52 protein-coding genes, 1 tRNA gene and 2 pseudogenes (1 of these 55 cut by a window edge) are annotated in these 49,197 nt (G+C 59.5%); 14 read left to right on the top strand and 41 right to left on the bottom strand.

Translation table 11 applies throughout. From position 1 onward, the window contains the following. A partial coding sequence (locus VMV64_RS14300; RefSeq protein WP_325331484.1) for a CZB domain-containing protein occupies window positions 1-581 on the top strand: 581 nt, incomplete at its 5' end. 169 nt (window positions 582-750) lie between these two features. On the opposite strand, the gene VMV64_RS14295 is transcribed toward VMV64_RS14300, so the two are convergent. After that, window positions 751-1,746: a hypothetical protein gene (locus VMV64_RS14295; protein WP_325331482.1), complete on the bottom strand. Its 996-nt coding sequence runs from the start codon at window positions 1,744-1,746 to the stop codon at window positions 751-753. Between the two features lie 95 nt (window positions 1,747-1,841). Then, window positions 1,842-2,327 carry a hypothetical protein gene (locus VMV64_RS14290; protein ID WP_325331480.1) on the bottom strand — a complete coding sequence of 162 codons (486 nt, stop codon included), beginning with the start codon at window positions 2,325-2,327 and terminating at the stop codon, window positions 1,842-1,844. A gap of 12 nt (window positions 2,328-2,339) precedes the next feature. On the opposite strand from VMV64_RS14290, the gene VMV64_RS14285 reads away from it, so the two are divergent. After that, on the top strand, window positions 2,340-2,477 hold the full coding sequence (locus tag VMV64_RS14285) for an IS66 family transposase (RefSeq protein ID WP_414718898.1): 138 nt from the start codon (window positions 2,340-2,342) through the stop codon (window positions 2,475-2,477). A gap of 282 nt (window positions 2,478-2,759) precedes the next feature. Here the strand turns inward: VMV64_RS14285 and VMV64_RS14280 are convergent, their stop codons facing one another. From VMV64_RS14280 to nifH, 6 genes and pseudogenes are all read right to left on the bottom strand, one after another. Then, complete coding sequence (locus VMV64_RS14280) at window positions 2,760-3,524, bottom strand: DUF3050 domain-containing protein (RefSeq protein WP_325331478.1); 765 nt, start codon at window positions 3,522-3,524, stop codon at window positions 2,760-2,762. Between the two features lie 132 nt (window positions 3,525-3,656). Then, a complete protein-coding gene (locus tag VMV64_RS14275) occupies window positions 3,657-3,779 on the bottom strand; it encodes a hypothetical protein (protein ID WP_325331476.1) in 123 nt (40 codons plus the stop codon). A gap of 67 nt (window positions 3,780-3,846) precedes the next feature. Then, window positions 3,847-4,005, bottom strand: a pseudogene (locus VMV64_RS17445) (2Fe-2S iron-sulfur cluster-binding protein); the annotation flags it as partial. An 87-nt stretch (window positions 4,006-4,092) separates the two neighbouring features. After that, window positions 4,093-5,631, bottom strand: coding sequence for a nitrogenase molybdenum-iron protein subunit beta (nifK, locus tag VMV64_RS14270; RefSeq protein ID WP_325331474.1), 1,539 nt, complete (start codon window positions 5,629-5,631; stop codon window positions 4,093-4,095). 91 nt (window positions 5,632-5,722) lie between these two features. After that, entirely contained in the window at window positions 5,723-7,165 is a 1,443-nt protein-coding gene (gene nifD, locus VMV64_RS14265) for a nitrogenase molybdenum-iron protein alpha chain (RefSeq protein ID WP_325331472.1), read from the bottom strand. 108 nt (window positions 7,166-7,273) lie between these two features. Further along, on the bottom strand, window positions 7,274-8,146 hold the full coding sequence (gene nifH, locus VMV64_RS14260) for a nitrogenase iron protein (protein WP_325331470.1): 873 nt from the start codon (window positions 8,144-8,146) through the stop codon (window positions 7,274-7,276). 493 nt (window positions 8,147-8,639) lie between these two features. Between nifH and VMV64_RS14255 the strand changes: the two genes are divergently transcribed. From VMV64_RS14255 to VMV64_RS14215, 9 genes are all read left to right on the top strand, one after another. Further along, on the top strand, window positions 8,640-9,458 hold the full coding sequence (locus VMV64_RS14255) for an NAD(+)--dinitrogen-reductase ADP-D-ribosyltransferase (protein WP_325331468.1): 819 nt from the start codon (window positions 8,640-8,642) through the stop codon (window positions 9,456-9,458). Then, the gene (gene draG / locus VMV64_RS14250) at window positions 9,458-10,438 is read left to right on the top strand and encodes an ADP-ribosyl-[dinitrogen reductase] hydrolase (RefSeq protein ID WP_325331466.1); all 981 of its coding nucleotides are present in this window, start codon (window positions 9,458-9,460) and stop codon (window positions 10,436-10,438) included. Before VMV64_RS14255 ends, draG begins: the two co-directional genes overlap by 1 nt. A 47-nt stretch (window positions 10,439-10,485) precedes the next feature. Further along, complete coding sequence (locus VMV64_RS14245; RefSeq protein ID WP_325331464.1) at window positions 10,486-10,842, top strand: winged helix-turn-helix domain-containing protein; 357 nt, start codon at window positions 10,486-10,488, stop codon at window positions 10,840-10,842. A 216-nt stretch (window positions 10,843-11,058) separates the two neighbouring features. Further along, window positions 11,059-11,205 (top strand): hypothetical protein, encoded by a 147-nt coding sequence (locus VMV64_RS14240; RefSeq protein WP_325331462.1) that lies wholly within the window; start codon window positions 11,059-11,061, stop codon window positions 11,203-11,205. 27 nt (window positions 11,206-11,232) lie between these two features. Continuing rightward, on the top strand, window positions 11,233-11,994 hold the full coding sequence (gene modA, locus VMV64_RS14235; RefSeq protein WP_325331460.1) for a molybdate ABC transporter substrate-binding protein: 762 nt from the start codon (window positions 11,233-11,235) through the stop codon (window positions 11,992-11,994). 25 nt (window positions 11,995-12,019) lie between these two features. Beyond that, on the top strand, window positions 12,020-12,787 hold the full coding sequence (gene modA, locus VMV64_RS14230; RefSeq protein ID WP_325331458.1) for a molybdate ABC transporter substrate-binding protein: 768 nt from the start codon (window positions 12,020-12,022) through the stop codon (window positions 12,785-12,787). Between the two features lie 12 nt (window positions 12,788-12,799). Further along, window positions 12,800-13,477, top strand: a complete 678-nt coding sequence (gene modB / locus VMV64_RS14225; protein WP_325331456.1) for a molybdate ABC transporter permease subunit — start codon at window positions 12,800-12,802, stop codon at window positions 13,475-13,477. Continuing rightward, window positions 13,474-14,547 carry a molybdenum ABC transporter ATP-binding protein gene (gene modC, locus VMV64_RS14220; RefSeq protein WP_325331454.1) on the top strand — a complete coding sequence of 358 codons (1,074 nt, stop codon included), beginning with the start codon at window positions 13,474-13,476 and terminating at the stop codon, window positions 14,545-14,547. Before modB ends, modC begins: the two co-directional genes overlap by 4 nt. 20 nt (window positions 14,548-14,567) lie before the next feature. Beyond that, the gene (locus VMV64_RS14215) at window positions 14,568-14,918 is read left to right on the top strand and encodes a hypothetical protein (RefSeq protein ID WP_325331452.1); all 351 of its coding nucleotides are present in this window, start codon (window positions 14,568-14,570) and stop codon (window positions 14,916-14,918) included. Window positions 14,919-14,928: 10 nt separating this feature from the next. On the opposite strand, the gene VMV64_RS14210 is transcribed toward VMV64_RS14215, so the two are convergent. The 9 genes from VMV64_RS14210 to VMV64_RS14170 form a co-directional block, all read right to left on the bottom strand. Next, window positions 14,929-15,390: a GNAT family N-acetyltransferase gene (locus tag VMV64_RS14210; RefSeq protein WP_325331450.1), complete on the bottom strand. Its 462-nt coding sequence runs from the start codon at window positions 15,388-15,390 to the stop codon at window positions 14,929-14,931. Further along, the gene (locus VMV64_RS14205) at window positions 15,391-16,227 is read right to left on the bottom strand and encodes an SIR2 family protein (protein WP_325331448.1); all 837 of its coding nucleotides are present in this window, start codon (window positions 16,225-16,227) and stop codon (window positions 15,391-15,393) included. Window positions 16,228-16,229: 2 nt separating this feature from the next. Next, window positions 16,230-16,439 carry a putative nitrogen fixation protein NifT gene (nifT, locus tag VMV64_RS14200; RefSeq protein ID WP_325331446.1) on the bottom strand — a complete coding sequence of 70 codons (210 nt, stop codon included), beginning with the start codon at window positions 16,437-16,439 and terminating at the stop codon, window positions 16,230-16,232. A 225-nt stretch (window positions 16,440-16,664) separates the two neighbouring features. After that, window positions 16,665-16,979, bottom strand: coding sequence for a nitrogen fixation protein NifZ (locus VMV64_RS14195; RefSeq protein ID WP_325331444.1), 315 nt, complete (start codon window positions 16,977-16,979; stop codon window positions 16,665-16,667). A 2-nt stretch (window positions 16,980-16,981) separates the two neighbouring features. Next, complete coding sequence (locus tag VMV64_RS14190) at window positions 16,982-17,347, bottom strand: iron-sulfur cluster assembly accessory protein (protein WP_325331442.1); 366 nt, start codon at window positions 17,345-17,347, stop codon at window positions 16,982-16,984. A 10-nt stretch (window positions 17,348-17,357) separates the two neighbouring features. Beyond that, window positions 17,358-17,570 (bottom strand): 4Fe-4S binding protein, encoded by a 213-nt coding sequence (locus tag VMV64_RS14185; RefSeq protein WP_325331440.1) that lies wholly within the window; start codon window positions 17,568-17,570, stop codon window positions 17,358-17,360. A gap of 202 nt (window positions 17,571-17,772) precedes the next feature. Beyond that, window positions 17,773-19,347, bottom strand: a complete 1,575-nt coding sequence (nifB, locus tag VMV64_RS14180) for a nitrogenase cofactor biosynthesis protein NifB (RefSeq protein WP_325331438.1) — start codon at window positions 19,345-19,347, stop codon at window positions 17,773-17,775. Between the two features lie 244 nt (window positions 19,348-19,591). After that, window positions 19,592-21,223 (bottom strand): nif-specific transcriptional activator NifA, encoded by a 1,632-nt coding sequence (gene nifA, locus VMV64_RS14175; RefSeq protein WP_325331436.1) that lies wholly within the window; start codon window positions 21,221-21,223, stop codon window positions 19,592-19,594. Window positions 21,224-21,434: 211 nt separating this feature from the next. Further along, window positions 21,435-21,522: transfer RNA gene (locus VMV64_RS14170), tRNA-Ser, on the bottom strand. 107 nt (window positions 21,523-21,629) lie between these two features. On the opposite strand from VMV64_RS14170, the gene VMV64_RS14165 reads away from it, so the two are divergent. After that, the gene (locus VMV64_RS14165; protein ID WP_325331434.1) at window positions 21,630-22,319 is read left to right on the top strand and encodes a Bax inhibitor-1/YccA family protein; all 690 of its coding nucleotides are present in this window, start codon (window positions 21,630-21,632) and stop codon (window positions 22,317-22,319) included. 45 nt (window positions 22,320-22,364) lie between these two features. Here the strand turns inward: VMV64_RS14165 and rlmD are convergent, their stop codons facing one another. The 24 genes and pseudogenes from rlmD to gyrA all read right to left on the bottom strand — a co-directional run bounded on the left by rlmD (window position 22,365) and on the right by gyrA (window position 47,078). Continuing rightward, a complete protein-coding gene (rlmD, locus tag VMV64_RS14160) occupies window positions 22,365-23,654 on the bottom strand; it encodes a 23S rRNA (uracil(1939)-C(5))-methyltransferase RlmD (protein ID WP_325331432.1) in 1,290 nt (429 codons plus the stop codon). A gap of 113 nt (window positions 23,655-23,767) precedes the next feature. Then, on the bottom strand, window positions 23,768-24,541 hold the full coding sequence (locus VMV64_RS14155) for a 3'-5' exonuclease (protein WP_325331430.1): 774 nt from the start codon (window positions 24,539-24,541) through the stop codon (window positions 23,768-23,770). Then, entirely contained in the window at window positions 24,541-24,963 is a 423-nt protein-coding gene (locus tag VMV64_RS14150; RefSeq protein ID WP_325331428.1) for a YdbL family protein, read from the bottom strand. The genes VMV64_RS14155 and VMV64_RS14150 overlap by 1 nt, the downstream gene beginning before the upstream one ends. A 9-nt stretch (window positions 24,964-24,972) precedes the next feature. Continuing rightward, complete coding sequence (locus tag VMV64_RS14145) at window positions 24,973-25,158, bottom strand: hypothetical protein (RefSeq protein WP_325331426.1); 186 nt, start codon at window positions 25,156-25,158, stop codon at window positions 24,973-24,975. 20 nt (window positions 25,159-25,178) lie between these two features. Continuing rightward, the gene (locus tag VMV64_RS14140; protein WP_325331424.1) at window positions 25,179-27,200 is read right to left on the bottom strand and encodes a hypothetical protein; all 2,022 of its coding nucleotides are present in this window, start codon (window positions 27,198-27,200) and stop codon (window positions 25,179-25,181) included. A gap of 143 nt (window positions 27,201-27,343) precedes the next feature. Next, a pseudogene (locus VMV64_RS14135) lies at window positions 27,344-27,445 on the bottom strand (cysteine synthase B); the annotation flags it as partial. Then, complete coding sequence (locus VMV64_RS14130) at window positions 27,438-28,436, bottom strand: GGDEF domain-containing protein (protein ID WP_325331422.1); 999 nt, start codon at window positions 28,434-28,436, stop codon at window positions 27,438-27,440. The pseudogene VMV64_RS14135 and the gene VMV64_RS14130, both read right to left, overlap by 8 nt. A gap of 125 nt (window positions 28,437-28,561) precedes the next feature. Beyond that, on the bottom strand, window positions 28,562-28,942 hold the full coding sequence (locus VMV64_RS14125) for a ComEA family DNA-binding protein (RefSeq protein ID WP_325331420.1): 381 nt from the start codon (window positions 28,940-28,942) through the stop codon (window positions 28,562-28,564). A 58-nt stretch (window positions 28,943-29,000) separates the two neighbouring features. After that, on the bottom strand, window positions 29,001-29,996 hold the full coding sequence (gene rfaD, locus VMV64_RS14120) for an ADP-glyceromanno-heptose 6-epimerase (protein WP_325331419.1): 996 nt from the start codon (window positions 29,994-29,996) through the stop codon (window positions 29,001-29,003). Between the two features lie 124 nt (window positions 29,997-30,120). After that, window positions 30,121-31,050 (bottom strand): D-glycero-beta-D-manno-heptose-7-phosphate kinase, encoded by a 930-nt coding sequence (gene rfaE1, locus VMV64_RS14115; RefSeq protein WP_325331417.1) that lies wholly within the window; start codon window positions 31,048-31,050, stop codon window positions 30,121-30,123. Window positions 31,051-31,127: 77 nt separating this feature from the next. Beyond that, on the bottom strand, window positions 31,128-32,450 hold the full coding sequence (locus VMV64_RS14110; RefSeq protein WP_325331415.1) for a UDP-glucose/GDP-mannose dehydrogenase family protein: 1,323 nt from the start codon (window positions 32,448-32,450) through the stop codon (window positions 31,128-31,130). Next, window positions 32,447-33,151 (bottom strand): orotidine-5'-phosphate decarboxylase, encoded by a 705-nt coding sequence (pyrF, locus tag VMV64_RS14105; protein ID WP_325331413.1) that lies wholly within the window; start codon window positions 33,149-33,151, stop codon window positions 32,447-32,449. Before pyrF ends, VMV64_RS14110 begins: the two co-directional genes overlap by 4 nt. Window positions 33,152-33,158: 7 nt before the next feature. Then, the gene (lapB, locus tag VMV64_RS14100) at window positions 33,159-34,358 is read right to left on the bottom strand and encodes a lipopolysaccharide assembly protein LapB (protein ID WP_325331411.1); all 1,200 of its coding nucleotides are present in this window, start codon (window positions 34,356-34,358) and stop codon (window positions 33,159-33,161) included. A 68-nt stretch (window positions 34,359-34,426) separates the two neighbouring features. Next, entirely contained in the window at window positions 34,427-34,699 is a 273-nt protein-coding gene (locus VMV64_RS14095; RefSeq protein WP_325331409.1) for a LapA family protein, read from the bottom strand. Between the two features lie 93 nt (window positions 34,700-34,792). Continuing rightward, a complete protein-coding gene (locus tag VMV64_RS14090; RefSeq protein ID WP_325331407.1) occupies window positions 34,793-35,074 on the bottom strand; it encodes an integration host factor subunit beta in 282 nt (93 codons plus the stop codon). 27 nt (window positions 35,075-35,101) lie between these two features. Beyond that, a complete protein-coding gene (gene rpsA, locus VMV64_RS14085) occupies window positions 35,102-36,820 on the bottom strand; it encodes a 30S ribosomal protein S1 (RefSeq protein WP_325331405.1) in 1,719 nt (572 codons plus the stop codon). 158 nt (window positions 36,821-36,978) lie between these two features. Beyond that, window positions 36,979-37,677 carry a (d)CMP kinase gene (cmk, locus tag VMV64_RS14080; RefSeq protein ID WP_325331403.1) on the bottom strand — a complete coding sequence of 233 codons (699 nt, stop codon included), beginning with the start codon at window positions 37,675-37,677 and terminating at the stop codon, window positions 36,979-36,981. Window positions 37,678-37,691: 14 nt separating this feature from the next. Further along, on the bottom strand, window positions 37,692-38,996 hold the full coding sequence (gene aroA, locus VMV64_RS14075; protein WP_325331401.1) for a 3-phosphoshikimate 1-carboxyvinyltransferase: 1,305 nt from the start codon (window positions 38,994-38,996) through the stop codon (window positions 37,692-37,694). Between the two features lie 89 nt (window positions 38,997-39,085). Next, window positions 39,086-39,961, bottom strand: coding sequence for a prephenate dehydrogenase (locus VMV64_RS14070; RefSeq protein WP_325331399.1), 876 nt, complete (start codon window positions 39,959-39,961; stop codon window positions 39,086-39,088). A gap of 82 nt (window positions 39,962-40,043) precedes the next feature. Beyond that, entirely contained in the window at window positions 40,044-41,060 is a 1,017-nt protein-coding gene (gene aroF / locus VMV64_RS14065) for a 3-deoxy-7-phosphoheptulonate synthase (RefSeq protein WP_325331397.1), read from the bottom strand. After that, window positions 41,057-42,166, bottom strand: a complete 1,110-nt coding sequence (gene hisC, locus VMV64_RS14060; RefSeq protein ID WP_325331395.1) for a histidinol-phosphate transaminase — start codon at window positions 42,164-42,166, stop codon at window positions 41,057-41,059. Before hisC ends, aroF begins: the two co-directional genes overlap by 4 nt. Window positions 42,167-42,253: 87 nt before the next feature. Next, window positions 42,254-43,318, bottom strand: coding sequence for a prephenate dehydratase (gene pheA / locus VMV64_RS14055; RefSeq protein ID WP_325331393.1), 1,065 nt, complete (start codon window positions 43,316-43,318; stop codon window positions 42,254-42,256). Further along, window positions 43,311-44,393 carry a 3-phosphoserine/phosphohydroxythreonine transaminase gene (gene serC, locus VMV64_RS14050; protein WP_325331391.1) on the bottom strand — a complete coding sequence of 361 codons (1,083 nt, stop codon included), beginning with the start codon at window positions 44,391-44,393 and terminating at the stop codon, window positions 43,311-43,313. Before serC ends, pheA begins: the two co-directional genes overlap by 8 nt. Window positions 44,394-44,513: 120 nt before the next feature. After that, window positions 44,514-47,078: a DNA gyrase subunit A gene (gyrA, locus tag VMV64_RS14045; protein ID WP_325331389.1), complete on the bottom strand. Its 2,565-nt coding sequence runs from the start codon at window positions 47,076-47,078 to the stop codon at window positions 44,514-44,516. A gap of 221 nt (window positions 47,079-47,299) precedes the next feature. On the opposite strand from gyrA, the gene VMV64_RS14040 reads away from it, so the two are divergent. Together VMV64_RS14040 and VMV64_RS14035 are read left to right on the top strand one after the other, a co-directional pair. Next, complete coding sequence (locus tag VMV64_RS14040; protein ID WP_325331387.1) at window positions 47,300-47,998, top strand: OmpA family protein; 699 nt, start codon at window positions 47,300-47,302, stop codon at window positions 47,996-47,998. A gap of 215 nt (window positions 47,999-48,213) precedes the next feature. Beyond that, on the top strand, window positions 48,214-49,197 hold the 5' portion of the coding sequence (locus VMV64_RS14035) for a TRZ/ATZ family hydrolase (RefSeq protein ID WP_325331385.1). The gene runs 363 nt beyond the window's last position; the window shows 984 of its 1,347 coding nt (coding positions 1-984); the start codon lies at window positions 48,214-48,216; the stop codon falls past the right edge of the window.

Here is a 49,197-nt window from a genome sequence, read left to right as displayed (position 1 = left end):
ATCACTCCGATGCCAAGCTTCAAGATGCGCTCGCCAGAATGCCTGCCCATGCCTCTTCGCCATCTGGAGTCCCTCCGAAAAAGCACCCAGAATGCACGGGATTAGCGGGAAACTACAGGTGGAGCGGCTGGCCGCTTACATCTGAAATGCAGCAGTCACCTTTTCAGACACGCCAAAATTGCATTAACATCGCGATGGGAGAGGACATGGACTTCGATGACGCGATCGTCAGCCACCTGAAGTGGAAAATGTATTTGCACAACTTTCTGATTGGCAGGGGGAAGACCCTCCACATTGCCCAAGTTGGAAATGCGGATGCCTGCGTACTCGGGCAATGGATTAACGGCGAGGGTAAACAATACGAAGGGACAGCCCAATATCGTGAACTTGTTACGAAACATAACATGTTCCATGACATCGCAGCAGAGGTGGTGAATAAAGCGAAAAGCGGCGACAAAAAAGGCGCGGAGACATTGCTCGCTACTGGGGAGTTTTTCAGCGTTTCCCGTGAAATCGTGAGTGCCATCATGCAACTTGAGAAAGTAGTTGCCAACCAGAAAACCACCCCATCTGCTAAGTAATTGCGTATTCCGACGAAACCCGCCATTAGTTCCTATTTCAAACCGTCCGGACGCAGGCTCTGTCTAATAACTGTTAGGTAGCTAACCGTGGTTGAGGACAGTCTCTGCAGTGACGACGGGCAGCTACGTGCCAGAAGCGGACCTATGCAGGCCGGTTACGGACTGCCGTCTAGGAGGAGTGGAGCAACAACTTCCAGTGATATGGCCATACCCGATAGCCCATGGCCTGCTGTGGGAGGCCTGTGGGGACGAACGTATTCTGCTTCGGAATGAACCGGAAATCGGGTGAGAAGCCGTACATGATGACTTCCTCTTTCTCGAAGAGTAACTTCAGAAGGTAGCCCAAAAATCCCGTCTCGCGCCTAATTTCAAACGCAAGCTGCTTTGCGTACCAATCCCTCATGACCATCTCGATTCCGGCATCGTCCGGCACTCGTAGTCCTCGATAGCGGATGTTCCAGTCGCGAGGGATATCTCCCTTGCTATAGGTACTCACCGTTACATCGAGACCTTCACCGGAGTTAAACAGGAGTGGAGCCTTGGGATCGTACGGCATGCGCATCGCGAAAGCCGCATCGGTAAACGTTCGGGAGTCATGCGGCGACAAGAAAGCCGTCGAGTATTTGACGTAGTCGTATGCGCTGTCGCTGCTGAATTCGTAATGCTGTTCACCTGCCGGCCTGCTTGCGTCGTGCCTTATGGCTTCATCAGGGAGCACGCTCCTGAAGTACTTCCGGTCATACTCGATAGTCATGCGGACTTCATCGTCGTGGGCATTTGATGTGTTCGTCAGCTTGAGATGAACCGGTACAAGGTAGCGCGCATCGCCGACGTCTTTCGGCATGCTGAAGAAGAAATACGTCGGCACATTCTTGTTAAGCGGAGCGTTATCTCCAACAGATATGACTAACTGTCCCCCCAGCTTTCCCTCTCGCTCGTCTACCAGGTTCGCATGCTGGTACTGAGCAATACCGGCGACCGCGCCAACGATTCCTGCGACAGCAGCGACCGCTCCGAGCTGTTTCCAAATGCGACGCAGGAGCGAAGCAAGTCGTTCGAAAAAGCGGCGCAACAAAGAACTACTGGGTGCCGGTATCACGCGGGGTTTGGCAGTGGACCTGGGCTTCTGCTGCCTCTGTCTCGTTTGCCGCTTCGGTTTCTTCAAGATCGCCCTTTGCTGAGTTTGTACCGCTGCACGCTACCGAAACCGGCGAAGTCACTCCTGTAGTTCAGAACTGGTGGTTACGCCAGTTGTAGCTACTAGGGCGCTTTTTTCACCACGGCGTAGTTCCTATTCTTCACTTCAACCACGATGTAGCTGATAGTGTCCCTGCCACCGAACAGATAGAGTTGACCTGTGTCGCCGTGGGTTGCATCCTGCGCCTTTGGGTCTTCGGCGCAAGCGATCGCAGTTACATTGACGCTGTATGACCCGACATTAGGAAACACCATCGAGTTCCGGAGGGCATGCCAACTACAGTTGGTGTAGTCAGTACGATGGTCGTTGCCGTAATGCGCCATGGTGCCGTCAACAGTCCCATAGTTACTAACCGTGATCTTTACCGGGTTTCCCGAGTCGTCGCAGCCGACCCACGTTCCTTTCATTGCGCCAATCATGTTTGGCAAATCTTTGAAGTTCGCCTTTTGACCCGACATGGCGTCTTTGACATTAGACGGCTCACACGCCAGAACAGCGGCGCAGGATAGCGCAAGCAACATCGCCACACACCAACGCAGACCACGCATTGTCCGACCCCCTTGATAAATAAACAATTATCGCATAGCCCTGGGCGCTTGGCGATCGACAACGACATCGCAGAGCGTGAAGTGAAGGCTGTGGTGATCGGCCAGAAGAAATGGCTCTTCGCCGACAGCGTCGAGGGCGCTTACACCTAGATGGCTTTGATGCTAATGGCCTCTAGATTGGCGCAGCGCCACATGAAGGGCAGAAAGCGCCCAAGCGCAACCATTAAACGTCCGGTTTTAAGCGAACCATCTGTCCGCTCAGGGTCGGAACCGGTCTATCACTGGTCGCAACCGTGATCAGCAGTTTAGCCGTTTCCCGACTGCTTCTTGTGAGAATCATGTGGGCTGCCCCCATCAAGCCTGGCCAATCTTAATTAAATGGGCCAGGCACGAGTTTATTATTCTGCAATAAATTTTCTGATCGGCAGACGCTTATTTGCTCAAGCGTTCGGTCAGGCCGTCCCACAGTCCAAGGCGCGCATTGATGGCTTCCTCGGCTGCCGACTTGATCTGCGCGATGGCTGCCTGGTCGTTGCCGGCCAGTTCCTTGATGATTTTCCAGGCCGCCGGGCCATGGCTGTCGCTATCCAGTTCGATATGACGGTTGAGATAATACACAAACATCGGCGCATCTTTTTCATCCATCTGCCAATGGGCCAGCAGGCTCCGGAACATGGCTGGAATGACATTTTCCCGGCCGAAGAAGAAGCTGCCCAGCACCTGATGAACGCTTCCCGTGCTGGCGGTGTTTAGCGTGCTGCCGACAAAGCGTCTGATGGAAGGCTCCGCGCCAACGCCATCCAGCGCTTCCTCGACCGATGCTCCCGAGCGGATACGTTGCACGAATGACTCGATCTGCGCCGTAGACGCGCCAATTTCTTTCATCGCCAGCAGATACATTTCATAGTGGCTTAGGTAGCCGCCTCCCGGCATGTCGTCACATTCCTCGCCGAGCACGATTTCATTGATCAGCCGGGCTGCCAGCGGATTACTGGGCGGCACCCAGGGCAAGTCGACGGTCGTCAGCTTGCGCTGGAGCTGCTTCAACAGGGACATGAAATCCCATACGGCAAAGACATGCCACGACATGAACAAACGCAGGTCTTCGATATCCTTGATCGAAGAAAAAACGGGATGGGATTCGAGTACGTGCTGTTTGGCAACGATTTCGGAGAACTGGTGGTCAAGTGTAGTCATGCGCATTGCCTGAATGGAACGGGAGTAGTTCCTAATATGGGCTGGCCGGCAAAAAACAAGGACTGCTTGCCATTAACATCAAAAAACCCACTGAATACGCAGTGGGTTGAGTGGTCGAACAGCCTGACCTGATCAGAACTCGACCAGGATGTCCTCGTCCAGCAGCATGTACTGGCAAGCCATGCGCCATTTCGGTGCCACATCGCTGATATTGATCTGTTCGAGATCGGCCTTGCTGAGCTTGCCGTTGAGCACCAGTACGGTTTTTTTCCTTTTCCGTCAGGTGCACAGCCTTGGGGGCGCGTGCGCCTAGATGCGTAACCTGTACGGAGCAGGAACCGCATTCGCCGTCCTCGCACTCGTAGTGGATGGGGATTTTGTGCTCCTGCGCTACTGAAAGCAGGGTTTTTCGGTCGCCGGCGACGGCATAGACGGTGATGTCTTTTTTCAGCGCCGGGGATGAGAACGTAATGTTGGCCATTATTTACTCCGTGAGGGATTAGGCGTGAAAGGTGAGGCGTAGAAACAAGGCTACGCCTCACCTCTACCCTCTCACCCCTCACCGCCGTTAACGAATGATGTCGTAGCTGTAGTCGGTCTTGCCCGGCACGTTGGTGGACTTGTCCATCTCGTCGAAAATCTTGTCGAGAATTTTCACCAGCACGTTGAGCGAGCCCTGGTAGCCCCACACCGGATAACGGTGATGGTGGTGACGGTCGAACACCGGGAAGCCGATGCGGATCAGCGGGGTGCCGATGTCGCGTTCGAGGAACTTACCGTAGGTATTGCCGATCAGGAAGTCCACCGGTTCCGTCGCCAGCAGCGAGCGCATGTGCCACAGGTCCTTGCCGGCGTAGGCTTTGCAGCCTTGGCCGAAGGGCGAGGCGTCGAGCAGCGCCTGCATTGCGGCGGCCCAGTCCTTGTTGCCGTTGGTGGCGAGCACGTGCACCGGCTCGGCGCCCATTTCCAGCAGGAAGGCGGTCAGACCCATGCACAGGCTGGGATCGCCGTAGATGGCGAATTTCTTGCCGTGCAGATAGGCTTGCGAATCGGCCATGGCGTCGAGCAGGCGACCGCGTTCCATTTCCAGCGCGGCGGGAATCTCCTTGCCGGTGAGCTTGGAAATCGCCATCAGGAACTCGTCGGTGGCGGTGACGCCGACCGGGTGGTTGAACACCAGCGCTTCCTGACCCTTGCTCTTGACGTACTCGGCGGTTTTTTCCGTGCCGTAGTGCTGCATGAACACGGTGCCCTTGGCGTTGAGCGCGTCTTTGGCCGCTTCCAGCTTGGTGCCGCCGTCGTACATACGGAATTCGCCATCTGTCGGGGTGTCGAACACATCGCTGTTATCGCCCAGAATAGTGTAGTCCAGACCCATCAGGTCGAACATGCGCTTGACTTCGCGCAGGTTGCCCACGGTGTAGCCGTCGAAACCGCCGACGAAGTTGATCTTGCCGTCCTCCTTGCGCTCCGCTTTTTCCCAGAAATGGGTGAGAACACCCTTCATCATGTTGTCGTAGCCGGTGATGTGGCTGCCGACGAAAGACGGGGTATGCGCGAAAGGCACGTCGAATTCTTCCGGGATGGAACCCTTCTGTTTCGCGGTCTTGATGAAGCTGTCGAGGTCGTCGCCGATCACTTCCGCCATGCAGGTGGTGGAAACCGCAATCATCTTCGGCTTGTACAGGCTATAGCTGTTGGCCAGGCCGTCGACCATGTTGTTGAGTCCGCCGAACACCGCTGCATCTTCGGTCATGGAACTGGACACGGCCGAGGAGGGTTCCTTGAAGTGACGGCTGAAGTGACTGCGGAAGTAGGCAACACAGCCTTGCGAGCCGTGCACGAAAGGCAGCGTGCCCTCGAAGCCGACGGCGGCGAAAATCGCCCCCAGTGGCTGGCAGGCCTTGGCCGGGTTGATGGTGAGCGCTTCGCGGGCAAAATTCTTCTCGCGGTAATCCCAGCTCTTGGTCCAGTCGGCGATTTCCTGCACCTTGATATCCGGGTAGCCGCCCTCGAAACAGGTTTTCTTCGACTCGAACATGTCCGTGTATTCCGGCGCGCGGAACAGGTTCATGTGATCGAGGACTTTCTCTGCGCTTTGACTCATTTTGAATCTCCTTCTATTTGGGTGATGGGTGATGGGTGACGGGTGATGAGCGATGGTGTTGACCCATTACCCATTCCCCATCACACATTACTTACTTTTTCCACGGCGCCTTGGTCTTGCTCCACACCGGGCTGTTGATGGCCATGTCCATGTCGCGGGCGAAGATGGCGAAGCCGTCGTAGCCGTGGTACGGGCCGGAGTAGTCCCACGAGTGCATCTGGCGGAACGGCACGCCCATTTTCTGGAACACGTACTTTTCCTTGATGCCGGAACCGACCAGGTCGGGCTTGATCTTCTCGACGAATTTTTCCAGCTCGTAGGCAGTCGCGTCATCGTAGATCAGGGTGCCGTCCTTGACATAGTGGGTGGTGCGCTGGTAATCGTCGTTGTGGCCGAATTCGTAGCCGGTACCGGCGATTTCCATGCCCAGGTCCTCGTAGGCGCCAATCACGTGGCGCGGACGCAGGCCACCGACATAGAGCATCACGGTCTTGCCTTCGAGGCGCGACTTGTATTTGGCGATCACCGCATCGGTCATCTGCTGGTACTTGGCGATGACCTTCTCGGCGCCTTCCTTGATCTTGTCGTCGAAGTGGGCGGCAATGGCACGCAGGCTCTCGGCGATCTTGGTCGGGCCGAAGAAGTTGTACTCGTGCCAGGGAATGCCGTACTTCTCTTCCATGTAGCGCGAGATGTAGTTCATCGAGCGGTAGCAGTGGATCAGGTTGAGCTTGGCCTTGGGGGTGGCTTCCATCTCTTTCAGGGTGCCGTCGCCGGACCACTGGGCGATCACGCGCAGGCCCATTTCTTCCAGCAGGATGCGGGAGGACCAGGCGTCGCCGCCGATGTTGTAGTCGCCGATGATGGCCACGTCATAGGGCGTGGATTCGAAATCCTTGTTCTTTTCCTCCGAGCCTTCCAGCACCCAGTCGCGTACCGCGTCGTTGGCGATGTGGTGACCGAGGGACTGGGACACCCCGCGGAAGCCCTCGCAGCGCACCGGCACGATGGTCTTGTTGATCTGCTTGGCCTTCTTCTTCGACACCGCTTCGATGTCGTCGCCGATCAGGCCGATCGGGCACTCGGACTGCACCGACAAGCCGTTGTTCAGCGGGAACAGGGCCTCGACTTCGTCCATCAGCTTGTCCAGCTTCTTGTCGCCGCCGAACACGATGTCCTTTTCCTGGAAATCGGAGGTGAACTGCATGGTGCCGAAGGCGTTCACGCCGGTCACGCCGATGAAGTAGTTGCGGCGCGACGCCCAGGAATACTGGCCGCAGCCCACCGGGCCGTGGCTGATGTGAACCATGTCCTTGATCGGGCCCCACACCACACCCTTGGAACCGGCGTAAGCGCAACCGCGGACGGTCATCACGCCGGGCAACGACTTGATGTTGGATTTCACGCCGCAATCGGGCTTGCCTTCTTCATGCACGCCGAGGTGCTTGACGCGCTTCTTGGCGGATTTTTCCGGATAGGCCGAGAGCACTTCCTCGATCACTTCCTTGTTTCTGGCTTTGACGTCTATAGTCATTTCGAACTCCTTATTTCGATATCTTTCACCGCAGAGACGCGGAGGCGCGGAGGATTGCACCGGCTCTTTGTTTTTCTCTGCGTCTCTGCGCCTCTGCGGTTGAACCTGTTACGCCGCAGCCGCCTTGCCGACGATGGACTCGTCCACTGCCTCCATCACGCCGAACTCAAGCAGCAGATCTTCCAGCTCGTCCATGGTGATCGGAGTCGGGATGGTGCCCTTGCCGGCGTTGGCATGGATTTTCTGGGCAAGCTGACGGTACTCTTCAGCCTGCTTCGAATCCGGCGCATATTCCAGCACCGTCATGCGGCGCAGTTCGGCGTGCTGGACCACGTTGTCGCGCGGCACGAAGTGGATCAGCGTGGTGTTCAGCTTCTTCGCCAGGGCTTCGGCCAGCTCCAGTTCCTTGTCGGTCTGGCGCTCGTTGCAGATCAGCCCGCCCAGACGCACTCCGCCGGCGTTGGCGTACTTGAGAATGCCCTTGGAGATGTTGTTGGCGGCATACATCGCCATCATCTCGCCGGACATCACGATGTAGATTTCCTGCGCCTTGTTCTCGCGGATGGGCATGGCGAAACCGCCGCACACCACGTCGCCGAGCACGTCGTAAGAAACGTAGTCCATGCCTTCGTAAGCGCCATTCTCTTCGAGGAAGTTGATGGCAGTGATCACACCGCGACCGGCGCAACCTACTCCAGGTTCAGGCCCACCGGACTCTGCGCACTTGATGTCGCGATAGCCGAACTTCATTACGTCCTCGATTTCCAGATCTTCCACGCTGCCTGCTTCGGCGGCCAGGGAGAGCACCGTGTCCTGCGCCTTGGCGTGCAGGATCAAACGGGTGGAGTCGGCCTTGGGGTCGCAGCCGACGATGAGGATTTTCTGGCCCATTTCGGCCAGAGCCGCCAGGGTGTTTTGGGAAGTGGTGGACTTGCCGATCCCCCCCTTGCCGTAAAAAGCGATTTGTCTAAGTGCGCCCATCTGTTTCTCCTTCGTCAAAAATTAAGAATCCGGTTCGGTTCGCTTGTTATGCAACCTGCCTTGTTCAACGCTTATGCAACCACTGTGCCAAGTCCCGCAAAAACTCCGCAACGCATTGATATGTCTTCTTATTCGCCACCACGGCCGGGCTGAATCAGCTGCCTGCACCAGACACTACGCAAAGCCTGTGCCATACCCCGAATAAATCTGCTAACACAATGTTTATAAAATACAATTGTCGATTATCAGGGTATGGCAGACTTGTGTCGCAAAGCCGACAAACAGGATGGCGATGTCGGGAAGTCTTCGAATTCCCACACCAGACAACATGAACCGCAGAGGCGCGGAGGCGCGGAGGCGCAGAGAAGAGCTTTCCTGATAGCCTTATTTGACGGCATTCCAATGCTTTGCCTTTCTCTGCGCCTCCGCGCCTCTGCGGTAAAAAATCAAACCTTGGCCAGTGTTAGGAACAAAAATTGCTGTACCCCTCGCCATGGATGGCAAAACCGACAATTTCAAAGGCCACAGCACCAACCTGGTGGGCATCCCCACCGGCCTCCTAGCCAGTGCCGCCTTCAACGACTACCCGCTGGCGCTGTCGATCGGCGGCGTGCAGGAGTTGAACCGGCCGTTTTTCGAGATGCTGGCCAAGGCGACTAACTCCGCCGAGGCCGGCGGGATGTTCGAGCATTACATGGGCATGCTGTTCGGGCTGGGCGGGACCGCGCTGGCGGGCGACGAAGGCGGCGGCAAGCGGCGCTTCCGTTCCAGCTACCGGCGTCTGCTGGAAGGCTGGGGGTTCGACTCCAACGGCCCTGAGGGGGCAGTGCTGAAAGGCTGGGTGGAAAGCCGCTTCGGCCTGCTGCCCATCTTCCACAAGGAGAAGCTGGGCCGATTTCCCTCGCCTGCCTGGATCGCCTACGTCGAGCAAAAAATGTCGAGCCGATTCCACAACAACAGCATCAGCCTGCAACTCGACATCCTCTACGAGTTCTGCCAGTGGATGCTGGCGCGGTGGCTGGCGCCGGGGCGCAGGCACATCACCCTGTACCGCGGCATCAACAATTTCGACGAACACCGGGTGATCGAACGCATCGACAAGCGCACTGCCGTGATCCGCCAGAACAACCTGGTTTCGTTCACCGCCAATCGCTACATCGCCGACGAATTCGGCGACATCATCCTTGAATCCAGGGTGCCGTTAGTGAAAGTACTGTTCTTCAATGGCCTGCTGGCCGGACATCCGCTCAAAGGCGAGGGGGAGTATCTGGTGATCGGCGGCGATTACCGGGTAACGATGAGTTATTTTTGATGACGCATTCATCACCCATTACCCATTCCCCATCACCGGCGCTCCTGCACAGCAGGGCGCTGGGCGCCTACCTAGGCCTGGCCTGTGGCGACGCCCTGGGCGCCACGGTGGAATTCCTGATGCCGCGGGAAATCAAGGCGCAGTACGGCACCCACCGCGAAATCACCGGAGGCGGCTGGTTGCGCCTCAAGCCAGGCCAGGTGACGGACGACACCGAGATGTCCCTGTATCTCGGCCAGGCGATCCTGGACAGCGGCGGCTGGAACCAGGTGGCGGCAGCCGACGCCTTTGCCGCCTGGCTCAAATCCAAACCGGCGGATGTCGGCGCCACCTGCCGCCGCGGCATCCGCCGCTACATGCTGCAGGGCATCGTCGAAGGCCCGCCCTCCGACACCGACGGGGGCAACGGCGCGGCCATGCGCAACCTGCCGGTGGCATTGTTCACCCTGGGAAACGACGCCCTGTTCGAGCGCTACAGCCTGGAGCAGGCCCACATCACCCACCACCACCCGTTTTCCGACGCGGGCACCCTGGCGCTGGGGCGGATGGTACAAACCCTGATCCTCGGCGGCGGCATCAGGGAATGCCGCGCCATCGCCAACCGGCTGATCGAACAGCACCGGCAGTTCCGCCTCCACCCCTATCCGGGCCGTGCCTCGGGCTACATCGTGGACACGGTGCAGACGGTGCTGCATCACTTTTTCTACACCGACAATTTCGAGAGCTGCGTGGTGGAAACAGTCAACTGCGGCGAGGACGCCGATACCACGGGGGCGCTGGCGGGAATGCTGGCGGGCGCGCTGTACGGCGCGGAAGCGATCCCCAAGCGCTGGCTTGCCGCGCTCGATCCTGCCGTGACGCGCAGAATCGGCGAACAGGCGGAAGGACTGCTGAGGATGGCCCCGGCAGCGCAGGATTCAGCATGGAAATTCGACGGCAACCCACTTCGCCATTTCGGCATGCCGCCTCTTGCGCCCTGACGTCAAACGGGTATCGTATTGACTTTTCGGAACACGATATCCCCGCAATGAACGATTCGCTTCAACCCCGCCTGCGCATTCTGTTCGGCCATGCCATTCCCATCGGCCCCGGCAAGGCGGAGCTGCTGGAACATATCGCGGAAACCGGCTCCATATCCGCCGCCGCCCGGCACATGAACATGAGTTATCGCCGTGCCTGGCTGCTGGTGGATACCATGAACCAGTGCTTCAAGTCTCCCCTGGTGGAAACCGCCACCGGCGGCAAGGGCGGCGGCGGCGCCCGCATCTCCGATTTAGGGCGCGAGGTGCTGCGCCGCTACCGGGAGATGGAGGACAAGGCCGCCGGGGCGGTGGCGGACGACATGGCGTATTTTTCCTCCCTGCTCGCCGCTACGCCGGATTGACATTTTCGGTGCATGGGCACTAGGATGGTGCAGCGTTATGTACGAATGAATACATCCGTTTGCTTTCATTGTGCGGGGCAACTCTAAGCAGTTAGTTGAATATTAAGTAATATTCGTTATTGTTTGGGTAATGGCACGGAGCTTGCTGTGTGATACGGGACGGCCTTATACCGCCATTCGTTATATCTGACAATATATAGCCAAGGAGATCGCACCATGAATACCAGCGCGCGCAACCAGTTTGACGGACAAGTTTCAGCCGTCAAAACCAACGAGAGCGTCGCCAAACTCGGCCTCAAGAAGGGCGTGGAAGCGTGCGCGCTATTCATGGCCAGCAGCATGATCATCGGCGTAAAAGCCTGAAGTATTTCTATCTACAAGAGGTATTCCATGAAAAGCACATCCGCGAAACTGCTATTCGGCCTGCTGCTGGCCTTGGCCGGACCTGCTCTGGCCGACGAGGTGCAGGTGGCCGTGGCGGCCAACTTCATGGCGCCGATGAAGACCATCGCCGCCGACTTCGAAAAGGACACCGGCCATAAGGCCGTGCTGGCGTTCGGTACGGTTGGCAAGTTTTATGCGCAAATTCATAATGGCGCGCCTTTCGAGGTAATGGTCGCATCCGACGAGGAAACACCTGCAAAACTGGCAAGGGACGGTTTAGCCCTGGGCGACACCCGTTATGTCTATGCCATCGGCAAGCTCGTGCTATGGTCCTCCATGCCCGGTTTCGTGGATGGCGGGGGCGAGGTGCTCAAAAAAGGCGACTTCCGGCATCTGGCCCTGGCCAATCCAAAGCTGGCGGTTTACGGCGCGGCCGGGATGGAGGTCATGAAGCGCCTCGGAGTGTTGCCTGCGCTGGAGTCCAAGTTCGTGCTGGCGGAGAACATCACACAAGCCCACATGTTCGTATCTTCCGGCACCGCCGAGTTGGGCTTCGTTGCTTATTCCCAAGTGGCGGGCAAGGACGGCTCGGGCATCGCCTCGGGTTCGGCCTGGATGGTGCCTCAAGAGTTTTATTCACCTATCCGCCAGGATGTAATCGTGCTCGCCAAGGGCAAGGACAACCCGGCTGCCATTTCCCTGGCGAGTTACCTGAAAACACCGAAGGCCAAGGCCGTCATCCGCTCCTTCGGCTACGATCTTCCCTGAACCCACCCAAGAAAGGAAACATCCCATGAAACTGCTGCTTCGCGTCCTCGCTCTGCTAACCTTGTTCGCGGGTATTACTTACCGCGCCGAAGCGGGTGAACTCACCATCGCCGCTGCCGCCGACCTCAAGTACGCGCTGGAGGAAATGACCGGCGCTTTCCGTGCCGAGCATCCCAACGACAAGGTAGACGTCATCTTCGGCTCCTCCGGCAAGTTCCACACCCAGATACAGAACGGCGCGCCCTTCGACCTGTTCTTCTCCGCCGATATCGCCTATCCCCGTGAACTGCGGGACAAGGGACTGGCAGCCACGCCGCCCAAGCTGTATGCCATCGGTCGCATCGTGCTGTGGAGCCTGAAGCCGGAACTGGCGAAGCTGCCGTTGAAGTCCTTGCCCGCCAGCCCGGCTATCCGCAAATTCGCCATCGCCAACCCGGACCACGCCCCTTATGGCCGTCGCGCCCAAGAAGCCTTGCAGCACGAAGGCGTCTGGGAAACCATGAAACCCAAGCTGGTCATGGGTGAAAACATCGCGCACACGTCCCAATACGTGGACAGCGGCGCGGCGGAAGCCGGCATCATTGCCCTGTCCCTGGTGAAGGGGCCGGCCTTGGCCAACAAGGGGGCCTGGACCTTGATCCCGGCCGAGTGGCACGCGCCGCTGGAGCAGGCCTACGTCATCACCACCCGTGCCAAGGATAATCCTCTGGCGGCGGCCTTCGCCAATTACATGGAAACCCCGGCGGCACGGGCGGTGATGCGCCGCTACGGCTTCGTCCTGCCGGGCGAGTGAGAGGGAAACATCATGTCCGAATCCGATTGGCTGGCGCTTAAAGTGACTTTGGAATTGTCCGGTGTCACTACCCTGGTGTTGCTTGTTCTGGGCACGCCGCTGGCTTGGTGGCTGGCCCGCAGTCGCTCACGCTTTGCCGTGGTGGCGGAGTCAATCGTGGCCCTGCCCCTAGTGCTCCCACCCACGGTGCTGGGCTTTTACATGCTAGTGTTGCTCGGCCCCAAGGGACTGGTCGGTGGCACTCTCGAAACCATGGGCCTGCATCACTTGGCCTTCACCTTCCCTGGCCTGGTGGTGGCCTCGACCATCTATTCCCTGCCCTTCATGACGCAACCGCTCAAGGACGCCTTCAACGCCGTGGGCAACCGTATGATCGAGGCGGCCGCCACCCTGCGCGCCGGACCCTGGGACCGCTTCTTCACCGTGGTGGTGCCCCTGACCCGGCGCGGCTTTCTCACCGCCATCACCCTTACCTTCGCGCACACTGTCGGTGAATTCGGCGTGGTGCTCATGGTCGGCGGCAACATCCCGGACCAGACGCGGGTATTGTCCATCGCCATCTACGACCATGCCGAGGCCATGGAATACGCTTCCGCACACATCCTGGCCGGTGGCTTGCTGGCGGCTTCCTTTTTGATGCTGGTGATGGTCTATGCCCTCAACCGGCGTTACATGACGGTGCACCTATGAGCATCGAGGCACGCTTCAAGCTTGGCTTTTCCGGTTTCGATCTGGATGTTGATTTGACTCTGCCTGGCCGGGGGGTTACCGCGCTGTTCGGCCCTTCCGGCTCGGGCAAGACCACGCTGCTGCGCTGTCTGGCCGGCCTGGAACTGGCATCCAACGGCTATCTGGAAGTCAACGGCGAAATCTGGCAGGACGACAGCAAGGACATTTACCTGCCCACCCACCGCCGCCCCCTCGGCTACGTGTTCCAGGAGGCCAGCCTGTTTCCGCACCTCAGCGTGCGGCGCAATCTCAAATACGGCATGAGCCGCATCGCGGACGGCGCGCGGCGGGTGTCGCTGGACAGCGCCATCGAGTTGCTGAGCATCGGCCACCTGCTGGAGCGCATGCCGGATCGGCTTTCCGGCGGCGAACGCCAGCGTGTATCCATCGCCCGCGCACTGGCGGTGAGCCCCAGGATACTGCTCATGGACGAACCGCTGGCGGCGCTCGACTTGGCGCGCAAGCAGGAGATACTGCCCTATCTGGAGCGGCTGCACGACGAGCTTTCCATCCCCGTCGTCTACGTTAGCCATTCTCCGGACGAGGTGGCGCGACTGGCCGACTACATGGTGCTGATGGAAGGGGGAAAAACCGTGGCGAGCGGGCCGATTCACGAAATGTTGACGCGTCTGGATCTACCCCTGGCCCACGGCGACGAGGCCGGAGTGGTGATCGACACGATGGTGGGCGAACACGATGAGACCTATCATCTCACCCGGCTCGATTTTGCCGGAGGCAGCATCAGCGTCGCCCGCCAGCCCTATACCTTGGGGCATCGGATGCGTTTGCGCATCCATGCCCGCGACGTCAGCCTCGCCCTGGAACGGCACAGCGATTCCAGCATCCTCAACATCCTGCCGGCCAGGGTGGTGGAGATTGCCGACGAAACCCCCGCCCATGTCGTGGTGCGGCTCGATGCCGGAGGCGTCCCGCTGCTGGCGCGGATCACGCGCAAGTCCAGCGCCCTGCTAGGCCTCAGGCCGGGGATGGCGGTGTTTGCCCAAGTGAAGAGCGTTGCCTTGCTGTCTTGAGAAAATGGAAAAGAAACCCAATGAAAAACGAATGGATGAAATCGCTGCCCTCCGAATATGCCGTCAAAGTGGTGCCGCCAGTGAAGCTGGATACCTTCGCCGATCCATCGGCCCGCTCGGAAAAGAGCCACGGCTACGACTCGGCGAACGAACGCTGCTTCTACCAGCACGCCTATGCAGTCACGACCGAGCGTTTCGATGAGGACGACAACTTCCTCGAAGTCGTGACCTACTTCGAAAAGGCCCGTGCATGGCGCATGAAGGACGGGCGCTGGCTCACCTACCTGTTCCGGGGCGGCGAAGAGGGCGACTGCCGCGAGCGTGCGGCGCCAGCCAGTTATACCGTGAGGCTTTCCAACCCGTTTCGCTGAACGGCGCCGATTACCCCACAGCCAGGCCATGGCGGTACACCGCCATGGCCGAGGTCAGAAACCCCTGTTTCTCGTAGAAGCGCAAAGCGGGCACATTATTCCGGTCGGCCAGCAGGGTCACGCGGAGAAAGCCTCTTGCCTCGGCCCAGGCGAGCACATGCTGCACCAATTTACTGCCCAACCCCTGCCCCCGATATGCTTCGGCCACGATCACATCTTCCAGCAACAGCACTGGCCCGCCTTCAGCAGTGCTGATGGTGGACAGCGCGTTTGCCATGCCAACGATCCGATCCTGAACGCGCAAAACAAAGATGCTGCCCAGCGCAGGGTTTTCGATGATCAGCCGCAAGCCGTTGGTCTGCTTGCCGGCATCGGGGGAAAAGTCGCTTTCAATGGAGAAAAGCCGCCCCAGCAGCTGCGCCAAGACCGGCAAGTCGGCGTGCACTGCCTCGACGATCCGGAATTGGCTCATTCAGGCGGCAACCGGCAGCCCGCAGAGCGCCGCAAAAAATTCCGCCGACCTGATGTCCAGACGCTGGATGTTCTGCTCTTCGAGGAACTTGATCTCGTTCCGGGTCAGTTCGCCCGACAGCACCGCCCAGTGCGGGCCGTCGCAGGAGCGTTTCATGATCTGGCGGGCGTAGGCGCGCTCCAGCTGGTTGCGGAAATGGCAGCCGATGAAGAGGAAGCTGCGCCCGCTACGTAAGGCTTGCACCCGCGGCGGGATCGGGGTCTGGATATCGATCTCGGTCAGCACTTCGACGAAATCCGAGTCGGAAACGATGAAATTGGCCGCCGGCGCAATCGAGCCGAAAGGCTTGTAGAGCACGGTGTCCCATCCAGCAGCCTGGGCTTCGCTGGTTTCGGTGCCGTCGGCCCGATAATACTTGACCCACTGGTCGCGGTACTCGGCGCGGCTCACGCCCTGAATCTGGCCCCAGCTCGGGCGGCCCGCCAACGCGGCCTGCGCGGCGGCATCGTACCAGGTGTCCACCAGCAGCGGCAGATTGGGCAGGGAAGCGAAATAGCGGTGCAGGGCGGAAGGCGCGACCGGGGGCTGAAAAATCTCTCTCATCACCGCGACCAGCGTCTTGCGGTGCTTGAAGTTCTCGATGTACTGCGCCGCCGCTGTCATGTTGGTGCGGATTTTGAACGGCACAGTCACCCTGGCGGAAAGCCGCGCAGCCAGCGCTTCGAACGAGGCCGGCACCGGATTCTCGCCGCCCTGCTCCAGCAACTCCGGCCCGAGGTAAGGCACCACGCCGCCTTTCGCCAGCGCCGCCGAAATTTCATGCAATACGGCGTCCATCTTCATTCTCCCAGTTTGCGCGCTTCAACCGTCAGCGGCAGGCGGGTGTCCGCCGCCATCTCCGGCAAGGCGAATTTCCAGCCGTTGGCCAGCGTCACCACGCCGCCCCACATCTCCGCCTTTTCCATCGAAACGATGGGCTCTTCCAGGTCTTTTTTCGCGATGTAGGCGGTCAGCGCGCCCGTTGAATCTTTGCGGATCATGACTTTCATTTTAAAAACCTTTTTTCTAACTGAGTTTTTAGGTTCATCCTAAAAAAAATTCACCGCGGAGGACGCTGAGGACGCTGAGGAAACGGGGTAGGCAGGGATGGGCGGCTTTATCGCCCAACTCGCAAAAACAAGGCATTGCCAAGTTATGCCGAGTCACCATTTAGGTGAGTGCATTTTTTACTTCAAGCATTTGAATTCCTCCGCGTCCTCTGCGTCCTCAGCGGTTCAACCGAGTTTTTCAGGTTCATTGGTTTCTCCAAAAACGCTTTCCGTCTCCGCCGTATCCAGCTCCCGCGCCTTCATGCCCACGATGTAGCCGCGCTCGTAGAAATCCACGCCGTAGATGTAAAACTGCTGGAGAAAGGTGCCGATCTTGGCCACATAACCCACGTCGCCTTTTTTCACCAGCACGTCGCCGATCTCCTTGCCTGGAAAAGTGCCGTCGTTACGGATATTCATCAGCGAACGCACCTTCTGGCCGTATTCGAAATGAGGCGGACCGTCGATTTCAATTGTGTCGCTATCGCGGCTGATTTTCATGGCTAGACCGGCTTGCGCACCAGGCTCACCACGTTCGCCGCGGCGGCGGAACTGCCGCACACCCCGCCGCAGGACTGGGGCATGTTCGGGTTCACGAACACCAGCCGGGTCTGGGTCATGCTTTCCTCGAAGCCGATGATGACGCCGTCCAGCAAGGGAACCGATGCCTCCGGCACGAACAGGCGGATATCGTCGTGCATCACCACGGTGTCGCCGGGCAGCGGCTCTTTTTCCACGGAAAAGTCGTAGTCCATCCCGGAGCATCCGCCGGGCTTCAGCACCAGCCTGAATCCGGAGCCGGCACCGCCGTTGAAGCGGATCATGCGGCGGATGAAATTTTCCGCCGGAATCGCGATAGTGACGTTCATGCTGCTCTCCTCAAGCCGCGTAGCGCGGCAAACTTTTATCCACCACCACGCAGCCGTCTACCGGGCAGACCTCGAAGCATTGCGGGTCTTCGCCCTCGCATTCGGTGCATTTCTTCGGATCGATGATGTAGGTGCCGTTCTTCTCCTTGATCGCGACATTGGGGCAAACCGGCTCGCAGGCGGTGCAGGCGGTGCAGGTGGAAGAGATGATCTTGTAAGGCATGGTGTTCTCCTTTTTAATAAATGAAAAACCTTAACAACGCTTTGCCACGGATGAACACGGATTGACACCGATAAACCCCAAAATCACCAGACAACTAAAGACTGGGTATGGATCGTTATGTATCGTCGCCTTTAATCCGTGTAAATCCGTGTCGCCTAGAGGCGCCTACTTTTGGTCATCCGTGGCTAAATTAATTTTTGGTTCAAGCCGCCGACACGGCCGGCTGAGCCGTTTCCATGCGCTGCCGGAACCAGGCGATCAGGGAAGGCTCGATGTACTCATGGGCGTAGCCGTCCACCACTTCGATTCCGGCCATGGCCAGGTCCTTGCGCGGGCACAGGCCGATCTTGGAAGTGAACACCGCGGCGCAGTCCTTGATCGCGGCGGTCACATCCTCCAGGATGTCTTCCTCGCCCCAGCCGCCCTGGCAGTAGTTCACGCCCTGCCGTTCATCGTCCGCCATAAATTCATATTGCTGAGGCGGCAGGGCAGGCGCGCCTCCCGCACCGGGCGCTTCGCGATACCGTGTCGGCACGCCTACCTTGCGGTGGCCGACGAACTTGGCGCCCGCGCCGCTCAGCTCGTAAATCTGGAACTCGCTGGCATGGCCGAAGTGCTGGTTGATCCGGCCGCCGCCCTTGGTCGTGACGGCCGCCAGTACCTTGGCGCCGCCCGCCTGCCCGGTCATGGCGGCGAGTTCGGACTCGCGCGCGGCCTCCTGGTCGCGGCGTTCGCGCTCGACGTATTCCCGGTAGGCCTGGCGCGGTTCGGGGTCGTAAGCCACGTCCATTGCCGCGATCCTGTCGGTGCTGAATTCCGCGCCGCGATCCTCGCCCAGCAGCCCCACCGCATCGGCGCGGCACTGGCGGCAGTGGCGCATCAAATTCATGCTCCCCTCGCAGCTGTCCTGCAACTCCTTCAGCTCCTGCGGAGTCGGGCCGCGCTGGCCGGTGAGGCCGTAATGGGTGCCGTGGGCTGGATCGGAGATCAGCGGCATGATGTTGTGGAGAAAAGCGCCGCGCGATTTCACCGCCCGGTTCACCTCTGCCAGGTGGGTGTCGTTGACGCCGGGGATCATCACCGAGTTGATCTTGACCAGGATGCCTTTCGCGGTCAGCATCTCAAGCCCCTCCATCTGGCGCTCGCCCAGTATTTTGGCGGCGTCGCGCCCCTTCCAGCGCTTTTTGTTGTAGTAGATCCACGGATATATCAGCTCGCCCACTTCCGGATCGACCATGTTGATGGTGATGGTGACGTGGTCCACGTTGAGGTCGGCGATGGCCTGCACGTAATCGGGCAGCGCCAGCCCATTGGTGGACAGGCACAGCTTGATGTCCGGCGCGTCTTTCTGGATCAGGTTGAAAGTGCGGAATGTTTTTTCCGGGTTGGCCAGCGCATCACCCGGCCCGGCGATGCCGACCACCGAAAGCTGGGGAATCGCCGCCGCCACCGCCAGCACCTTCTTCGCTGCCATCTCCGGCGTGAGCTTCTCGCTCACCACGCCGGGACGGCTTTCGTTGGCGCAGTCGTACTTGCGGTTGCAATAGTTGCACTGGATGTTGCAGGCCGGCGCCACCGCGATGTGCATACGGGCGAAGTGGTGGTGCGCCTGCTCGCTGTAGCAGGGGTGATCCTTGACCTTCGCCCAGACCTCGGGTGACAGATCGCTAGGCCCGGCGGCGGAGCCGCAACTGGACTTGCCGGAACCGCCCTTCGCGCCGCAGCCAGAAGCCTGGGCAGCCTGAGAGGCAAATATGGGAATGACTTTTGGTGGCATCGCTTGCTCCTTGTTGGCTTTGTTTCTCTTTCTGCAACAAGCGTGCCATGTAGCTATTTTAGTTTAATTACTTTAAAAACATGAAGATGAATGGAACTCGTGCGTTGTCTTGAATGCGACAAAAGATGTGGGAAAGTGAAGAATGCGACAAGAAGATAATTAATTAGGCGCGCTTCGCGCACATGAATCTGTAGCTTGGGGGCACCATCCCAGCGCCAATCATCTATGCAACACTACTGGTCCGCTACAGCTGCTTGATCTCAATATTAAACTTCTTCAACGCATAGCCCATCTGCCGCGGCGTGAGATTAAGCAGCCGCGCCGCCTTGGCCTGCACCCAGCCGCACTTCTCCATCGCCCACATCAGCCGGTCGCGCTCTGAAGCCGGCTGGCGCCCTTCAGGGTGCTCGCCGACGCTTTCCGCCTCCTGATAAGCTTCCGGCAGGTCTTCGGGTATGGTCGGCTTTTCAGGCGCGGATTGCCGCTGCGGCACGAGCGGAATCGACCGGTGCTCCTTGCCGTAGTCCTTCAGCGCCGACGAAAAACACAGCCCCTTCTCGCACAGCAGGTCGGACTGGCGGATAAGGTTGCCGCGCGTCATGGTGGCCATGCGCTCGACGCAATTTTCCAGCTCGCGCACGTTGCCCGGCCAGTTGCATTGGGTGATGGTGTGGAGCGCCTCCGGGCTGACGGTGAAGTTGCGCTTGTTTTCGCGGTTGAACTTCTCCATGAAATGCTCCAGCAGCAGGGGGATATCGTCGCGCCGTTCGCGCAGCGGCGGCAGGAAAATCGACACCACGTTAATGCGGAAGTACAGGTCGGCGCGGAACTCGCCCTTGCTCACCATTTCTTCCAGATTGCGGTTGGTGGCGGTGATCATCCGCACGTCCACGCGGATGGTGCGGTTGCCGCCGACCCGCTCGAACTCGCGCTCCTGTAGCACGCGCAGCAGCTTGGCCTGGAATGCCGGCGAGATGTCGCCGATCTCGTCGAGAAACAGCGTGCCGCCGTGGGCCTGCTCGAAACGGCCCTTGCGGTCCGAGGTAGCGCCGGTAAAAGCTCCCTTCTCGTGGCCGAACAATTCAGATTCGAGCAGGCTCTCCGGCAGGGCAGCGCAGTTGAGCTTGATGAAGGGGGCGTCCTTGCGCGGGCTGAGGTAGTGAATGGCGCGGGCGATGGCTTCCTTGCCGGTGCCGGATTCGCCGCGCAGCAGGATGGTAGCCTTGCCCGGCGCGGCTTGGTGCACGTCGGCGAAGACCTGCTGCATGCGCTTGCTCACGCCGATCACGTTTTCCAGGCTGAATTTGCCTTGCAGTTCCTTTTGCAACCGGAACTTCTCCTGCATCAACAGCTCGCGCTCCGCTGCCACGTTCTGGTGCAGGCGCACGTTCTGGCCGATCAGGTTGGCGACCATGGTAAGGAAACGGACATCGCCCTGGAAGCGGCCCGCCCCGTCCGCCTCCCGATCCATGCCCAGCACACCGATGCAGCGGCGCCCCACCTTGATCGGCACGCCGATAAACGCCAGCCCCACCTCCTCGCCTTTGCGCGAGCCGGTGCGGTTGAGAAACAGGGGTTCCTTGGCGACATCGGGAATCACCGCCGGCATGCAGCTCTGCAGGATGCGCCCGGTCACGCCTTCGCCAATCAGAAAGCGGCCGCGCCGAATCTCTTCCGGCGACAGCCCGACCGCAGCCACCACCTGCAGCTCACCGTCCTCCTGCACCAGGCTGACCATGCTGCGCTGCATGTGCAAGTGCGAGGAAAGCAGGTTCAGCACGCCGCGCAGCGTCTTGTGCAGATCCAGCGAGGAGCCGAGGATCTTGCTGATTTCATAGATGGTGACCAATTGCACCGATGGAGTGTCTTGTGCCATGTTCGATTCCGGACAATATTGACTGCGACTATATCGGCACACGCAAGTTTCGCGCCAAGCGGCCATTCCGAATTCAGCAACGGGTCAGGAATGGCGTCTTATCTTGAGTTCAGGAAATTAACAGGTTTTCTTCAGATACCGGTCCGGGAGTTCAGAACAGTAATTTGAGCAACGTAATGGTGCATGGGGGCGAACATTGAACATCAGGAGATGGCGGAAGGTGTGAGATTCGAACTCACGGATCCTTTCAGATCGGCAGTTTTCAAGACTGCTGCCTTAAACCACTCGGCCAACCTTCCGATGGCCGCCATGATACCGTTTGCCGCCTGCATTGACCAGTGCTTGAAACTTTAACCCGAATTGCGTAGTCTTACTCATGTCTTTTTTTGTAACGAGGAGTTAACTGATGCAACCAGAACTACGAATGACGTCACAAACAACCGAACTGGCCCTTGCGGCCAACAAGGTATTGCGCAACACCTACATGCTGCTCGGTTTGAGCATGATTCCGACGGTGATCGGCGCAGTGATCGGCATCAACTTGAACTTCTCGTTCATGGCGCAAAGCCCGATTCTGGGTTTCATCATCATGCTGGCGGTGATGTTCGGCCTGTTCTGGGGTATCAGCAAAAACCGCGACAACGGCTTGGGCGTGGTTCTGATGCTTGGGCTTACCTTCTTCATGGGCCTGATGCTCGGACCTATCCTGCAAGTTGCCCTGCATCTGAGAAACGGCGCGCAACTGGTCGGAATAGCGGCAGGCGGCACCGGCGTGATCTTCTTCTCCCTGGCGACCATTGCCACGGTGACCAAGAAAGATTTCAGCTTCATGGGCAAGTTCCTGTTCATCGGGCTGATCCTGCTGATCGTCGCCTCGCTGGCCAACATGTTCTTCCAGATTCCGGTGATGCAACTGACCATCTCCGCGATCGCCGTGCTGATTTTCTCCGGCTTCATCCTGTTTGATGTGAGCCGTGTCGTCACCGGCGGGGAAACCAACTACGTCATGGCCACCCTGGCGATTTACCTGGATATCTACAACCTGTTCGTCAACCTGTTGCAGTTGTTGATGGCACTGTCTGGCGAACGCGACTAGGCGTTACGCAGCATCATGAAAGGGCGGCCGATTGGCCGCCCTTTTTTATTTCTCGAACAGGGCGATGGATTCGACGTGCGCAGTATGCGGGAACATGTTGACCACGCCGGCGGCTTTCAACGCATAGCCCTTGGTGTGCACCAGCACTTCGGCATCGCGCGCCAGCGTGGCCGGGCTGCACGACACGTAGACGATCCGCTGCGGCCCGTCTTCCGCCAGCGCCTTGATCACTTCAAGCGCGCCGTCACGCGGCGGGTCGATCAGCATTTTGTCGAAATGTCCCAGTTTTTTCAGGCCGATTGCATCCGTCTCGAACAAATTCGCCTCGACAAACCGTGCCCGCGCCGATAGTCCGTTGTACTCGGCATTCGCCTGCGCCCGCCGCACCAGGGCGGCGCTGCCTTCGACCCCCACCACATCGGCACCGCGCCGGGCGATCGGCAGGCTGAAATTGCCCAGCCCGCAGAACAGGTCGGCGATGCGCTCGCCCGGCTTGGGGTCGAGCAGGTTAATTGCGCGCCGCACCAGCACGCGGTTGATATCCGGGTTGACCTGGGTAAATTCGGTGGGCCGGAACGGCATCACGATGTCGAAATCCGGCAAGGTGTAGTTGAGCTCGGGCGCATCCAGCGGATAAAATGGTTGCACCGTATCGGGGCCCTTGGACTGCAGGAAGAACTGGACCCGATGCTGGTCCGCGAAGGCACGCAGCAGCGCTTCATCCTGCTCATTCAGCGGATCCATGATGCGCAGCACCAGCACGTCGACATCCTGGCCCAGCGCCACCTCCACCTGCGGCATCCGCTCGCGGATGGAAAGCTGCTCGACCAATGCGCGCAGCGGCATGAGCAGGGCGGAAATGCGCGGGGGCAGCACTTCGCAGCTCTCCATGTCGGCGATAAAGCTGCTGCGCTTTTCATGGAAGCCAACCAGAACGCGCTCTTTTTTCCGCACATATTTGACCGACACCCTCGCCCGGTGGCGGTAGCCCCAGGGAGGACCGTAGATCGCGGGTAGTATTTCCTCTGCCCGCACCTTGCCGATATGCCACAGGTTATCTTCCAGCACGCGCTGCTTGGCAGCGACCTGCGCCCCGGCTTCCATGTGCTGCATGCTGCAGCCGCCGCACAGGCCGAAATTCGGGCAGCGAGGCGTGACGCGCATGAAGCTGGACTTGAGGATTTTCGTTGCCGTGGCCTGCTCGTAGCTGGGCTTCTTCTTGAAGGTGGAATACTCCACCGTTTCGCCGGGCAGGGCGCCTTCGATGAAGATGGTTTTGCCTTCCACATGGGCGACGCCGCGCCCTTCGTGGTCGAGGGATTCAATGATGGTCATGGGGTTCAATTCTTAAAAGCAGTTTGGCCACGGATGAACACGGATTGATGTTCGACAGGCCTTTGGGGTCTATCTGTGTAAATTCGTGTTTATCCGTGGCTAAGATATGGTTTTCATTTCCACAACGCCAGGAACTCCTGCCAGTGCGGCGCATCGGACTTGCTCAAGGTAGCGCGCACCAGATCGCACTCGGACTGGTACGCCTCGCGCGTCAACGCACCACGCATCAGCTGAAAACGCAGGTAAACCAGGTAAGTATTGGCGACGTCGGTTTCGCAATAATTGCGGATACCGTCGATCTCGCCGTTCTGGAAGGCATCCCAGACCTTGGAGCCGTCCATGCCGAGCTTGCCGGGCAGGCCGACGAGCTGCGCGATCTGGTCCAGCGGCGCATTAGCGCGCGGCTGGTAGAGTGCGAGCAGATCCATCAGGTCGAGATGGCGGGTATGGTAACGGCTGATGTAGTTGTTCCACTTGAACTCGCGGTCGTCCTCGCCCATGTCCCAGTAGCGCGGCGCCTGGATGCCGTGGATCATGGCGCGGTAGTGCAGCACCGGCAGGTCGAAGCCGCCGCCGTTCCACGACACTATCTGCGGCGTGTATTTCTCGATGCCCTCGAAGAAGCGGCGGATCAGCTCGGCCTCGTCGTCTTCGGGACTGCCCAGCGACCAGATGCGGAAGCTGTCGCGCTCGCGCAAGGCGCAGGAGATCGCCACCACGCGCTGCACGTGCAGTTGCAGGAAATCGCTGCCCGTCACCTGGCGACGCTGGTGGAAGGCCATCTCCGCCACCTGGGCCGGGTCGATTTCGTCCCCGAGCCCGTTGAGCTTGCGCAGACCATCGATGTCGGGGACTGTCTCGATGTCGAATACCAGAACGGGTGTCACTATTTCTGCACCCATGCCCCGGCGTTATTCTGATACCACCATCCCGGCGCAGCCTTCTGCACCCAACGCTGGGCGAAGGTGGCGCGTATCTCCTCCTCCCATTCCGGATGGCCGTTGGCGCGTGCAATCTCGCGGTACAGGGCCTGGCGATCCTGGTTCTCCGCCGCGACCAGCCCATTTACCGCCTGCCGCTGCGCCAGCGGCACCAGGGCAGCGTCTCGCACCGCAACCAGGCCGTTGCGCGTCAGGCCGACCGCGCCGCTGGCATAGTGACCTGCAAGCTGGTCATGGCGCTGCTGCATGGTCATTTTCAGGCTACCGATGGCAGGCGTGTTGATTTCCAGGTCGGCTGCGGCAAACGCCAGCAAAGGCATCCACAGCAGGGCAGCGACCATCCACAAACGAAGAATCTGGCTGTACATTGTGACCTCCTATTTCTGTTCGTCCGGTTTGGCCGGTGCCGGTGCGTCGCCCTGTTTCTTCAGCTGCCACACCTCGTCGATGATCTTGTCGGCAGCCTTTTCTGCTGCCGCTGCGGGAAAATAGATGTTGATGGTGACGCACGCCGAAACCGTTGCCGCCAGCAACACGGCCATAGCCATGGGTAATGTTCTCATTCAATCTCCTTCCTGATGCTTTACTGGATAACCGGCTTCACATTCTTCTGGGTGACCCGCTTCAGCCGCTCCAGCAACTCGTCCCAGCTCACCTCGCGATTGTAACCGATTACGCTGATCGCCGGTATGCCGCCGCCCTTCACGATAACGTAGCCATGCGGCGCCGGCTCGACGCCGTCCATCAGGCACACCCCGTTACGCAGCACGCAGGAAAGGCCGATCCGGTCGTAACCGAACTGTTCGAAGAAGCTCAGAAAGCTGCGCTGTATCGCGGCGGCTGCCCCGGCGCCGCCCAGAGACGAAATGCTCTGCACTGCGCTCTGGCTGATCTTCTTCGGATAGTTTCCGGGGCTGCTTGCCACCTTGGCATCGAACCGCACCGGACGCCAGTTCGACAGTTCCAGCCCGGCCACCGCTACGTCGATGCGCCCCTGCATGTTGCCGAAGGAAAAAGCGCGGGTCAGCAGATCAAGGTCAAGGTTGCGCATGTCGAGACTGGCCAGCAGGCGCGGAATGCGGCCGAAAGGCTCCTGCAGCGAGAGGTCTTTGACCACTACCGTGCCGTCGAACACCTTGAACAACAAGGCGCCATCCACCTTGAGATTGCCGCCGGCATAGCTGACGGCGGGAATGATGCCGGCCAGCGTGCCATGCATGAGCGGCAGCTTCAATGCCTCGCTGAAACGCTCCATCGAAATGGGTGCCAGGCCGCCGCTGAAGCGCCACTGCCAGCCGCCATCGCTGCGGCTGGCAGTGAAGCCGTCGAGGTTAAGCTTGCCATCGAGCAGCGGAATGGAAAAATCGGGCGTGCTGAGCTGCCAGCCCTTCATCGTCAGCGGCACCCGTGTCTCGCCCAGCGCCAGGCGCAAAACCTCGCCACTCTGAAAACTAAACTCCGCCTGACGCTCTTCCTTGTTCGACCATGGGATACGGGCGTTCATGCCACGCAGCGCGAAGCGCTGCTCCTCGTCGACGAATTCGGCAGCGCGCAGGCTGAGGTCGAAGTCGGTAGTCACGCCGTCGCGGTAGCGCCATGCCAGATCGGCGCCGCCCTTGGCCTGCAGCTTGGCGAAGGCGGTTTTTTCCAGGAAGGGTTTGAGCAGAACCTGATACAGCCCGGCCACGTCGATGCCCGCCGCCTTGAGATCGAAATCCGTCAGGCCCCGGCCCGCCCTATCCCACACACCGGAAAGCTGAGCCTCCCCCACTCCCGCCAGCCGCAGGCTGCCCTGGCTGACGCGCAACAAGCCCGCTTCCAGGCTGCCCTGCCCGGCAAAACGGTGCCCGCCATCGGCAAAATAAAGCGGCTGCCAGAAGGCCTCGCCGGATTTCCAGTCCACCTCGCCCCGCCATAGCCAGCCGCTTTTCCGGCGCGACGCATCGCATCGCACCCCGCCAGCGATTTTCTCGCCGGCATGCAGTCCGCTGGCATCGGTAAAAGCAATATCCTTGAACACCGCATCGGCAATGCCGCTTTCCACCCCAGTCCGGCCGCCGGCTAGGCTGATGCTGCCGCTCCACGTTCCGGCAGTGGGTCGCAGACCGCCCTGCGGAAGGAATCCGGCCAGCCGCGCGACCTGCCCGTTGCGGGCCTCGGCCCGGACATTCCAGCCGGGTTTGTCCCATTGCGCACTAAGTTGCCAGGTCTCGCCACGAGGAAAGTCCAGAGTCAGCGCCAGCTTTTTTGACTGCTGCTGATAAACGAAGCGTACCGGCAACTTTTCACCCAGATCCAGCTCGCCTTGGTCGCAGCGTATCTCGCCATTATTCCACTGAGTCTTTACGCAGGTCAGGCGCACCTTGCGCCAGGTCCGATCGCGCAGGGAAAGCTCTCCGATGCGCGCCTCGAAATGGGAAAAATCCGGCCCGTCCAGCGAGGCGCTAATGGCCTTGGCGTGAAAAGCGGGTGAAGAGATGTCGTCGACGCTCAGCGTGATTTGCCCGGCCTGGACAACGGGAGAAAACAACGCGAACAGGATCAAGGCACGGACAGCCTGCCGGAAGCCTACATCCTTAAAACGACGATTAACCACGAATGACACGAATTTTCACGAATTAACACGAATAGAAAAGACAAACGTCGACTCACCAAACAAGTGAATCAGACCAGCCATGCTAATGGCTCTGAGCTAATTGTGAACATTCGTGTTTCACCGGTTGGCCGCATCGATCGCGGCTTCCAGCCGCCTTCCAGTTTGACCAGCACGGTGTTGCCGGTATTACCTGGCAATCGTTTCAGCTTCACCAGTGGCGTATTGCCGACGAATTCCTCGATGCTTTTAAACATTCTCGCCTGTTCCTTGCGTGCTTTGTGGCGCAACCCGGTATAGCTGGTCGCATTCGCTGATCACCCCCGCCATGGTCACGCAATTCCTGCCGTTTTTCTTGGAATGCCCAACCGCCCGCCCAGCCCTGGCATACAGCTCCTGGCGGCTCTCCCCCGGCAATAGCATGGCTACGCCGAAACTGGCGGTCAGCGGTCGTGTCATGGGCAGGATAAACTGCCCCTCCAGATCCATGCGCAGCCGCTCGGCCACGATCAGCGCGCCCATTTCATTGGTTTCCGGCAGCAGCATGGCAAACTCCAATCCGCCGTAGCGTGCCGCCAGGTCGGTGGTGCGCACCGAGTGGGTGATCACCGTCGCCACATGGTGCAGCAGCTCATCCCCCACTTCGCGGCCATAGTTTTCATTGACCCCGCCGAAGTCATCCATCTCCATCAATATCAGCCCCAGCGGACGGCGATACCGTTCCCAGCGGCCGATTTCTTCGGTGATGCGGTCATCCAGGCTTCTGCGGTTAGCCAAACCGGTCAGGGCGTCCTGGCACTTGAGCGTCTCGATCTCCTCCAGTGCTTTTTGCAGCGCCTGATTGCGCCGCGCCAGAGTGCGTTCTGTGTCCTCCAGCTCCCGGCCCAGCCGCTCGATCACGCCATTGAGCTGCTGGTATGCCGATACGCCCACCTCGGCGGCGAGCAGCCATCCTGATCCGGTATGGTAGATGCTGCCGGACAGAATGCCCCAACCATCCGATGCAGCGGCAAGGACAATTGCCCCAGTGTATACCTTGCCGTCCAGCCCGACTTCTGCCTGACTGAGCACTACCCTATCCGGCTTGGTCAGGCGCACTCCGGCCCCCTCCGCTTTCGCTTCCGCTGTTATGGCAAGAAAGCCCCGATTGGACTCGACAACCCGGCCCTCCTCATCCAGCACCGCTATGGCTATGGCATGAAGCTCCATCGCCCAGGACGGAATCAGCTTTAACCCTGCATCAGACAAATGCCGCTCTCTTTCTAGTTAATGCCAATTTGTTCAATTTAAAGCATTTGCACGAAACACTCAAACGCCCCACAAAAAACAACAGCCCCGCAAGCGGGGCTGTTGTGGTAATGCTTCGGTAACAATTACTTCTTGTCAGCAGCTTTCTTGCTGTAATCCTTCTTGGCAGCCTTGTCCTCCCCCTTGGCGGGAGCTGCATCCTTCTTGGCTTCCGGCTTGGCCTTCCCTTCGGCCTTGGAGGGTGCAGCAGCACCGTTCACCGTCAAGTCGACGCGCAGCTTGTCCACCGTTTTTTTGCCAAAACCCGGCACCTTTTCCAGATCATCCACCGACTTGAACGGGCCATTTTTGGCGCGATAGTCCATGATCGCTTTGGCTTTCACCGGGCCGACGCCCTTCAGTGTATCAAGTTCAGATTCGCTGGCAGTATTCAGGTTGACCTGACCGGCAAAAGCGGCGGTAGCAAATGCGAAACAGGCGACCAGGATAAGAAACAGTTTTTTCATGAAAATCCCCTTTGGTTGATTAACAAAACCGACTTGCATCCCTGTTAACGCCGTAGCGCTACGCGCGTTGACGCAGATGGCCCACGTAGCGCTCCACACCCTGCTCCACGGTCAGGAACGGCTCATTGTAGCCCGCCGTGCGCAACGCGGAGATGTCCGCCTGGGTGAAGCTCTGGTATTTGCCCTTGAGCGCCTCGGGAAAGGTCACGTATTCGACCAACCCCTGCGCCTGCATTTCGCCCAGATTCAACGCCGCCTCGCCCTTCGCCTTGCGGCAGGCGTTCACTGCCGCCACCGCCACGTCGTTGAAGGTCTGGCTGTTGCCGGTACCGAGGTTGAAAATGCCGGATTGCTCGGGGTGATCGAGGAACCACAGGTTGACCTTGACCACATCCTCCACCGACACGAAATCGCGCCGCTGCTCGCCGTTGGCGTAGCCGTCGCAGCCTTCGAACAGCTTGACCTTGCCTTCGGCCTGGTACTGATTGAAGAAATGGAAGGCCACCGAGGCCATGCGCCCCTTGTGCTGCTCGCGCGGGCCGTATACGTTGAAGTAGCGGAAGCCGACGATCTGCGAGGTTTTGTGCTGCCACATGCGGCGCACGTACTGGTCGAAGAGGAACTTGGAATAGCCGTAGACGTTAAGCGGCCCCTCGTGCTCGCGCGACTCGCTGAACACCGTGCCGCCGCCGTAGACGCTGGCCGAGGAAGCATACAGCAGCGGCACATCCTCGTTCTGACAATAGTCCAGCAGCGACACGGTGTAGCGGTAGTTGTTCTCCATCATGTAGCGGCCATCGGTCTCCATGGTATCGGAGCAGGCCCCCTCGTGGAACACGGCGGCAACATCGCCCTCGAACGCGCTGTCGAGTAACAGGTCGAGGAAATCCCCTTTATCCAGGTAATCGGCAATCTCGCAATCCACCAGGTTCTTGAATTTGTCGGCCTTTTTCATATTGTCCACCGCGATGATGTCGGTGATGCCGCGGTCATTCAGACCCTTGACGATATTGGCGCCGATGAAGCCGGCTGCTCCGGTGACGATGTAATACATGGTTTTTCCTCTTGTTTGACTGTGAGCTATTTTAGCCACGGATTAACACGGATGTTCACGGATTAAAGCCTTTGGTTTATCCGTGTAAATCGGTGAATATCTGTGTTAATCCGTGGTAAAGACTTTATGCTTGTGCCATCAATTCCTCGCGGCTCACTACCGCCGTGCCCAGCTTGCCGACCACGATGCCGGCAGCAAGATTGGCCATGTGCACCGCCTCCGGCATGGTGGCGCCACTCGCCAGCAGCACGCCCAGGGTGGCGATCACGGTGTCACCCGCGCCGCTGACGTCGTAAACCTCACGCGCCAGAGCTTGTTCGTGCACCGTGCCCGCTTCGCGGTAGAGCGTCATTCCCTCTTCGCTACGGGTCACCAGCAGCGCCTGCAAATCGAGATCGCGGCGCAGCTGCTGCGCTTTCTTCGCCAGTTCTTCCTCGCTTTTCCAGCTCCCAGCCACCTCGCGGAACTCGCCCCGATTGGGCGTGAGCAGGGTAGCGCCATAGTAGCGCGCGTAATCATCACCCTTGGGATCGACCAGTACCGGTTTGTGCATGGCATTGGCCAGCTCGATCATCTGGCGGATATGGGTCAGCCCCCCCTTGCCGTAGTCGGACAGGATCACCACATCGGTGTCGGCCAGCATTTTCTCGAAATCCGCCAGTTTGCTGAGCAGCACCTCGTGACTCGGCGAAGTCTCGAAATCGATGCGCAGCAACTGCTGCTGCCGCCCGATCACGCGCAGCTTGATAGTGGTATCGAGTCCTTCATCGCGATGCAGCACCACGTTGACGCTCTCGTTGTGCAGCAGGCGGGCCAGGCTGTCGCCCGCCTCGTCCTTGCCCGCCACCGACAGCAGGGAAACCTTGGCGCCCAGCGATGCGGCATTGCGCGCCACGTTGGCGGCGCCGCCCGGCCGTTCCTCGGTGCGACTGACATGCACCACCGGCACCGGCGCCTCGGGCGAGATGCGGCTCACCTCGCCGAACCAGTAGCGATCGAGCATGATGTCGCCCGCGACCAGGACGCGGGCATTTTCGAAGTTAGGTAATTTCATAGATTAGCAATGAGTCATGGGTAATGAGTGATGGACGGAGGTTTTCATCACCCATCCCCCATCACCCATTACGTTGTTTACAAGCGTCCGATGGCGAAATACTCGATCCCATGGGCGCGCACATCCTTCGGATCGTACAGGTTGCGGCCGTCGAAGATCACCGGGTTCTTGAGCTTGGCTTTGAGCGCGGCGAAATCCGGCGCGCGGAATACTTGCCACTCGGTGACGATGGCCAGGGCATCCGCACCTTCCAGCGCAGCCATTTGAGTATCCACCAGTTTCAGGCGGGGATCGTTGCCGAATATTCGCGTGGCCTCATGCATCGCCACCGGGTCGAACGCGGTCACGGTGGCGCCGCGTTCCCACAGCCCCTTGATCAGCACGCGGCTGGGGGCATCACGCATATCATCGGTGTTGGGCTTGAATGCGAGACCCCAGAGAGCGATGTTCTTGCCGCTAAGGTCGTTACCGAATTTGGCGGTGATCTTGTCGAGCAGCACTTCCTTCTGACGCTCGTTAGCCACCTCCACGGCATTGAGAATTCTCAGCTCGCTGCCGTATTCCTTGGCGGTACGCTGCATGGCCTGCACGTCCTTGGGGAAGCAGGAACCGCCATAGCCGCAGCCGGCATAGAGGAAATGGTAGCCGATGCGCGGATCGGAACCGATGCCGTGGCGCACGTTCTCAATGTCCGCGCCCATTTTCTCGGCCAGCAATGCCAGCTCGTTCATGAACGAGATGCGGGTGGCCAGCATGGCGTTGGCGGCGTACTTGGTGAGTTCGGCGGACTTGATGTCCATCACGATCAGGCGGTCGTGGTTGCGGTTGAAGGGCGCATACAGCGAGCGCATCAGTTCCACGGCACGGGCGTCATCGGCGCCGAGCACGATGCGGTCGGGGCGCATGAAGTCGTCCACCGCCGCGCCTTCTTTCAAAAATTCGGGATTCGAGGCGACGCTGAATTCGAGCTGGGCACCGCGCTTGCTCAGTTCTTCCTGGACAGCGACGCGTACTTTGTCGGCAGTTCCCACCGGTACCGTGGACTTGTCCACGATCACCTTGTATTCCTGCATGTTCTGGCCGATGGCGCGCGCTGCAGCGACCACGTACTGCAGGTCGGCGGAGCCGTCCTCGTCCGGCGGCGTGCCCACGGCGATGAACTGGATCGCACCGTGCTTTGCGCTCTCGGCCACGTCGGTGGTGAAACGCAGCCGGCCGGCCGCCACGTTACGCTTGACCATGTCCTCCAGGCCCGGCTCGTAAATCGGGATGCCGCCCTGCTTGAGGATGTTGATCTTGTTCACATCCACGTCCAGGCACAATACATCGTTGCCTACTTCCGCCAGGCAGGTTCCTGTTACCAGTCCGACGTAGCCGGTGCCGATCACGCTGATTTTCATTGTTTCACTCCACTAAGTTCAAGATTGATTTGCTGTAGAACCTGCAGGGGATCGGCCGCCTTGGTAATGGGCCGGCCGATCACCAGATAATCCGAGCCGAGGCGGATTGCCTCCGACGGCGTGACGATCCGCACCTGGTCGTCCCGCGCGGTGTTCGCCGGACGAATTCCGGGCGTCACCAGGCAAAAATCCGTCCCCAGTTCCTGCCGCAACGGTTGTGCCTCTTGCGCGGAACACACCACCCCATCCAGGCCGCTGGCCTGCGCCAGTTTTGCCAGCCGCAGCACCGTTTCGCGCGGCTCGCCGGGTATGCCCAATTCATTCAAATCCGCCTGCCCCATGCTGGTCAGCACGGTCACCGCGATCAGCTTGGGCCGAGAGGCCACACCCTCCAACGCATCGCGTGCTGCTTCCATCATACGATGCCCGCCCAGCGCATGGACATTGACCATCCACACGCCAAGCCGGGCGGCTACCTTGCAGGCTCTTGCCACGGTGTTGGGGATATCGTGGAATTTCAAGTCGAGGAAAACCTCGAATCCGCGCTGCATGAGCGCTTCCACCAGCAGCGGACCGCAGGCGGTGAACATTTCCTTGCCAACCTTGAGTCGGCACAGCGTGGGATCCAGTCTGTCCACCAGCGCCAGCGCGTTCTTCTGCGTAGCGAAATCAAGGGCGACGATGACTACAGGATTGTTCATGCTCACCTCACATTAAGTCCTGCATACTGGCCTTGACCAGCACTTCGATTTCCTCACTGCGACGAGGCGGATAAGTTTCCCACTTGCCGCAGGCGGGGCAATGCCAGAAATACTGGCGCGCCCTGAATCCGCAATTCTCGCAACGATACAGCGCCAGCCCGGCGGAATGCTGATGAATTAAATTATGCACCAACTGTAAATCCTGCCTGCGCTCGGCTGGGGCTTCCATCAGTTGCGCCTCCAGCAGCCGGTCGAGGCCGCGCATGCTGGGATTACGCCGCAACTCGTCGCGCGCCAGTTGGTAGGCGACATGCGGCCCCTCGGTTTCAAGCACTGCCTGGAAGATCACGTTCAACATATCCAGCGACCCGTAGCGCGCAAGGTAGCCGCGCAGCAGATCCATGCCTTCGGCAAACCGGTCGAGCGTGCGATGGCTCGCCAGAAGCCGTTCCGCCACCAGAGCGAGATGTGCCGGGTTTTGCGTTTCAATTCGCTTCCAGCACTGGATCGCAGCTTCGTGCCGCCCTTCGGCGATTTCAATGTCGCCATGCAGAATGTTGGCGCGCACACTGTCGCGATTCACGCGTAGCGCCTCATCCAGATGCTCGCGGGCTGCCGCATGGTCGGAATTGGCAAGCTCGCTGGCAGCCAGTTCACAATAAAAATGGGCGATCTCGACCAGGTAGGAGCGGCTGGAAATCTCACCCAGCCTGTGCGCCGCTTCTACTGCCTTGAGCCAATCCTTTTCCAGCACATAGATTTCCAGCAGGTATTTCAGCGCCCCGCTGGAGTAGCGGGTTTGCTGCAGCTCGCTGAAAACCTGCTCGGCACGGTCCAGCAAGCCCGCTTTCAAATAATCTTGACCCAGTTCGTTCATCGCGGTCAGTTTCTTTTCCTCTTCCAGGTCGCTGCGCTCCAGCAGGCTCTGGTGCATGCGGATGGCTCGCTCCACCTCGCCACGCCGGCGGAACAGGCTGCCGAGTGCAAATTGCAGTTCTACCGTTTCGTTATCGGCCTTGGCAATTTCGATGAAAGCCTCGATCGCCTTGTCGGTCTGCTCGTTGAGAAGGAAGTTCAGCCCCTGGAAATAGGAGGCGGGCAGCCTGCGCGATTCCGACAGGACATGCTTGATATCGATCCGCGCCGCCATCCAGCCCAGGCTGAAGAACAACGGGAAAGTCAGGAGCCACCAGTATTCGAATTCCATCTTTATGAGTTATGAGTTATGAGTAGTGGGTAAGAGGTAAAGGGGGAGCATCACTCATTCCTCATTCCTCATTCCTCATTACTCTTGCCCGCCTGCGCCCTGGCCCGCATTTCCCGCTTGAGGGAAAAAATCTCACGCCGCTGCCGGAAAATAAAGCGCAGGCTGGCCGCCACACCGACCGCAACACCCGCGAAGAAAAACACCAGTACCACCAAAACCATCGGTGCCTGCCACTGGTATCCCAGATAATAATTGACCATGACGGTGTCGCTGTTCTTCACCGCGAAACCCAAGGCCAGCAGGAACAGAACGAAGCCAAGCAACCAAGACAAGTAGCGCATTATTCCTCAATCATTAAAACAAGAAAAAGGCGGCATGATCTTTCGATTATGCCGCCGTTCCTTCCGGTTAGTCAGTAACCCAACTTATCCGATTTAATTGGCATCAACCCGCTCGCGCAATTCCTTGCCGGCCTTGAAGTGTGGCACGTATTTTTCAGGTACGCTCACCTTGCCGCCGGTTTTGGGATTGCGCCCGACTCTGGGTGGCCGGTAATTCAGGCTAAAACTGCCGAATCCCCGGATCTCGATCCGCTCGCCCTGGGACAAACTTTCTCCCATTGCGTCGAGGATCGTCTTCACCGCCAGCTCTGCATCCTTGGTTACCAATTGCGGGTAACGCATTGCCAGCTTCGAAATAAGCTCCGATTTTGTCATAAGCTTTGACCTTCCGAGGTTTGATTGTTATTGGCCAGTTTTCTTCGTATCCATCTTGGCCTTCAACAACGCCCCAAGGCTGGTGGTGCCGGCAGCACCGGTATCGCTCGCCGACATCTTCTGCATCACATCGGCTTCGTCCGCCATATCCTTGGCCTTGATGGACAGGTTGATATTGCGGTTCTTGCGATCGATATTGATGATCTTGGCCTCGACTTCGTCGCCTTCCTTCAGGTGAGTGCGAATGTCCTCGACACGGTCGCGCGACACTTCGGAAGCGCGCAGGTAACCTTCCACTTCGCCGTCGAGAGTGATGACTGCACCCTTGGCATCTGCTGACTTGACGATACCCTTGACGATGCTGTTCTTGTCGTTAACGGAAACGTAATTGGTGAACGGATCGCCTTCCATCTGCTTGATACCCAGGGAGATGCGCTCGCGCTCGGCGTCGATCGCCAGCACCATGGCTTCGACTTCGTCGCCCTTCTTGTAGTTGCGCACCGCTTCTTCGCCCGGCATATTCCAGGACAGGTCGGACAGGTGCACCAGACCGTCGATGCCGCCAGGCAGGCCGATGAACACGCCGAAGTCGGTGATGGACTTGATCTGGCCGGAAACTTTGTCACCCTTCTTGTGGGTAACGGCAAAATCATCCCACGGATTGGATTTGCACTGTTTCATGCCGAGGGAGATGCGGCGGCGCTCTTCGTCGATTTCCAGGATCATGACTTCGACTTCGTCGCCCAACTGCACCACTTTACCCGGATGCACATTCTTGTTGGTCCAGTCCATTTCGGAGACGTGCACCAGGCCTTCGATGCCCTGCTCGATCTCGACGAACGCACCGTAGTCGGTCAGGTTGGTGACCTTGCCGAACATGCGGGTGCCCTGCGGATAGCGGCGGGACAGGTTGACCCATGGATCATCACCCAGCTGCTTGACGCCCAGGGAAACGCGGTTCTTCTCCTGGTCGAACTTGTGCACCACGGCTTCGACTTCATCACCCACAGCCAGCACTTCGGAAGGATGCTTGACGCGGCGCCAAGCCAGGTCGGTGATGTGCAGCAGACCGTCGACACCGCCCAGATCCACGAACGCGCCGTAGTCGGTGATGTTCTTGACGATACCCTTGACCACCATGCCTTCTTTCAGGTTCCCCAGCAGGGCCTGACGCTCGGCGCCCAGGCTCTGCTCCAGCACTGCCTTGCGCGAAACCACAACGTTGTTGCGCTTGCGGTCCAGCTTGATGACCTTGAATTCCATTTCCTTGTTTTCGAAGGGGGTAGTGTCCTTGACCGGACGAATATCCACCAGCGAACCCGGCAGGAAGGCGCGAATACCATTGACCATCACGGTCAGGCCGCCCTTGACCTTGCCCTGGACCATACCGCTAACCAGCGTACCCTGCTCCATGGCGGCTTCCAGATCCAGCCAGGCGGCGACGCGCTTGGCTTTCTCGCGCGACAGCTTGGTCGAACCATAGCCGTCTTCCAGCATTTCGATCGCAACCTTGACGAAATCGCCCGGTTTCACTTCGATTTCGCCCTTGTCGTTCTTGAATTCGTTGGCGTCAATGACGCTTTCTGATTTCAGACCGGCATTAACCACCACGCTGTCGTTATCGACACGCACGACCTCGGCGGTGATGACCTCGCCGGCGCGCATTTCCTGGTGGGACAAGCTCTCTTCGAACAGAGAGGCGAAACTTTCCATGGATTGGGAAACAGAAGGGGAAGCAGTAGTCATTGTTTAAAAAACCTGAAAAATCCCGTCAATCAACGGGGTTAGTTATCACCCGCCAGAAGTTTCTAACAGCCTGAAAAGGGAAACATGCCGCGATTACCCAAAGGGCACAAGAGCGAAAGAAATGTTTCAACCGACAAAACTGTTGGAGCTCGAGGCGCCTATCGGACACGAACCTGCTTGAACCGCACCAGCACCTCGTCCACCGCTTCGACAATGGTCAGGGAACTGGTATCCAGCAGACTGGCATCCGCACATTTTTGCAATGGGGCCACGCTCCGCGCGCTGTCGCGCTCATCGCGTTGCCTAATGTCATGCAAAATCTGTTTAATATTAGCATGCATTCCTTTTTCCATCAACTGTTTATACCGGCGATCGGCCCGCACCTCAGCGCTGGCGGTCAGAAATATTTTGAGCATCGCACCGGGGAACACCACCGAGCCCATGTCGCGACCGTCCGCAACCAGGCCCGGCGTCTTGTGGAAGGCGCGCTGCAGATCAAGCAGCGCCGCACGCACGCGGGGATAGGCGGCGATGCGCGATGCGCCGTTGCCGCACTCTTCGGTGCGAATCGCATCCCCCACCTGCTCGCCTTCCAGCCACACCTCGCCGCCCTCGAAACGAATGGCCAGCCCTTCCGCCAAGCGCGCCAACCCTTCCTCGTCGTCGAACGACACGCCGTGCCGCCCTGCCGCCAAGGCCAGCAACCGGTACAAGGCGCCGCTGTCGAGATAGTGGAAGCCCAGCGCCTGGGCGACGAGTTGCGCCACCGTACCTTTGCCGGATGCGGAGGGGCCATCGATGGCGATAACCGGGATTTCTGGTGAGGGGTGAGGAGTGAGGAGTGAGGGGTTGGTCATCGCAAATCTTTACATCAGGCAGTTTTCGCTATTGAGCTTAAGCGCTCGAAATAGTCGGGAAAAGTCTTGGCGACACATTTTGGGTCGTTGATGCGCACCGGCACATCGCCCAGCGCCACCAGGGAAAAGCACATCGCCATGCGGTGATCGTCGTAGGTGTCGATAGAAGCGTGCGGGGTGAGACGTGAGGCGTGAGGAGGGGTGACGCGGATGTAGTCCGGCCCTTCCTCCACGGTTGCGCCGACCTTGCGCAGTTCCGTCGCCATCGCGGCGATCCGGTCGGTTTCCTTGACTCGCCAGCTGGCGATGTTGCGCAGAGTGGTTGTGCCGTCGGCAAACAGGGCTGCCACCGCCAGAGTCATCGCTGCGTCGGGAATATGGTTGCAGTCGAGGTCGATAGCCTTGAGTTTCCCGCTTTTGGGAGCACGCGCCTCGATCCAGTTGTCGCCCATAGAAACTTCGGCGCCCATCTGCTCCAGCGCCTCGGCGAAGCGCACGTCGCCCTGGATGCTGGCTTTGCCCACGCCTTCGACCCGCACCGGCCCCTGGCCAATAGCGCCGGCAGCAAGAAAATAGGAAGCGCTCGAAGCATCCCCCTCGACATGGATCACGCCCGGGCTGCGATATGTCAGTCCGGCATGAATGGTGAACGCCTGCCAGCCTTGACGCTCGACCTCAACACCGAATCGGCTCATCAAGTTCAGGGTGATCTCGATATAGGGCTTGGAGATCAGCTCGCCGACCACCTCGATGGTCACATCCTGGCGCGCCAGCGGGGCGGCCATCAGCAGCGCCGTGAGGAACTGGCTGGAAACGTTGCCGCGCACCTGGACCCGGCCTGACGCCCGGATCGCTGCCGGCTTGACGGCAAGCGGCGGGTAGCCATCGTTGCCCAGGTAGGCGATATCCGCACCGAGCTGGCGCAGCGCATCGACCAGGTCGCTGATCGGCCGCTCGTGCATGCGCGGCACGCCGCTCAATCGGTATTCGCCGTGAGACAGCGCCAGAGCGGCGGTAAGCGGACGAAAGGCAGTGCCGGCGTTACCCAGAAACAGATCGGCCAGCTTCACCGGAAACTCGCCGCCCACGCCCTCCACCCGGTAATCCCGGCTATCGCCGTGCTGTGCCCAGTTGACGCCCAGTTGCTTGAGCGCAGCCAGCATATGCTGGGTGTCGTCGGAGGCAAGCAGGGCTTTGACCTCAGTGACGCCCTCGGCCAGCGCAGCCAACAGCAGGGTGCGGTTGGAAATGCTTTTCGAGCCGGGCAACAGAACGGTGCCGCTAACACGGGAAATGGGAGAAAGATCGAGATAGTCCATAATTAAAACCTTTTACCGCAGAGGCGCTGAGGCGCAGAGAAAACCACGAACCGGGGTTCTCTCTGCGCCTCAGCGCCTCTGCGGTTCAATCAGAATTTTTGAGAGATCCACTTGTTGCGTGCCGCACTGGCATGGCTAAAAACCTGCTCCAGCGCCGCCCCGTCGGCATGCTCCAGCATGGCGTGCAGACGGTCAAGCTGCGCCTGGTAAACTTCGAGCTCCTTGAGCAGCGCAGTGCGATTGGCCAGGCAGATGTCACGCCACATTTCCGGCGAGCTCCCGGCAATCCGGGTGAAATCGCGGAAGCCGCTGGCGGCGTAGCTGAACAGCTCCTCGCTGTTGCTGCGCGAGGCGATGTCCTCGACCAAGGCAAAAGCCAGCAGGTGCGGCAAATGAGAAACCGCGGCGAAGACCTCGTCGTGGGCCTGCGGCGTCATTTCCCTGACCGTCGCCCCGCATGCCTCCCATAGGTCGCGCACCGTGCGCACTGCCGATGGGTCGATTTCGGGCATCGGCGTGATCACCACATTGCGGCCCCGATACAGCTCGGCACTGGCGGCAGCCGCCCCGCTTTTTTCGGCGCCGGCGATCGGGTGGGCCGGCACGAAGCGCGCCAGGTGGCCCGGCAGATGCTGGTGCGCCAGCGCCACCACATCGCATTTGGTACTGCCGGCATCGGTGACGACGGTCTGCGCCGACAGATGCGGCGAAATCGACGCCATCACCGCCGCCATCTGCCCGACCGGGACGGCCAGCATCACCAGATCCGCATCTTGCACCGCGCTGGCTGCATCAACCGCAGCCCGGTCGATCAACCCGAGACGCAAGGCCTCCTCCAGATTTCCCGCAGCGCGTCCGACGCCGACGATTTCCCGCACCGCTCCAGCCTCGCGCAAGGCCAGCGCGAAGGATCCGCCGATCAGGCCGACGCCGAAGATGACGAGTTTATTCAGCTGGAAACCCATATTAATCGCCGATGAGCGCAGATAAACGCGGATAGATACGTTGATGGGTTAATCGGCAAGCATCGGCGTTCATCGGCGGCGCCTAGATCGTCCTGCCGATCGCCCCGGCAATCGCGCCCAGGCTGACCATCAAGTCTTTCAGCTCCTGCGGATTAAGCGCCTGATCCGCATCACACCAGGCTTCGCAGGGATTGGGGTGCATTTCCACCAGCAAGCCGTCGGCCCCGGCGGCGATGGCCGCGCGCGACAGCGCCGGCACCATCCACGCCTTGCCGCCGGCGTGGGAGGGATCGACGATCACCGGCAGGTGGGTTTCCTTTTTCAGCACCGGGATGGCGGTCACGTCCAGCACGTTGCGATAGTAGGTTTCGAAGGTGCGGATGCCGCGCTCGCAGAAAATGATGTTGTGGTTGCCGCCGGCAGCAATATATTCAGCCGCCATCAGCCATTCGGAAATGGTTGCCGACATGCCGCGCTTGAGGATCACCGGCGTGTTGACCTTGCCGACTTCCTTGAGCAACTCGAAATTCTGCATGCTGCGCGTGCCGATCTGGATCACGTCGACGCCGTACTCGAGGAAGGCATCGAGCTGTCGCGCATCCATCAGCTCGGTGACGATAGGCAGGTTGTATTTTTCGGCTGCCGTGCGGAACATCGCCAGGCCTTCCACACCATGCCCCTGAAAGGCATAGGGGCTGGTACGCGGCTTGAAAGCACCGCCGCGCATCAAGCGGCATCCTGCGGCATGCACTTCCTTCGCCGCCGTAGCCATCTGCTCCGGCGTTTCCACCGAGCATGGCCCGGCGATGATCTGTATCTGCTTTCCACCCAGCGGAATGCCCTTGATGTCGATCACGCTGTCCTGCTTGTGCCATTCCCGCCCGACGATTTTGTAGGGCTTGACGATATGCATGGCCTGCTCGACGCCCGGCAGGGCTTCGAAATACTCCTGCTCCAGCTTGCGCTCGTCGCCGATGGCGCCGATCACGGTGCGCTCGGTGCCACGCGAAATATTGGCGTCCAGGCCGGCTTCCTTGATTTTTTTGACGACGCCTTCGATCTGCTGTTCGGTTGCCTCGCTGCTCATTACGATAATCATTTCTTCATCTCCTCAAGAGCCCGTTCCAGGGCCTGCAAAAATACCTTGTTTTCCCCTTCCAGCCCGACGCTGACGCGCAGGTGTTCAGGCAACCCATAATTAGCAACCGGCCGCACAATCACGCCCTGCTTCAGCAGACTGAGATTGATAGCGGCGGCATTGCCCACTTGCACTGCAACGAAGTTGCCGTAAGAAGGAATGTAAGCCAGCCCCAAACGCTTGAAGCCATCCGTCAACTGCACCATGCCGGCGCGGTTGATTGCCAGGCATTCGTCGAGAAAGGCGTCGTCCTGCATGGCCATCACCGCTGCCGCCTGAGCCAGGCTGTTGACGTTGAACGGCTGCCGCACCCGGTTCATCATGTCCACCACCGGCGCACTCGCCAGCGCATAGCCCACGCGCAAGCCTGCCAGGCCGTAAGCCTTGGAGAAGGTGCGGGTGACGATCAGGTTCGGGAAGCGTTTCAGCCAGCCGATACTGTCGCTTTTCATCGCATCGGGCAGATATTCGGTATAGGCCTCGTCCAGCACCACCAGAACATTCTTCGGCACGCGCTCGATCAATCCGAGTAGTTGTACGGGGTCCAGCAGCGTACCCGTAGGGTTGTTGGGATTGGCGACAAACAGGATCCGGGTATCACCTTTGATGGCCGCCAGCAACGCCTCGGGGTCATGGCCGAAATCCTTCGCCGGCGCCTCGATACCGCGCGCACCGACCGCCTGGGTCGCCAGCGGGTAAACGGCGAAGGCATGCTGGCTATACACCGCAGAGGACTGAGGCGTCAGAAAGGCACGTGCCGTCAGTTCCAGCACGTCGTTGGAACCGTTGCCCAGAACGATCTGCTCAAGTCCGACACCATGCCGTTCCGCCAGCGCAGTTTTCAGCGTAAAGCCGTTGCCATCCGGATAGCGCGCGAGCCCCATGATCACGTTCTCGATCGCCGCCAGCACGCGCGGACTGGCGCCGAGCGGGTTCTCGTTGGAAGCCAGCTTGACGATATCGCTTTCCGGCAGGCCCATTTCGCGGGCCAGCTCGGCAATCGGCTTGCCCGGCTGGTACGGCGCGATGGCGCGGATGTGGGGAGGTGAAAGGTTAAATAGGTCCATGGTTCAATATTTGTAATGGGGTGATGGGTGATGGGTAATGTGGTGGCGGATGCAATCACCCATTACTCATCACGCATTACCAGCCTTTCATAGCACCGCCACGGGATAGGAACCGAGGATTTTCAGGAAGGCCGCCTTGTCGGCAAGCTCAGTTAAAGCCTGGGCAACTTTATCGTCCTGCTGATGCCCTTCCAGGTCCAGATAGAACATGTATTCCCACAAGCCGGCATTTGACGGGCGCGACTCCAGCTTGGTCATGCCCACGCCATGCCGTGCCAGCGGCGCAAGCAGCTGGTACACTGCGCCGGGGCAGTTCTTCGCGGAGAGCACCAGGGAAGTTTTATCCCGGCCTGAACGCGCCGCGTCATGGGTGCCGATCACCAGAAAACGGGTGGTGTTATTCGGCTTGTCCTCGATATTTTGCGCCGACTTGTCCAGACCGTAGCACTCCGCCGCCATTTCACCCGCAATCGCAGCGGCCGTTTCGTCTTCTGCTGCAAGGCGGGCAGCCTCGGTATTGCTCACGGTAACGATACGCTCCACGCCCGGCAGATTCTGATTCAGCCACTCATGGCATTGAGCAAAGGACTGTGCATGGGAATAAACCTTGACCGGCTTGGCCAGCGCACCCGGCTTGCGCAACAGAAACTGGTGTACACGCAGGTCCACCTCACCGCAAATTTTGAGCGGAGTAGCCAGGAGCAGATCCAGGGTAGTACCCACCGCACCGCCCGTGGAATTCTCCACCGGCACCACGCCGTAATCCGCATTGCCTGCTTCCACCGCGCGGAACACCTCGTCAATCGAGGCGCTTGGCAAGGTTTGCGCGGCATGACCGAAATGCTTGATGGCCGCCGCCTGGCTGAAGGTCCCCTGCGGCCCGAGGAATGCCACCGACAGCGGCTTCTCCAAGGCCAGGCAGGCCGACATGATTTCGCGAAACAGCCGCGCCACCGTTTCACCCGACAGCGGACCGGGGTTGCTTTCCTTGATCCGGCGCAGCACCTGCGCCTCGCGTTCCGGGCGATAAACCGACCCGTTCTTCAGGGCACCAATGGCCTGGGCGTGCTCGGCGCGACGATTGACGAGCTTCAGCATCTCGTCGTCGATCGCGTCGATGCTGGCGCGGTGTTGTGAAAGTTCGTTATCCATGTTTCTGCTCGAACTCGCGCATGAAGTCCACCAGGGCTTGCACCCCTTCCAGCGGCATGGGGTTGTAGATCGAGGCGCGCATCCCGCCCAGCAGACGGTGGCCCTTCAGTTGCGCCAGGCCGCGTGCCTTGGACTGTTTGAGGAATTCCTCGTCCAGCGCCGCATCCTTGAGGGTGAAAGGCACGTTCATGCGCGAGCGGCTGTCTTTTGCAACCGGGCAATGGTAGAAGCCGCTGCTGTCCAGGCAATCGTAAAGCAGCGCGGCCTTGGCGCTGTTGCGTTTGTTCATTTCCGCCAGCCCGCCGAGGCGCTTCAGCCACTTGAACACCAGGCCGGCGATGTAGAGCGAATAGGTGGGCGGGGTGTTGTACATCGAGTCGTGGTCGGCATGGATCTTGTAGTCGAACATCGTCGGCGTGCCGGGCAGCGTCTGGCCGATCAGGTCATCGCGCACGATCACGATGCACAAGCCCGCCGGGCCGATGTTCTTCTGCGCGCCGGCATAAATCAGGCCGAAGCGGGAAACATCCAGCGGGCCGGACAAGATGTTGGAGGACATGTCCGCCACCAGCGGCACGCCGCCGGTTTCCGGTATCCAGTGGAACTCCACGCCGCCGATGGTCTCGTTCGGGGTGTAATGGACATAGGCGGCATCCTGGCTCAAGCGCCATTTGTCCTGGGTGGGGGCATAGCTGAATTTGGCACCTTCCGAACTGGCGGCGACGTTCACCGTGCAGTAGCGCTCCGCTTCCTCGATCGCCTTGCCCGACCACACCCCGGTATTGACGATGTCCACGGTTTTTTTACCGCGCAGCAAATTCATCGGCACCATGGCGAACTGGCTGGAAGCGCCGCCCTGCAGGAACAGCACCTTGTAGTTGGCGGGAATCCCCATCAACTCGCGCAGATCGGACTCGGCCTGGGCGGCAATGCCCATGAATTCCTTGCCGCGATGGCTCATCTCCATCACCGACATGCCGCAGCCCTGCCAGTTAAGCATCTCGTCGCGCGCCTGCTCCAGGACTTCCTCCGGCAATGCGGCGGGACCGGCGCTAAAGTTGTAGATTCGTTCCATAAGACTTGAATAGTAAGCTAAAAATTATTAACCACGAATTACACGAATGCCCTCGAATTTATTCGTGAACATTCGTGTCATTCGTGGTGAGGTTTTACACGTATTCTACAGCGGAAAAAATCACTCTTCTCCCGCCTCTCCCCCTTCGGCTTCCACCACCCGCTCCAGCCCGATCAGCTTCTCGCCCTTGTCGAGGTTGATCAGGGTCACGCCCTGAGTGGCGCGGCCCATCTCGCGGATTTCGCTGACACGGGTGCGTATCAGCACGCCGCCGGTGGTGATCAGCATGATCTCATCTTCAGCATTCACCAGCGTCGCCGCCACCACCTTGCCGTTACGCTCGGAGGTCTGGATCGCGATCATGCCCTGGGTACCGCGGCCATGGCGGGTGTATTCCGCGATCGAGGTACGCTTGCCGTAGCCGTTTTCGGTGGCGGTGAGCACCGACTGGATCTCGTTCTCCTTCTCCGCCACCAGCAGGGAAATCACCTTCTGCCCCTTGCCCAGCCGCACGCCCATCACGCCGCGCGAAACGCGGCCCGTCGCACGCACGGCGGCCTCGTCGAAGCGCACCGCCTTGCCGCCATCGGTGAACAGCATCACGTCATGCTGGCCATCGGTGATGTCCACACCGATCAGATAGTCGTTCTCGTCCAGATTGATGGCGATAATGCCCCGCTTCATCGGGCGGGAGAAGTCGGACAGCGGCGTCTTCTTGACGATGCCGCTGGCAGTCGCCATGAAAATGAAATGGCCGTCGTCGAATTCCTTGACCGGCAGGATGGCGTTGATCTTCTCGCCTTCCCCCAGTTGCAGCATATTGACGATCGGCTTGCCGCGCGAGCCCCGGCTGCCCTGCGGCACTTCGTAGACCTTGATCCAGTAGACCTGGCCGCGGTTGGAGAAGCACAGGATGTAGTCGTGGGTGTTGGCGATAAACAGCTTCTCGATGAAATCCTCTTCCTTCATCGCCGTGGCCTGCTTGCCGCGCCCGCCGCGTTTCTGGGCGCTATAGTCCTCGAGCGGCTGGGATTTGATGTAGCCGCTGTGCGACAAGGTCACCACCATGTCCTGCGGCGTGATCAGGTCTTCCATGCTCAAGTCCTGGGCGTGAACGACAATCTCGCTGCGGCGCTTGTCGCCAAACTGCGCCTTGATCGCGGTCAATTCCAGGACGATGATTTCGGTGATGCGTTGAGGCTTGGCAAGAATGTCGAGCAGATCGGCGATCTTTTCCATCACCTCCTTGTACTCGGACACGATCTTGTCCTGCTCCAGGCCGGTCAGGCGTTGCAGGCGCAGTTCCAGGATCGCCTGCGCCTGGGCATCGGAAAGACGGTAGCCCTTGTCAGAGAAACCGAATTCGAGCGCCAAGCCTTCAGGGCGCGAGGCATCGGCGGCGGACCGCGCCAGCATTTCCTCTACCAGCGGCGAGCGCCAGACCTGCGCCATCAGCCCCTGCTTGGCAGCAGACGGCGTGGGTGCAGCCTTGATCAGGGCAATCACGTCGTCCACATTGGACAAGGCCACTGCCAGGCCTTCCAGGATGTGGCCGCGTTCGCGCGCCTTCCTGAGCTCGAACACGGTGCGCCGCGTCACCACCTCGCGCCGGTGGCGCAGAAAAGCGTCGAGCATCTGCTTCAGATTGAGCAGGCGCGGCTGGCCCTCCAGAATCGCCACCATGTTCATGCCGAAGGTATCCTGCATCTGAGTCTGCTTGTACAGGTTGTTCAGCACCACTTCCGGCACTTCGCCGCGCTTCAGTTCAAGCACCATGCGCATGCCGGATTTGTCCGACTCGTCGCGCAGGTCGGAAATCCCCTCGATCTTCTTCTCACGCACCAGCTCGCCGATCTTGATCAGCAGGTTGGCCTTGTTGACCTGGTAGGGCAGCTCGTCGACGATGATCGCCTGCCTGCCGCCCACCTTGTCGATATCCTCGAAATGGGTGCGAGCGCGCATCACCACCCGGCCACGGCCGGTGCGGTAGCCTTCCTTGACCCCCACCGTGCCGTAGATGATGCCCGCCGTCGGGAAATCCGGCGCCGGCACGATCTCGATCAATTCCTCGATGTCGGTCTCCGGGTTTTCCAGCAACAGCAGGCAAGCATCCACGATTTCGTTCAGGTTGTGCGGCGGGATGTTGGTTGCCATGCCCACCGCGATGCCCGAGCTGCCGTTGATCAGCAGGTTGGGTATCTTCGACGGCAGGACCAGCGGCTCTTGCTCGGAGCCGTCGTAGTTCGGGCCGAAATCCACCGTTTCCTTGTCCAGGTCGGCGAGCAATTCGTGGGCGATCCGCGCCATGCGGATCTCGGTATAACGCATCGCGGCGGCGTTGTCGCCGTCGACCGATCCGAAGTTGCCCTGGCCGTCCACCAGCGGGTAGCGCAGGCTGAAATTCTGCGCCATGCGGACGATGGTGTCGTACACCGCGGTATCGCCGTGGGGGTGGTATTTACCGATCACGTCGCCGACGATACGCGCCGACTTCTTGTAAGCCTTGTTCCAGTCGTTGGACAGTTCGTGCATGGCGAACAGCGCACGCCGGTGCACCGGCTTGAGTCCGTCGCGCACATCGGGCAGCGCCCGTCCCACGATCACGCTCATGGCGTAGTCCAGATAGGAGCGGCGCATTTCTTCTTCAAGGCTGACCGGAAGCGTTTCTCTGGCGAATTGTTCCATGGATGCTCAGTTTCTTATAAACTTACTTGTTGATATACGAAAACAAAATGTTAGCGATTTTAGCATACCGGCGCAGCCCAGGCCAATCCGCAGGGCAACCATCGCTTTGGCAGTTCCGAATCTATGGTGTATGATAGAAACATCAACCGGTTAGACATCTGACCGCGATAAAAAGCAAGTCCAAACAACAATAGCGCTAAATTTCTTAAGGAGAACCAATAATGAAAATCTCGCTGGTTAAACAACTTGTTTTAAGCCTCACCCTTTTAACTGGAATTTCTGCCGCCGGCGCTGCTTTCGCCCACGATGTAGCTAATGCCGGCTACCTGATCGACACCCGCGGCAACGCGGTCAAGAACAACTACAACCAGTGCTGGCGCACCGGCTACTGGACTCCGGCCATGGCGACCGCCGAATGCGATCCTGATCTGGTGGCGAAGAAGGAAGAGCCGAAAAAAGAGGAGCCGAAAGCCGTCTTACCCGTTGCACCCGTGGCCGGCCCTGAAGCCCCTGCTGTAAAAGTGACATTCAAGGCTGAAACCCTGTTCGACTTCGACAAGGCTGTGGTCCGTCCGGAAGGCAAGAAAGAGCTGGACGATAAAGTGGTCGCAAGCATGAAGGCTCACCCCGAAGTGGAACTGCTGCTGGTAACCGGCCATGCTGACCGCATCGGTACCGACAAGTACAACCAGAAGCTTTCCGAGCGCCGTGCTGCTGCCGTCAAGACCTATCTGGCCAGCCAAGGCATTGCTGCTGACCGCGTCAAGACCGTAGGCAAAGGCGAATCCGAGCCGAACCCGGATGCCGACACTGTCAACAAGTGCAAAGGCACGAAAAAGACCAAGAAGCTGATCGAATGCCTGCAGCCTGACCGCCGCGTCACCGTCGAGCCTGAAATTCAGGTTCCGACCCAGAAGTAAGCTTCTCCAGTCAGAATAAGCCCCGCCTAGTGCGGGGCTTTTTTTTATGCTAGATTCTGCCGATTATGGGCGCCTCTAAAAATTCAGAGTTCGCCCAAATGCAAGGCGCGGATAAAATTTCGCAGCGCGGCATATGGTTGATATGTAAGCAAGGAATTTTTTCCGCAACGCAGCAGTTGGGATGAAATCTGGATTTTTAGAGGTGCCCGCAAGCCATGCCTGATAACACTGTTGACACCCTGATCGATGCGCGCTGGATCATCCCCGTCGAACCGGCCCGGCAAACCCTGTCCCGGCACTCCATCGCCATTACCGACGGTGTGATCCGCGACATCCTGCCGACTGGGGAGGCCCACGCCAAATACAGCGCCAAGCAGCATTTCCGGCTTAACGACCATGTCCTGATCCCCGGCCTGATCAACCTCCACACCCACGCCGCCATGTCGCTGCTGCGCGGTCTGGCGGACGACCTGCCGCTGATGGACTGGCTCAACCATCATATCTGGCCTGCCGAGGCTAAATTCGTGTCGGCGGAATTCGTCCGCGACGGCACCCTCCTCGCCTGCGCAGAAATGCTCAGGGGCGGCGTCACCTGCTTCAACGACATGTACTTCTTCCCCGCAGCAGCAGCGCAAGTGGCGCTCGGCGCCGGAATGCGTGCCGCCATCGGCATGATCGTCGTCGACTTCCCCACCGCCTACGCCGCCGATGCCGACGATTACCTGAGCAAGGGGCTGGCGGTACGCGACGAATTTCGCGGCGAGCCGCTGCTCTCCTTTACGCTCGCCCCCCATGCGCCCTACACGGTGAGCGACAAGACCTTCACCAAGGTATTGACCTACGCCGAGCAGCTCGACCTGCCGATCCACATCCACCTGCACGAAACCCGCGACGAGATCGAGGCCAGCCTCGAGCAATACCAGATGCGGCCGATCGAGCGGCTGCACCGCCTCGGCCTGCTCGGTCCCAACCTGATTGCGGTACACACGGTGCAGATCAATACCCAGGAAATCCGCCTGCTCGCCGAACACGGCTGCCACGTGGCCCACTGTCCGAGCTCCAACCTCAAGCTCGCCAGCGGGATCGCCCCAGTTATGGAAAAACTCGAACACGAGGTCAACGTCGGCCTGGGCACCGACGGCGCGGCGAGTAACAACCGTCTCGACATGTTCACGGAAATGCGCCTCGCTGCTCTGCTC

This window comes from Sulfuricella sp. (assembly GCF_035531155.1).
In the GTDB taxonomy this organism is placed as follows: Bacteria; Pseudomonadota; Gammaproteobacteria; order Burkholderiales; family Sulfuricellaceae; genus Sulfuricella.
Note: the sequence above shows the minus strand (reverse complement) of the source record. Positions and strands in the feature narration are given on the sequence as shown.

Excerpts from the sequence above, each read along its gene's own strand:
- nifH (WP_325331470.1), bottom strand. The coding sequence starts at position 8,146 with ATGGGCGCACTTAGACAAATCGCTTTTTACGGCAAGGGGGGGATCGGC.
- VMV64_RS14255 (WP_325331468.1), top strand. The coding sequence starts at position 8,640 with ATGGATGGCAAAACCGACAATTTCAAAGGCCACAGCACCAACCTGGTG.
- VMV64_RS14040 (WP_325331387.1), top strand. The coding sequence starts at position 47,300 with ATGAAAATCTCGCTGGTTAAACAACTTGTTTTAAGCCTCACCCTTTTA.
- rfaD (WP_325331419.1), bottom strand. The coding sequence starts at position 29,996 with ATGTATTACATCGTCACCGGAGCAGCCGGCTTCATCGGCGCCAATATC.
- nifA (WP_325331436.1), bottom strand. The coding sequence starts at position 21,223 with ATGGCACAAGACACTCCATCGGTGCAATTGGTCACCATCTATGAAATC.
- VMV64_RS14185 (WP_325331440.1), bottom strand. The coding sequence starts at position 17,570 with ATGCCTTACAAGATCATCTCTTCCACCTGCACCGCCTGCACCGCCTGC.
- cmk (WP_325331403.1), bottom strand. The coding sequence starts at position 37,677 with ATGACCAACCCCTCACTCCTCACTCCTCACCCCTCACCAGAAATCCCG.
- VMV64_RS14125 (WP_325331420.1), bottom strand. The coding sequence starts at position 28,942 with ATGAAAAAACTGTTTCTTATCCTGGTCGCCTGTTTCGCATTTGCTACC.
- modB (WP_325331456.1), top strand. The coding sequence starts at position 12,800 with ATGTCCGAATCCGATTGGCTGGCGCTTAAAGTGACTTTGGAATTGTCC.
- VMV64_RS14070 (WP_325331399.1), bottom strand. The coding sequence starts at position 39,961 with ATGGGTTTCCAGCTGAATAAACTCGTCATCTTCGGCGTCGGCCTGATC.
- modA (WP_325331460.1), top strand. The coding sequence starts at position 11,233 with ATGAAAAGCACATCCGCGAAACTGCTATTCGGCCTGCTGCTGGCCTTG.
- VMV64_RS14245 (WP_325331464.1), top strand. The coding sequence starts at position 10,486 with ATGAACGATTCGCTTCAACCCCGCCTGCGCATTCTGTTCGGCCATGCC.
- gyrA (WP_325331389.1), bottom strand. The coding sequence starts at position 47,078 with ATGGAACAATTCGCCAGAGAAACGCTTCCGGTCAGCCTTGAAGAAGAA.
- draG (WP_325331466.1), top strand. The coding sequence starts at position 9,458 with ATGACGCATTCATCACCCATTACCCATTCCCCATCACCGGCGCTCCTG.
- nifD (WP_325331472.1), bottom strand. The coding sequence starts at position 7,165 with ATGACTATAGACGTCAAAGCCAGAAACAAGGAAGTGATCGAGGAAGTG.
- VMV64_RS14110 (WP_325331415.1), bottom strand. The coding sequence starts at position 32,450 with ATGAAAATCAGCGTGATCGGCACCGGCTACGTCGGACTGGTAACAGGA.
- VMV64_RS14165 (WP_325331434.1), top strand. The coding sequence starts at position 21,630 with ATGCAACCAGAACTACGAATGACGTCACAAACAACCGAACTGGCCCTT.
- VMV64_RS14290 (WP_325331480.1), bottom strand. The coding sequence starts at position 2,327 with ATGCGTGGTCTGCGTTGGTGTGTGGCGATGTTGCTTGCGCTATCCTGC.
- rpsA (WP_325331405.1), bottom strand. The coding sequence starts at position 36,820 with ATGACTACTGCTTCCCCTTCTGTTTCCCAATCCATGGAAAGTTTCGCC.
- rlmD (WP_325331432.1), bottom strand. The coding sequence starts at position 23,654 with ATGACCATCATTGAATCCCTCGACCACGAAGGGCGCGGCGTCGCCCAT.
- nifT (WP_325331446.1), bottom strand. The coding sequence starts at position 16,439 with ATGAAAGTCATGATCCGCAAAGATTCAACGGGCGCGCTGACCGCCTAC.
- pheA (WP_325331393.1), bottom strand. The coding sequence starts at position 43,318 with ATGGATAACGAACTTTCACAACACCGCGCCAGCATCGACGCGATCGAC.
- serC (WP_325331391.1), bottom strand. The coding sequence starts at position 44,393 with ATGGAACGAATCTACAACTTTAGCGCCGGTCCCGCCGCATTGCCGGAG.
- VMV64_RS14190 (WP_325331442.1), bottom strand. The coding sequence starts at position 17,347 with ATGAACGTCACTATCGCGATTCCGGCGGAAAATTTCATCCGCCGCATG.
- VMV64_RS14205 (WP_325331448.1), bottom strand. The coding sequence starts at position 16,227 with ATGGACGCCGTATTGCATGAAATTTCGGCGGCGCTGGCGAAAGGCGGC.
- hisC (WP_325331395.1), bottom strand. The coding sequence starts at position 42,166 with ATGGACCTATTTAACCTTTCACCTCCCCACATCCGCGCCATCGCGCCG.
- VMV64_RS14095 (WP_325331409.1), bottom strand. The coding sequence starts at position 34,699 with ATGCGCTACTTGTCTTGGTTGCTTGGCTTCGTTCTGTTCCTGCTGGCC.
- modA (WP_325331458.1), top strand. The coding sequence starts at position 12,020 with ATGAAACTGCTGCTTCGCGTCCTCGCTCTGCTAACCTTGTTCGCGGGT.
- aroF (WP_325331397.1), bottom strand. The coding sequence starts at position 41,060 with ATGATTATCGTAATGAGCAGCGAGGCAACCGAACAGCAGATCGAAGGC.
- VMV64_RS14145 (WP_325331426.1), bottom strand. The coding sequence starts at position 25,158 with ATGAGAACATTACCCATGGCTATGGCCGTGTTGCTGGCGGCAACGGTT.
- pyrF (WP_325331413.1), bottom strand. The coding sequence starts at position 33,151 with ATGAACAATCCTGTAGTCATCGTCGCCCTTGATTTCGCTACGCAGAAG.
- nifK (WP_325331474.1), bottom strand. The coding sequence starts at position 5,631 with ATGAGTCAAAGCGCAGAGAAAGTCCTCGATCACATGAACCTGTTCCGC.
- rfaE1 (WP_325331417.1), bottom strand. The coding sequence starts at position 31,050 with ATGAAATTACCTAACTTCGAAAATGCCCGCGTCCTGGTCGCGGGCGAC.
- VMV64_RS14210 (WP_325331450.1), bottom strand. The coding sequence starts at position 15,390 with ATGAGCCAATTCCGGATCGTCGAGGCAGTGCACGCCGACTTGCCGGTC.
- modC (WP_325331454.1), top strand. The coding sequence starts at position 13,474 with ATGAGCATCGAGGCACGCTTCAAGCTTGGCTTTTCCGGTTTCGATCTG.
- VMV64_RS14280 (WP_325331478.1), bottom strand. The coding sequence starts at position 3,524 with ATGACTACACTTGACCACCAGTTCTCCGAAATCGTTGCCAAACAGCAC.
- VMV64_RS14195 (WP_325331444.1), bottom strand. The coding sequence starts at position 16,979 with ATGAAAATCAGCCGCGATAGCGACACAATTGAAATCGACGGTCCGCCT.
- lapB (WP_325331411.1), bottom strand. The coding sequence starts at position 34,358 with ATGGAATTCGAATACTGGTGGCTCCTGACTTTCCCGTTGTTCTTCAGC.
- VMV64_RS14150 (WP_325331428.1), bottom strand. The coding sequence starts at position 24,963 with ATGTACAGCCAGATTCTTCGTTTGTGGATGGTCGCTGCCCTGCTGTGG.
- VMV64_RS14215 (WP_325331452.1), top strand. The coding sequence starts at position 14,568 with ATGAAAAACGAATGGATGAAATCGCTGCCCTCCGAATATGCCGTCAAA.
- nifB (WP_325331438.1), bottom strand. The coding sequence starts at position 19,347 with ATGCCACCAAAAGTCATTCCCATATTTGCCTCTCAGGCTGCCCAGGCT.
- VMV64_RS14090 (WP_325331407.1), bottom strand. The coding sequence starts at position 35,074 with ATGACAAAATCGGAGCTTATTTCGAAGCTGGCAATGCGTTACCCGCAA.
- aroA (WP_325331401.1), bottom strand. The coding sequence starts at position 38,996 with ATGGACTATCTCGATCTTTCTCCCATTTCCCGTGTTAGCGGCACCGTT.
- VMV64_RS14240 (WP_325331462.1), top strand. The coding sequence starts at position 11,059 with ATGAATACCAGCGCGCGCAACCAGTTTGACGGACAAGTTTCAGCCGTC.